Raw genomic sequence first — 54,905 nt, 5'->3', positions numbered from 1 at the left:
ACTCACTCCTTGCTGAAATTGACCTAAACTTACTAAATCGCTGATTGTCAGGCCGTGTTGTCGTCAGCTAAATTTCAGACTCGCAAGTGAAGGTTTTGCCATGGAACACAGCTTTTGGGATCACAATTCTTTATTGCCGGACTCCTCAACTCATCAAAAAATCAGTGACCTTATTCATCAATTACTGGTGTCAGTTCGCATGCGACTGAATATGGAAGTTGCTTTTGTATCGCATTTTGTCGATGGTCGTCGGGTATTTGAATTTATTGATGCCCAACATGGGGCCGAATTTATTCATGTTGGGGATAGTGATCCACTGGAATTAAGTTTTTGTAAGCGTATTGCTGATGGGCGTATGCCTCAACTGGTGTGTGATGCCCGCCAGGAACCCGCGGTAAATGATTTAGCTGTTACCCACACATTGCCAGTGGGGGCACATATTAGCGTCCCCATTCTGCTCAGTGATGGTAGTGTTTACGGCACTTTTTGTGCCTTTAGTCGTTTACCCAACTTTGATTTATTGCAACACGACCTGGATGTATTCAAGGTGTTTGCCGATATGGTTGCCACCCTTATCGAAAGTCATCATATGGCCCGAAACCATTTAAACCTGCTGCGTAAAAAAATTAACGATATTATTCAGGATGATCGTCTTGGATTACATTTTCAGCCAATTGTCAGTTTACGTGACCACAGTTACCGGGGATTCGAATCGTTGGCGCGGGTTGCCAGTATAGATTGGGCACCAGATGTACTTTTTCGTGAATCATTAAGTGTGGACTTATCTGAAAAGCTGAACGAAAGGGTCGTGGTGCAAGCAAAAAAAGCCTTACCATCCTTGCCGCCGGGCTGTTATTTATCGATTAATATCACGCCGGATTATATTTTAAGTCCCAGTTTTTATGCGGTGTTGTGCCGCTTGCCAGCCAAACGCATTGTGCTGGAGATTACCGAACATGCTGCTATTGCAGACTATCAGCTTATTGAAACGGCTTTATTACCGTTACGAAAACAGGGAATGAAAATTGCCATCGATGATGCCGGTGCAGGCTTTTCCAGTTTCAGGCATATTTTGGCAATTCATCCTGATATCGTAAAAATAGATCGCAGTTTGATTGAGAATATTGATAGCGATAACCAGAAACAGGCGTTAACCAGTGCTTTTATCGGTTTTGCGGCAGCCAGCCATTTTGATCTGGTAGCAGAAGGGGTGGAAACACTGGCGGAATGTCAGATGCTTGAAAAACTGGGCATTGATTACGCACAAGGGTTTTATTTTGCCAGACCCTGTGCTCTGGAAAGCCTGCCTCATTAAGTGACGGCACATACAGGTAATCGTTGTGTCTTGTGTGTTTTTCTGCTGTGATCAGCCAATCTCTGGTTGGTCATTAATTTTATGTCGCGCCCCTGGTTGAATGCACAACTTGCTTATCTTGGATTTCGGCACTACTCCCCTGTCGCCGAACTCCGTCACTGGGTAATGAATCTATGGTCTTCAGGTTATAGCGACCCTGAACAAAAAGTTGTCTCCGAACATGTAATGTACCCTGACCCCGGGGGGAAACTGGTTGTGCACTACGATGACGGCCAATATTACATTTTACTAAGTTCTTCGCATAAACCTTATCGTAAACAAGTGGATAATCAGCATCAGCTGGCTGGTGTACACTTTTTACCGGGAGGAATGCATGCATTGCTGGACATCGAACCCTCAGAACTGATCGCAGAAGACAGCCTGCCTCTGGTTGATATTGCTCCGGATATGGCTGATGAACTACAGCATCTGCTGCAGCATAGTAAAGTCAGTAATGTTCAGTTAATACAGCAGTGGTTGCTGTTGTTAGCACAAAGACACAGTGTTACACCGGGAAGGTTACAGCAATGGTGGGCAGTATTTAGTGATAGTGATTACCGGATTGAGGCATTGCAACAACGGGGATTGTCGCGACGAACAGTGGAAAGAGAATTTCGTCGCGAGACGGGTTTCTCTCCGTTGCAAGTTACGCAATTGTTGCGCATCAGACAGGCCCGGGAATTAATCCTTCAGGCCGAGCTTAGTCTGAGTGATATTGCTCAGCAGTGTGGCTTCTATGATCAGGCGCATTTTAGTCATATTTTTAAACGTTTTACCATGCAAACACCTCAGACATACCGTCAACGAAAATTGTCGCATATTTACAATATTCGTCATTAATTGGCCGCTACTGTTTCCGAAACTTTAACAGGAGACAACATATGCAACATAGCCGATTATCCCGTAACGATTTTTACCGTAATGTCCCCCATCTGGTGGACAGTCTGCTGGCACTGGAAAAAATCAGTGATAGCGACAATATCAGTGTTTCACTTAAACATCTTATTAAACTAAGAGTGTCACAAATCAATGGCTGTTGCTTTTGTCAGCATATGCATGCTGGTGAGGCACGCAAAGATGGAGAGTATCAGCAACGTCTGGATATTTTATTAAGCTGGCATGAAGCTCCGGCATATTTCACCGATAAAGAGCAGGCCGCACTAAACTGGGCTGAATCACTGACACGCATCCCGTCTCAAAGTGTGATTGAGCAGCATTACCAAGCGGTTATAGCTTTATTTGGTGAAAAAGGTGTCGCAGAGTTAACCGCAATTATTTTATCCATAAACAGCTGGAACCGGGTGGCTATCAGTATGGGGTTTACCCCTGACGTAACCCTTGGTTAAGCCGTCTTAGAACAAGGTGGCCACCGGTCGCCTTGTTTTTTTGTGAGCAAAAAATAGCTTTATTACCCCCTTGTCGAATGAGGAAAATTTTTACGTTTTTTTCAGCTTAATTTCATCACATTAGTGATATGGTCAGTTCTTGTGTCATTAATCAACTCACTACATTTTATGTCTGTTCACAGCCAGCTATCTTTAGTCGATTTATTTCAACAAACCGATGTGGTGCTATTTGACTGGGGCAATACACTGATGTTGGATTTTCCTCATTATTCAGGGAAGATGTATCAGTGGCCGTATATCGAATTAGTTGCTGGAGTGATGCCATTGCTTGAGCGATTATCCGACAGTCACAGACTGTATGTGGCAACCAATGCGCAGGATTCTGATAAAAGTGAGATTACAGCTGCGCTGGAGCGTGCCAGTATCGCTTCATTTTTCACTGATATTTTCTGCCAGCGTGAACTGGGGTTAACCAAAACCGATAACGATTATTACCCGGCGATTATCCGGGCACTGGCATGCCAGCCTCAGCAGGTTATGATGATAGGGGACACAATAAAAACTGATATCATGCCCGCATTACAAACCGGGTTGTTTGCAATATTGGTTAACGCCGGGCTCAGTAATGTGCAGGCTGATAGATTTTACCATTTTGCGACATTTGATCAGTTGATGGCTAAGCTGAGTCCGGACAGCCTGTAACCGGTAGCGTTTAGTTAGCTGTTGTTTCATATCGCGGATTAAATCTGGAGGAGAGTAAAATGCGGGTTTTTATTGGGGGACTTATACTGTTCATTTCTGCTTGCTCCTCGACGCCCCCACTGCCTGGTCAGCAGCGCTTTGAACAACTGGACTTTTTGCTCGGCGAATGGGTAGGTAAGGCTCCTGATGGTAGTGAATTTTATGAAGCCTATTCATTCGACAGCCAATATCAAATCCGCTCAACACGTTATAAAGACCGTGCTTTTAGCGTAGCCGGGGATAGTAGTATTATTCGTCTGGAACAGGGGGAAGTTATCTCGGTATGGAATGATTTTAGCTGGAAGGCTAGCGATATCACAGATAATCGCGCCTGCTTTGTTCCGTTGGAAGCCCCTAGTTCATTTTGTTGGGAAAAAACGGATTCTGATCATTTGCGCGTGACGCAAAAATGGACTGATCAACAGGGAGTCCCGCAGCAATATACAATCGACTTAGTTCGTAAATAAACAGGTAACCTGACATATGCAACAACACAAACAAAATTCGCCCGATGAGCAATCTTCCGAATCTGAAGCACCTAAAGGATCAATGGGAATGGGGGTTTTAGTGGGCCTGATTATGGGGGCGGCTTATGGTGTGATGTCCGGGCAGTTTGCGCAAGGCATAGCTACCGGAATTGCGCTTGGGGTTATTTTGGGTGGGGTATTACAATTTAATGCTCGTATGCAAAAACATCAGCAACAGCAGGGCAAGGAAAAATAAGTTATTTATGGAATTTGTTTTGCTGGCGGATGCGCCCGCGGCATTGGGCAAGGTTGCAGGTTGGTACTACAACAAATGGGGCCGTAAACATAAGGATGTGAGTTTACAAAATATTGCGGCAAAACTAACGCGTTCCGATAATCGCGAACAGGTACCTTTGTTGATGTTGGTCCGACATTTGGGCCAAATTGTTGCAGCTGGTGAATTAAAGTGGCGGGAGATGCCGCAGTTTGAGCAATACCCGGTCTGGATGGGTGGAATATATGTGGATAAACACTGGCGCGGACTTGGCATCGCCAGTCATCTGGTTGCTGCATTAATTGAAAAAGCCAAAACACTGGGTATTACTGAGCTTTATTTGCAAACAGAGGATTTGTCCGGTGGCATTTATGCCAAATCAGGTTTTAAGCCAATTCATCAGCTGGAAAGTAATGGAAAACAAGTTGTGGTGATGAGGTTACAAATCGATAAACTCACCACCACCTTATGAGCCACATTGAACACCGTCATCAGCAAAAGCTGTTTGAATTGTTAAAACAAGACTCGTATCGAATGAACGTCCTGACGGCAGTGGCATCATTGCAATTACCAGACTGTTATATTGGGGCTGGTTTTGTGCGCAATCTGGTGTGGGATCATATTCACCTGTATACAACTCCAACAGCGCTAAATGATATTGATGTGGTTTATTTTGATCCCGCACAGCGCGATCCGGCGCAGGATAGAGCCGTTGAACACACTTTGACGAGGTGGATGCCTGAGGTGAACTGGCAAGTTCGTAATCAGGCCAGAATGCACAGCAGAAATGGCCATAGTCCATACCAAAATACCAAACAGGCGATTAGCTACTGGATAGAACAGCAAACGGCAGTTGCCGTGCGTTTAGTTAACGGGCAATTTCAGGCTTTTGCCTGTTTTGGCTGGCACACATTATTTTGTGGTGAGTTATCTGCCAACCCATTGCGAGACCCGCTTATTTTTCAACAACGGGTACAAAATAAAAACTGGTTAAAGCAGTGGCCACAGCTAAAACTTATATCGCCTTAATCGCGATATAAGGAGGTAAGCTTATGTTATTTATTGCGATTTATTTGCTGAGTATAGTGCTGGTATTGTGCATTGCATACTGGCGAAGGGCGTCTCTGATGAATTGGTTCTGCTATGCCTTTATCTTAGGCCCGTTAGCGATTCCCGCTGCATTTTTTGCCACACCAAAAGGTAAGCTAAAGTAGCTAATGTGTTGATAGCTATGATATAAAAATTCAAATTGGCGATGTGCAGGGACTGGATATGAATCAGAACGTTATTAAAACGCTGGGTATTTTATTTCTGATGGTGGGTACCGCATTCAGTGTGCCTTTTTATGATCAGGTCCATACCTCTCTGGATATGAGTATCTGGTTTACCCCCAGTTATTACACGCAGTTTATTCCACTTTTCATAGGCATCACTTGTATCATTGCCGGACTGCTTGTGTTGTATGGTTACCGCCACTGCAATATTTATTTGGTCTTATTTGGTCATGCTGCGGTGGAAGATGTGTTGTTTAATTGGTTGGGATGGTCAAACACCAATCTAACAGTATCATCCATTGTTTTTTTTCTACCTCTGGGTGTATTGGCACTGGTGTTGGGCTACCTTAATAGTTTGGGCAAAAAGCCTGTATCCCTGCTCGAAGCTTTTGCCGGATTATTGTTTACTACCATATGGATATTGTCGCCTAATCTGTTCTGACAGGAGCCAAGTGATGCAAGGTAAATGCTTTTGTGGCAATGCCACGTATAAACTTGAAGGCAGAATTTTAAACAGCGTAAACTGCCATTGTGAGTTATGCCGTAAATTAAATGGCTCGGCATTTAGTACCTACCTGATAGTCAAACACGCTGATTTAACCCTTGTAACTGGCAACATTAAAACCGCTGCACTATCGGAAAGAGCGGTAAAGCACTTCTGTGCTGACTGTGGCTCTCCTTTATACAACCTTAATCAGAAATACCCAGGATTAGCGATGTTGTATTTAGGTAGCGTGGAAAATATGGATACACAACCTACCGCAAATATTTATTGCGAAAGTAAACTGAGCTGGACAGATGGCATTGCCAAACTTGCGCAGTTTGATCAGGCTTTGCATAAATAAGTTACTACCAGTATTTCACATTTAATTCATAGCCCTTCTGCTAGGTTACTTTATGTGATGTGGGCTTAGTTTTGTCTTTTATTACCTGTTTCTAATGGAAAAATGCATTATTAGAGCAGGATTTTTTTAGACAAGTTAAAGGTTTCTTTCCCAATACTACTTAAGTACTATACGGAAAATTTTAAAATTCATTGACATGGCTGATACAATTTTTGTAGCATTTGCTTCGTCTTTTATGGAATAATTAATTTGTATTTAAATCGATTGTAATAGAATAATAAATTAATTGTTATATATTGTTACTTTTGGGGAAGGTATGCGACTGCATGGAACGAACAATCTGTTATTAAGGGATTTTGTAATGACAGATTTAATCGCATATCAGCAGCTACGGCTGGATAAAAAGTTTGCACGATTTTATTGCGATGATGTTGTAAGCAAAATACAAAGTGAAAAGTTGTTAAACCGCTTTATCGCACAGGCAAATGCGCAACCCAGAGTCAGTTATCAGTTTGCTATTGAGCATGGAGCGGCGCTTGTTGGCTCAGTAGGACTAAGACGTGTTGACAGTGGTTGTTATTCGTTTGGAATTGAGCTGGGGCGTGAAGCGCAATGGAAAGGTATTGCCTTTAATGCGGCAAGCATGATGATGGATTTTGCATTTAATAAGTTAGGTGCTCAGGTTGTGTTTGCGCAAACGTTTGAACGCAATGTCGCCGCGATTAAATTGGGGCAGCGTTTGAACATGCAAACTGTCTGGCAATCTGACCAGACAACAGAAGTAAAAGGTATCACCAGCCGCATCGCTTTGTTGAGAATTAATCAAAACCAATGGAAACAACATCTTGCAACTAACAACTGAGCAGCCAGAGTTTGGGCCTGATACTGCAGAACTTCGAATAGAAAAAATTGACTGGCAACAAACACTTGATCTCCGCCATCGTATCCTGTGGCCGGATAAAGATGCTGAGTTTTGTCAGGTGGAAGGGGATGAGCAAGCACTGCACTTTGGCGGATTTATTCATCAGCAGTTGGTCAGTGTGGCATCGATATTTATACACGGCCGCTCAGCAAGATTACGCAAGTTTGCCACAGACGGAGAGTTTCAGGGGCTTGGTATTGGCTCAGCAATGTTAGGTCACGTCATTGCGTTCCTTAAAGACAAGGATGTCGACTTTTTTTGGTGTGATGCCAGAACCAGTGCGTTGGCATTTTATATGAAACTAGGCATGAAGCCCGATGGAGAACGTTTTGATAAAAGTGGTATTGAATATGTAAAAATGCGCATGCCATTAAAGCGCAGAAAGCTACTGCTTTAATGGCTGCACCGATTAGATCCCATGGCTTGGATCTGTGTGAATTGGATTCTGATTAAACAATTTCACCCGCTTCATCAAAACTCAGTCGTGGTGCCCTTGGGTAGGTCGATTCCGCCACGCCATAACCCAAACAGCAGATAAAGTTGGATTTAATTGCGGTATCTGCGAAAAACGCTTTATCCACGCCATCGTTATCAAATCCTGACATTGGGCCACAATCCAGACCTAAAGCACGTGCGGCCATCATAAGATAAGCACCTTGCAATGTACCGTTACGAAATGCAGTAATCTCAGCCACCGGGCGCAACATATTCTGCATGTTTTCCAACAGATGTGGCGCCACCAGTTTAGGTAAGGTATCCACAAAGTTAAGATCCTGGCCAATGATCACAGTGACCGGAGCCTGTAAAATTTTATCCGGATTACCACCCTTGGCTAAGTCGGCGAGTGTTTGCTTAGCTTTATCGCTTTTCACCCATACAAAACGCGCAGGGCAACTGTTTGCTGAAGTCGGCCCCCATTTGAATACATCATATAACTGAGTCAGTAATTCATCGCTAACGGGTTTGTCCTGCCAGGCGTTGACGGTTCTTGCCTGGTAAAATAACTGATCTAACGCTTGTTGAGAAAGTACTTGTTCCACACATGACTCCTTAATTAGATGCGATTTAAAGTATAAAAAGTAATTTACTCTATATTAGGTACTTAAAATAGTAGCCGCAAGGAGGCACATTTTTGTCACCCAGGCACAAATAACATACCGGAGATATGATGAATAACTGGTAGCAACTGGAGCACAGTGGTAAAGAATGTAAAGCGGTGCGTTCTGTTATCGCGTGTCGGCGATAAGTGGAGCATTCTTATTATTGTGATGTTAGGTGACGGCAGTCTGCGTTTTAATCAGTGGGTGCGTGACAACTTAAAAATCATTGAAAATAGCCGCGCACAGTATGATGCAATGCAACAAAATGCCACTGTAGATTAATGTTATTGCTTTAAAAATTAATTTGTTAGTGCTGTTATCCCGTGCAGGCACATATATGCTCCGACCGCGCTAATTAGCACACCAGAAAGATATGGTGCCCGGCGAGCAATATCATTTAATCCGCTCCATTTAGACGTTGCCTTATGCACCCCCACGGCTGCCACAACGCCAACTGTCACCAGCGTCAGTGCCAGTCCAATGCTAAATGAGACAACCAGAGTTGCACCCAGTGTTATTGCTTTTAGCTGTATGCATATAAACAGCACAGTTACAGCGGCAGGACAGGGGATTAATCCTCCGGTTAACCCAAAAAGTAGTATCTGACCATTGGTTACATCGCGATGCTCAAAACGTTTTTGAATATCCCGGGCGTGAGCGAGTTCGTGAGCATCCTGATACTGTTTATTTTCATTTATTAATTGAGCGTCTTCATGAAAATGTACATTAAAATCATGTGTGTGATCGTGGTGAGTCATCATCAGTGTAACTGAAAAGTCGTTTGAGGCCTGAATTCGCGATATGGACTCAAGATATCCATCACGCTGCACAAATTGGCTCAGCTCGGATGCAGCAGAATCTGTCTGCTGCATTGATAACTGAATACCTTCAGGTGATGGAAGTCTGCCATTTAGCGCACGCAGCTGAAAACGGTAGTAAGCTCCTTCTTCGATAACAGATAAGGAGATGTGTCCATGCCCTGTATCGACAACTTGGGTGGTCCATTCATGTGCGTGTTTATGTGCTTTATGCCAGGTGCGTTCCCCATTCCATGTTCTAACAAACATCCACAGCCCGGTCAGGATAATAATTATCCCGGAAATAAATTGCATCCAGGGTTCAACGGCTTCTGCGGTGAAGGCCTGGCTGAGGTACATCCCTCCAACAGCGATTAGCCAAACAATTGCCGTGTGAGAAATGGTCGCCGCTAAACCTAACATTACCGCCTGTTTAACCGTACCTTTGATCGCCACAATAAAGGCAGCCATCATGGTTTTTGAGTGTCCTGGCTCTAAACCATGTAACGCGCCAAGCATGATGGCACTGGGAATAAAAAACCAGCCATTACCTTGTTGCAGTAGTGCTACAAAATCCATTCAAATTCCCTGTTGGGTTTAAATATTTGAACCGAACTATACTCCCCTCCAGTATAATATACTACCCCCCAGTATTATGGGGTGCTACATTATCGTTATAATTACCCGGTTTAAGACAAAATGAAGATACCTCATGTCACATACAATCAAAGATCAGAAAAAGCTCAGTACCCGGGTTAGTAAAATACAGGGACAGGTGACAGGCTTAAAAAAAATGCTGGAACAGGACCATGAATGTCTGGATGTGTTACAGCAGATTGCTGCCATTCGAGGTGCGGTAAACGGTTTAATGAGAGAAGTAATTAAAGGACATTTACTTGAGCATGTGGTGCTTGAAGAAAACGCTGAACAACGTGAAAAAGATATGGAGGTTGTGCTAAAAGTTCTGGATTCTTACATAAAATAAGAGGCGCTCTTTAATTAAGAAGTCGCAATGTCGTGCAAACTTTGTTTGCCTGCTGGATGCTTAATTCTGTTTCAGTAACCGTTCCAACCACTCTACAAACATAATATTATGCCGGGAAAGGTGTCTTTGTTTATCGGCGATGTAATAACAAAGCCGGGAACTGATGGGCTGGGTATTCAATCCGCTTAACACGCCTGCTTTTATATAACCTTGTATCAGTGTATCCGAACAAAAAACATAGGCATTTTCCAATAATGCCTGTTGAATACCAAATAACTCCTGATCGTAATATCTCACATTAATGTTGCTGTTGTGTAAGCTGTTTAGCTCGATCCAGGCTTGCAATGGTACTTTGGGTAACCTGCTATTTTTCCAGTCGGTGGTGTAAATGGTTATTTGCTCTGAGTGATTAAATTGTGCAGCAGTCTGGGGGCCGCAATATAAATTAAACTGTTCGGGTTTGATGATGTCAGCCCCCGATTGTTTGCCCGTTTCGCCAAACCGAATCGGTAAAGTGAAATGGTCTGCTTCAATGCTCTCACCACTGGTAATATTGACCTTGCACTGTGGATACTGTGTATAAAAGTCCTGAAGTGCGGGAATAAGCACCAAAGCCGCAAATGATGAGGTCGTTGCCACATTTATTTGTTGATCTTTCTGTGCAATCTTTTCAATTGCCTTTTCAATCGTTTGAAAGCCCAAACCGGCAGCCGTTGCTAATTCCTTACCCGGTTCAGTGAGTGTCACCTTTCTGGCTGTGCGCACAAATAAGCTGATGCTTAGTCGCTGCTCAAGGTTATTGATATGATGAGAAACTGCGGTGGGGGAAATGGATAACTCAGCTGCAGCCGCTTTAAAGCTGCCCAGTCTGGCTGCTGATTCGAACGCCTTAAGTGCAGGTAAAGACACTTGCATGATAGCTACTCTTTAAACCGTATAAATAGATAATAGATGAGTTTAATTCATCTGTAAGTGTTTTTTACTCGTTTGTGAATACTGACTTAAAACACAAAAATAACGCTCAGAGTTAACCCACAGAGGCAAGCCAAAATGAGTGTTATTTTACATGTAGATTCAAGTGTTAGAGCAATTTCGAATGCAAACCCGGAACATGATTCAATTTCTAAGAAACTGGCAAAAAAGTTTATTTTACAATTTGCAGAAGATGCGGGTATAGATGAGTACATTTATCGTGACGTTGGTATCAATCCCCCCCGGTTTATTACTCAGGACTGGATAGGTGCCGTATTTACCCCGGGGTCGACAAGGTCTCCTCAGCAACAACAAATCCTAGCACAGTCGGATGAACTGATTGCCGAGGTTGAAAAAGCCAATCTCATCGTTATTTCATCGCCAATGTACAATTACGGCATGCCAGCACAGTTAAAAGCCTGGTTTGATCAAATCATACGTATTAATAAAACCTTTGATTTTGATTTGGCGCGGGGCGATAAACCACTGGCTCCTTTATTGTCCGGCAAAACACTGGTAATTGTTACCTCAAGTGGTGAATTTGGTTTTGCAAAAGGCGGTATAAATGAGGATTCCAATCATTTAGTGCCGCATATACGTACGCTGAGTAAGTACCTGGGGGTGACTGACATTTACGAGGTCGCGTCGGAATATCAGGAATTTGCCGATGACAGACACCAGCACTCATTGCGAATGGCCGAATCTAAAGCTGAAGAACTCGCCACTTTACTGGCCAGACAGTCTGGGCTGGCAATATGTTAGATGCAAAACAAATTACGTTTTACTCTAAACAAACAATTGCACTGGCTATGCAACAAGCAGACAAGGGGGGATTGCCTTTTTCGTCTGTTATTGTTGACCAACAAGGTAACTGTATTGGTGAAGGCGTTAATCAGGTTAATCAGTTGCATGACTGTACGGCGCACGCCGAAATTCAGGCAATCAGAGCGGCGAGTCAAAACATAGGCCGCACCGGGCTGACAGGTGCCACCTTATTTGCATCTGGTGAGCCTTGTGGTTTGTGTTACATGGCGATACGTCTGGCGAAAATCAGTCAGGTGGTGATTTTGCTGGATAGACATGAAGTCAGGCAGCTCGGATTCGATTATCTGTACACATACCAGTTGCAACATCAAATGGAGCCTGATCTTAAGGTTGATAATTTATCAGATGAGCTAAAATCTGCGCCTTTTTTAAAGTGTCAGCAGAATTTAGACACCATAGGGCTTTGACTGACCCTGGAAGGGCGCACGAGCTGTTGAGCTTTTGCTTCGCAACTAACCGCTTGCCAGAAAAATAAAGTTTGGACGTTGCACCGGCGCAGGGAATTGTGCTGCCGCAATTCTCTAAGAACCCAACGGTTAACGCCTACCAACTAAAGGCACTGTGTCTGCTCAATTTTCAATTCAGGCAAACTGCCACCGTTGCAACTGACTCGGTCTCCCTGCCTCGTCTGGCAGTTCGCTTATCTGAATTTTAAATTGGCCACAGTGAATGGGGAAATAAGTCAGCCGCTGGCTGACTAGAAAAAACTTTAAGGTTTACAGCCGGCATTGCCCAAACGCATTTGGACAAAGTATTTGCAGCAGTTTGTTACAAAACTGAAAAATTCAGACATATAGCGCGTGGTAATCTCTCACAAAGAGCTTCGCTAATGCTGGCGGCGTAATAAAGATAAGGGAATACAAATGAGAGTTATCGTCACCATTCTGCTGTTGTTAAATATCACGTCTGTAAGCTGGGCTGCGCAAGACACGATACAAACCGAAATCCACTCAAAATCTTTAGCCGAATCCAGAACCATTTTAGTCAGGCTATCCGCTGATTACGCTAATCAGCCTGATAAAAAATTCCCTGTGTTAATCACGCTAAATGAGAAAGATAATTTTAACTGGGCGAGCAGCATTGTAGATATTCAGGCGGCAAAATACGGCATAGAGGACATGATAGTTGTCGGTCTGCCAAGCACTGGAAATTATAGCGACGATAACTACCCGTTTAAAAATGAAGAAACTGCTGAGCTAAGCCCACAAGCACAAAAATATTCGGCATTTATCAGACAAGAAGCGCTGCCTTATATAGAAAAAAATTACCGAACCAATGGTGGGCGTTTTATTGTCGGTCACTCATTATCAGGATTGTTTGTTGCCAATATGCTGATGCAGCATCCCAATGCGTTTTCCAGTTATGTGATGCTCAGTCCATCCATGCAGTATGCACCACAACTGCCAGAGTTATTGCGGGGATTTTTCAAACAACATGCATCTCTATCCAGCAGTGTGTACCTGGCTTTGGGGGATATGGAACATCAAAAAATCCGTCACGGATTTGAAGCGCTGGAAAAGGTTTTTGTTGAAAGTGCGCCAGCTAATTTGGCGTGGACAGTTAACTATATGGCGAACACCGACCATATGCTTTCCGCCTTTAAAGGCACTTATGATTCGCTGGCCTGGATTTATGCTGATTGGCATATACGTGACACCGAAATGCAAACCTATAGCACCGATGATTACATCGAACACTATAAAAAATTGTCGAAAAAGCTTAAGTACCAGATCAAACCAAGAGAACGTTATATCGCCGGGTTTAGTGGCTTTGCAGCCAGCCAACTGGATGACAAACATGCCGCGGAACAAGCGTTAAAAGCTGGTATTTATTTTTATCCTGAATCACAAGCTTTAAAAGAGCAGTTGCAGGAGCTAGATGCGCCGGCGCTTTAGCTCCCGATTTTAAAATTGGCATTTGTCATAGATTGATGATTTGTGCTGCCGCAATTGCTTCGCTGTGCTGCATTATCAGATGCATTGTTTATTTCACGTCCCTTTGGGGGCGCGAGCTTTTGTGGTTTTGCTTCGCAACCAACCGCTTGTCATAGATTGAGGATTTGTGCGTCGCGCCGGCGACAGCGGCGTAGGGAATTGTGCTGCCGCAATTCCCTAAGAACCCAACGGCACCCCAGCACTGTGGCAGTTCAATTTTCAATTCAGGCAAACTGCCACCGTTGCAAATCCACGTCCCTTCTGTTGCAACTGACTCAGCATCCCTGCCTCGTCTGGCAGTTTACTAATCTGAATTAAAAATTGGCCACAGTGAATGGGGAAATAAGTCAGCCTCTGGCTGACTAGGAAAAACCAAACTATCAAACTTCACCGCGACAGCGGCCAAACGGAGTTTGGCTACTGCGACTCTGACTTTTAGACAAAACCAAGCTGGCTTTCGAATGGCTAAACAGGAAGTTTAGCCAAGGCCAATGCTTTGCATGGACTGCTGCCTTTGGCCGCTTCGAATTAGAGCCAGTTTGGTTTTGGCGTTAAGAAAGTCGGCGGAGTGAAAGACCTTTCGCCTATTTGGGTCTGTCCAAATAGGCTCGCGCCCCGGGAAGGGCGTGAAAATAATTATGGACGATATTACTCATTGGGTAAGTAAAACAACGTAGCTCTAACCCTCTATTGATAAAGCATTAACTATTCTGATACTAATAAGCCAAAGGATAAGATCGAGAAAGGTTGCGGTAGAAAAACTAGCCGATTGTTCATTGTTAAGTTGTTTTGTGAACCCAATTAGCCAGCCTTCATCCCAAAAAGGAATTCTATGATTAAGTTAAAGCCGAATTGCACAGCAATTAATTTTAAGAATATGGAGAAGACAAAGGAAAATTTCTCTCTTCTCATATATGGCACTATTGATAAAGAGTTAATTGACCAAGAGATTCAGAACAGCCAAGAAGTTATTGAAAGTGGGCATGATTCAACCGGTCACTTTCAAAAGCAGGTTGATTATTTGAATAAGCTCAAATCTGACCCACATTACCAAAATGGGAGTTTGCCGAGAGGGATTGAAAAAATCATCCTCCAAATCATGGAGAGTTATACTTTTTGGCATTCGATAAACGATGTCGACTCGAATTTTTTCCTCACTCAAAATAATTATATCCACAACCTAGTAAATGTGAGCATTACATTTATGGTTAGTTGTGAATTAGCCAAGCTGTTTAATAATAAACCAGATGATTTTTCCCTAAACAATATTTGGAATCATGGTGTTGAGGCTATCAGACGAGCCAATATCGCAACTTCGGATGAGATTGATTATATATCAGAGCAGTTTGCCAGAAATGAATCCACCAGAGATCCTGCCATTAAACGATTCTTAGACTTCCGGAATAAGTCTGTTGCCCACAATACAAACAACACGGGAATGCACTGGTCTGATTTTGTTAGCACCATAAATTTTATAGTTAGGGTTTGGGGTATTATTGATGAGTATTACAGCCCAAACTGCCTTCCAAGGCCAATAGGGCTATCAGATCAACTTTATGCTCCTCTCCATCCTTATTTTAGTACGGTGCAGATTACGGAAATGAAGGAAGCAAGGTTAAAATTAATGAAAGACATCTTCAAATCAGCTTCTACTAATCTAGTAACAGGACAGCAGGACACAATCAGGCCATTTGGTGATCTAAAAGTAACGGCTAAGATAGAGTTAATAGCTAAAGTTGATGGCTAGCAAAGTCAGTGAGCATCATTGCATAATATGTTGCTATTGTCTGACGTATCTACGATGTGCTCAGATATGCGACAATGCTGACCGGCTAGCCATTCATAACAACTCCAAACTTCCCTCATTCTATATTGGTGGAAATATTGTCAGGAATATTAAGGAGGCCAAATATGTCCGATGCCCTTAAAATCTTGCTGGAAAGTATTGAGCAACTAAGCACGAAAGAAAAAGCACTTGCTGCACATTGCCTTCTTACTGCAATGGATTCAGCTACTGAAGATGATGTTGAATCAGAATGGTTGAAATTGGCCGAAGCCCGAAGTGCTGAGCATGAATCCGGAAAGGTAAAAGCTATTTCGTGGCAGGAAATAAAGCAGGAGCTCACCTAATAAATGTTTCCTGTTACTTTTCACCCTGATGTGAAAATGGAAGTGGAAGCTTAACCTTTTTACCCCAAACTTATCCCTGTTAGCAGTGCTTCCAAATTATGTTTATAGGCTTTGCCAGTCTTCAGCTGTTGGCCATTGGTCAGGGTGACCATTTCATTATTCACTGCTTTTACATGTTGTTGATTCACAATCGCGGATTTATGAATTTGCACAAAGTGCGCGGGCAGTAATTCGCTAAAGCGTTTTAATGTGGCGGCGGTGAGTTGAAAGCCTTGTTGTTGCCACACTTTTACGTAATTACCGTAGGCTTCGAGACAATAAATGCTATCCAAGGCCACGCGGCGTTGTTCGCGATCAACCCTGATTACAATATCCCTGGGCGTGTTTATTTGGGCTGTTTGCGGTTGCTCGTTTATAACTGGTGTTGTGGCTTCTGGCTGTTGAGCCTGCTGCTGGCGGCGTTGTACTTTTTCAATCGCCTGAGTAAAGCGTTCAGCACTAACAGGTTTTAATAAATAATCGGTTACATCCAGCTCAAAGCCCTGCAGAGCGTATTGTTGGTGGGCGGTGCAAAGTACAATCTGCGGTTTATTGGCCAGCACTTTTAACATGTCGATACCGGTTAAAACCGGCATGTTGATATCTAATAAAATCAAGTCGGTTTGATTGTTGGCCAACCAGGCTAAGGCTTCGGGCGCGCTGTAAAATTGGCCGGCCACGTTAATATCAGCGTGTTGCTGGCAATGATGCCGCAACACCTCATGAGCGAGTGGCTCATCGTCAATAATGATCAGGTTTAATTGAGTGGAAGACATAAAGTAGCTCGCCAGTATTTTTCTGTTGGTTCGTTCGTTTCGCTTTGTTCTGCAGCTCCAGTTGGTTCGCTGCTTAGTTGATAACTCTGCGGATATTGCAGGGTTAAACGTCGTTTTAAATTGGCTAAACCCACGCCACCTTCCTGCTCATGTGTGGCGTGTTTAGGTGCCAGACTATTGGTGCATTCAAACTGAATTTGTCCGTCTATTATCTCTAAGTGAATAGTCACCCAGCTTTTTTCATCACTGGGTTCGACGCCATGTTTAAAGGCATTCTCCACCAGCATCACCAATAGTAACGGTGCGATTGTCGCATCTTGTGGAATGGAGGGTATTGAGATATTGAGTTCACATTTGTTATCCACCCGCATCATTTGTAGCGATAAATAGTTTTGCAGGTAGTCGATTTCATCCTGCAGCAATACACGTTTTTTCTGGCCCTGATAAACCGTGTAACGCAGTAAATCCGCCAGTTTTAATAACATATCGCCAGCGTTGGCGGCATTTTTTAAACACAGAGCGTACAAGCCATTCAGGGTGTTAAACAAAAAGTGGGGGTTAACCTGCTGCTGTAACATTTTAATTTCAGCACTCAGCTGGCTTTGTTCCAATTCCGCTAATTGAAGACTGGTTTGCTGGCGTTCAAACACCAAAATGATCGGCGTACTCACCAGCCAAACAGCTGTAGCAAAACGGAAATTATCCGGAGCAAAAGGGTTGTAATTTTGCGAAGGTGTAACGCTGAACTCAGGCAAATTCCACGGCAGTTGCATGGCAATAAAAACCAATAATGGATAGCTGATAAACACAAAAACACAGCTGCTCATTAAATAAGCTACCATGCCGTGTTTAGCCAAAATGTTGCGGATAAACAGGTAACGGTTAAGCCAGTAATAACTGAATATCATGCTGGCCAGTACCAAAAATTGCGCCAGAAAATAGAAGGTTAAACCGAGGTTGTCCCACATTTTGCCAAAATCAATAATCGCTGGAAATGGCTGATTGCGCAGCGGATCGTCGGTGTAAACAAACATGCCTGTCATGGTGAATGCCCAGCAAAACAGCAATAAAATCACCACCGCATCTAAATTTAATAATTTGCGCCAAATACCCGGTTTTTGCTGTTGTTGCTGATAAAACTGATGTACTGCGTATAACAGCGACAAACAAACCGCGATGATCTCACCCTGCATACTAAACAGGGTTTTATTGCCACTTAGTTCGCTAATCCACAACAGATTTATTGCTGGATAAACGATAAAGCCGCCCATCCATACCAGTGCCTTTTGTACACCACTGTATTTTTGTGAATACCACTGTGTCAAGAATAGCGGGCTGAACTCGACTGCCAGCTGCAACAAAATGAGCGCATAACCAGGCAGCGAGTCACTGTGTAACGAGAATTGTCTGATTGAGCCTTCCACCACTAATGCGGTTAACACGGGTAACAGACTCATTAAACTTGGTTTATTGATTGCAGATGTAATGGTCTTAGTCCTTTGACATGGAGATTGACGCTAAGGCTGCCAGTTTAAGCATAAGCTGGCAGCGAAAAACTGACAAAAACGCGATTTTTGATGACAAACAACAATCTGCCACTGTTTGGCCACTGATTACAATTTAGTCATCAAACTCACCGGGTTTGTCACGCATCTTTTGAACAAAACGTGCTCGCCTCGCTAACCTGATTATCCAGGGCGTGTTGACCTTTGGTGTATGAATTTTGTTCAAATTCAAAGCCATTTAGTCGCGACGCCCTTACTTTAGGAGACAAGTATGTTATCACTTCAACAGGTAAATAAAATTTATGCCGATGGCAAAGTGGCATTAAACGCGGTTGATCTAACCTTGCAAAATGGCTTGTATGGTTTATTGGGCCCCAACGGTGCGGGTAAATCGAGCTTAATGCGCACACTGGCTACCATTCAGTTACCCAGTTCCGGCAAGGTAATCTATCAGCAGCAGGATTTAGCCGATAACCCATTATTGCTACGTAAGGAGCTGGGATATTTGCCACAGCATTTTGGCGTTTATAACCATATTAGTTGCCATGCCCTGTTGGAACATCTGGCTATTTTAAAAGGGCTGGAAAATAAAAAGCAGCGCTTGCAGCAAATTGATCAACTACTCGAATTAACCAACCTCAGTCGTGATGCTAAACGCAATGCCAGTGATTTTTCTGGCGGAATGCTTCAACGTTTTGGTCTGGCGCAGGCGTTACTGGGGCAACCCAAAGTATTGATTTTAGATGAGCCAACATCGGGGCTCGATCCGGCAGAGCGGCTTAATCTGCACCAGATAATGGATGATATTAGTCAGTCGCGAATTGTGCTCTTATCAACCCATATTGTTGATGATATTGAACATTTGTGCGCCCGTAGCGCCATTTTACTCGATGGGGAAATTAAAGCCGATGGCGTTACCCGTGAGTTATTTGAACCACTCAATGGCAGCATTTGGCAATGCCCTGCACAAAGCGAATCGACGTTACCGGCCGGGGCAAAAGTATTATCGCGCGCATTGCGTTATGGCGAGCGCTTGTTGCGGGTGTATTGCCCGTTTCAACCCGTCACAGATGCAATCAGCGTGAGTGCCAGTTTACAGGACCGTTATTTTTGTCATCTCAACCACATTGCGGTGGGAGAGACATTATGAGCCTGTTGATACTCAATGAGTGGCGGCTGTTAATGCGCCGCCCGGAATGGTGGCTGTTGTTGGTGGTGGCGCCGTTATTTGGTTTGGCACTGGCGGCCGGTATGTCGGTGCAACCGCATGAAAACCCCATTACGCTTGCGTATATTTTAAAAGTGAATAGTGCGTTGCTGGTATTGGGGTTGCCCTGGTGTTGTGGTTTGCTGGCCAGCTTTTTTTATTTGCGCGACCAAACTGCCAATATGGCCGAGTTGATTAATGCGGTGCCGCAATCGCGTGCTCGAATATTATTCAGTCGTTTTTTGTGTTTTGTGCTGGCCGGGGCGAGTTTAAGTGTGATGGCACAGGTTTGTATGCTCGGCTGGTTTGAATTCCGTTACGGCGTGCAGTTTGTACTGTGGACGCATGCCATATTGCCGATGTTGTGGTTACTGGCGTTTATCACGTTGCCAACCCTGTGTTTGTATGGCGCGATTTTGCTGTTTGTTAGCAGTATCTCGAAAAAGCCGGTGGTGATGTACCTGGTCATTGCTGCGTTATTTATTGTTTATATCTCTCTTGCTACCGCGACGGGTTCACCTTTACTGGCAAAATCCTATGTGGTTGATGATGGGCTCTATCAGGTGATGTTTTATGCCGACTGGCTGGGGCTGACCCCACTTAACCATAACTTACCTGACACCCACTCGACCTTGTTTAGCCCACTTAGCGTGTTCTGGTTTAATCGCGTAGCTGTGCTGCTTTGTGCTGGTGGTTTGATTAGCCTGGCGTTAAAAAAGTCTGCCTTCACGACGGATAAAAAATCAGCAAAAAGTCAGTTGGTGGATGAACGGAAACAAAGCGTCGCTGCGCGTGCAAATATCAGCTATCAGCCACAAACCGTCACTCGCATTAACCTAACTGGATTTGCCCACTTGTGTTCATTGCAGTTTGAATTATCGGTATTGAACTGGCGTTTTTTGCTGGCAATGCTTGGGCTGGCACTCATTTGTTTACAGGAAATGATCGGCGGCCATGCGTGGGCGGGGCCGTTTGGTGTGATTGTGGCAAACAGCAACGATGTGATCAATCGTGTGATGTGGGATGTGGTGCCCGGTTTTGGCATTTTGTTGCTGGTGTGGTGGAGCGATGAGTTAATTCGTCGTGACAAAAGTTTTCGCTTTAACGAACTGGTGCAAGCAGCGGCCATGAGTGCCGGTGCACATTTTGTGCAAAAGTGGCTGATTTTAGTTAGCCAAATTGTCATTCTGCTGTTAGTGACAGTGCTGTGCTGTGTATTGACTCAACTGATTATCAGCACTGAGATTGATTGTTTAGCACTGCTGGAATTTATGCTGTATGCCGGTTTACCGCTGCTGTATCTGGGCACTGTGATGTTGGCAGTGCAAGCGATAGTGGTACGCCGCATGATTGCAATTTGCATCAATCTGCTGATTTTAGTGGCCGGTTTTACGCCTTTACCCGGGCTAATTGGTATAACTCATCCCTTATCGCAATTATTCCAAACACCACTGGCGGGGTGGGATTCAATCCTCGGTTATAGCGCTAACTTGTCTGGATTCTGGGCGTTTAGTGATTTGTGGTTAACGGTCGCTGCTGTGTTGGCTCTGATTGCCTTTTATGCATTTCATCAGACTGGTAATGATTCGCGTCTGCGTCACTGGTGGGCGTTAGCCAGTTATCCTGCGCGTATTGCATTAGGTTGTGGGCTGATTGTCTGTGCTGCACTGGCGTTTAATATTCATCAGCAATTAAAGAGCGAGCAAGAGTTGGTTACTGCTGAGCAGCGAGATCACGCGCGTGTCTTGTACGAGCTGCGTTATGCCGATTATTTAACTAAAGCGCAACCTGTTATCACCAAAGTGTTTAATGATGTGCAGTTTTATCCTGAAAAACGTGAGGTGAAATTTAACGGGTATTATTTGCTTGAAAATAAAACTGATAGTGCGATTTCAACCTTGCTGGTGGGGCAATATATTACGGCACCTTTGTGTGGAATCGAAGTGCGACAACAAGCGCGTTATCAGTTTGATGCCGATACCTTTCAGTATCTGATCACGTTGGCAGAGCCTCTGCAGCCGGGCGCCAGCTTGCAGCTAGATTACTGTTTAACGCTGGAGCAATCGGGGTATGCATTAGCGCAAGGACATTTGAGATTCAGTAACCGTTTTAACTATGTGCGTACCATTCCGTTTTTACCCACGGTGGGTTATCAGATTGAATATCAGTTACGCGGTAAAAAACGTCTGGAATATGCTCTGGATTTAAGGGAGTTCGACTCACACCAACAACGTCTGGATTATCCGCAGTACAAACAAGCTGAAGGGTTTGACTGGGTTGAAATGGAATCACGTATCACCACAGATAGTGGCCATACCGCGGTTGGGCAGGGCGAGCTCTTATCGCAAAACGAACAAAACGGACGGGTGACCTTTCACTATAAAACCACTCGCGCAATTCGTAATGCAGAAGCCTATATTGAATTTGACAATCAGATTTATGCGCGTGCTTCAGGTTCACAGCATAACGTGAATATTGAGGTTTTTTATCCACCAGCACTGGATGACAATATTGCTCTAACGCTGGATGCTACCGCTGACACCATTGATTTCCTCACCAGGGTAATTGCGCCTTATCCGGGTAAAAACCTGTCGTTGTTTGCTATGCCGGAGTTTGGTGCCAGTGGTTATGCCCTGCCGCAGATGATTTTGCTTAATAACAAAATGAGTTTTAGAGCCAAACAAGCGGGAGAAAACAGTTTTAGTCAGGTTTATCGCCGCTCCGCCCATGAAACGGCGCACCAATGGTTTGGTCATTTACTGGGAAATGGTATTCCGGCCGACAGTGCCTTTTTGGTCGAGTCGCTGGCCAAATATACCGAGCTGGTTCTGTTGGAAAAGCACAGAGGCAAACAGGAAATGCACAACCTGATCCGTTATGAAGAGCGGCGCTATTTTAACAGTTTACGTATTAGCGGTTTACCTGCCAAAAGCATGGTCGCAGCCACATCAAATGCCGATTTATATTCACGGGCCACACTGGTGTTTGCCAAATTACGTGACACCGTGGGAGACGAGGCAATACAAACCAGCTTGCATGATTTATGGCAACAGCATCAGTATCCCGGGCACCCTGCCAGTAGTCTGGATTTTGTTAAACTGCTTAAGCAGCACAGCGAAGCAAAATGGCATGGATTGATTGACCAGTTGTTGTTAAGCCGCGAGCCGGTGTCTGATTGGTGGACGCCGGTTGAAACTGAATAATAAAAAGGCCGCTTAATGCGGCCTTTGTTTTAAAATGTGGGGCTTATTCATATTGCTCAGCTTTTTCACGATAGTACTTACGCAACTCAAAAAATGCCTGTTTTTTAAGGCCATCTTCTGAGATTAAACCTTTACGGTTAAAGTCATCCTGAATGCCGGGTAATACGCGACGTGGCGAGCGAAAGTCCACCAAAATCCACGGTGACATACCGGCTAACCCATCAATTTGGTCGAGGTTTCTAACCGTTTGTTTGTATAGATCAGCCTGGAATTCTTCGGTCCAGCGTTCGGTTTTATCGCCGTGCAGGCCTTTTTTAGCGCCTGCCCCAAACTCGCTGATAAACACCGGTTTGTTGTATGGAATTTTCCAGTGCACCTTGGCCAGTTTGTCTGGCAGACCGTCATACCAGCCGATGTACTGGTTAAAGCTGACAAGATCCACTTTATCTGCCAGTGGATCTTCGACCACAGACAGGTGGTCGTCCTTTTTATCCCAGTGACGTTCCATGGCAGCACTGATTAAACGGCTGTTATCCAGTTCACGGGCTTTATCTACCAGATGACCTAAAAACTTAGTGCGATCAGGATTTACCGGCGTTTCGTTGGACACCGACCAGATAATGACGTTGGCGCGGTTAACGTCGCGTTCAATCATTTCGATAAGCTGATTTTCTGCGTTGTTGTAGGTTTGTTGGTTGGTCCAGTCGATAGTCCAGTAAACCGGAATTTCCGACCATACCAAAATGCCCATTTGTTCGGCTAAACGCACTGTTTTTTCATTGTGCGGATAGTGCGCTAAACGTGCGAAGTTGCCACCCAGTTGCTGCGTCCATAACAATAGTTGTTTGGCTTGTTCGTCATTCGCTACCCGACCACCGCCATTAAGCGGCATTTCATCGTGAATAGCGATACCACGCAAAAACACCGGTTTGTCGTTAAGTAATAGTTTTTTACCTTCAGTACGAATGGTACGAAACCCCATATTATCGGTAATCTTGTCTTTCCCTGTGCTGATGTTTACCCGATACATTTTAGGGTTGTTTGGCTGCCATAACTGTAAATCAGGCGCGTGGAAGCTAAATTGAGCGGTGCCTGATGCATCGGTTTTTGCATGACTGACAATGTCTAGCTCGGGCAGAGAAATCGATACTTTTTGGCCGGCCTGGGCTGTGCTGGTAGTAACGCTGGCGTGAATGGTTTTATCACTGGCTGAGGTTAATGCAATTTGGTGTTTTTGAATAAAGGTAGCCGGTACACTCACAATATCCACGTCGCGGGTAATGCCACCATAGTTCCACCAGTCGGTATTGACCGTGGGCACGGCGTCTTTATGGCGTGTATTATCCACCTTGAGTACTAATGAGTTTTTGCCGGCTTTGATATAGGAGGTTGCTTCCATGCTGAAACTGGTAAAGCCACCAATATGCACACCCAGTTTATGGCCATTTAAATACACATCCGCACGATAGTTAACCGCTCCAAAATAGACAAACTGGCGTTGGTTTTTAACCGGCTGGTAATTAAATGTTTTGCGATACCAAACGTTGCCTTCGTAGTAGTAGAGTTGTTTCTTTTGCGTATTCCAGTCACCCGGCACCATAATGGTGTCTGATTGATCAAAATCGTATTCAATTAACTCTTGTTTATCACGCGGTTTGGCATCCATAAAAAATGCCTGACGTGAGGGATGTTCAGCCTGGTCGCGTGGTTTTAAGCGGTAATCGTAATAACCGTTTTCGTACGGGTCTACAATGTAATGCCAGACACCATTTAGCGATTGTTTGTCACGTAAAGACAGATCAGGGTTACTACTGGCACTGGCGGAAAATTGCAGGCCAATGCTGAGAAAAAGTATCAGTGTTGTTTTCCAGTGTCGCATTGTATCCCCCTCTTGGTTAGTTAATTGGATGGTCAGGTAGTTTTACCAATTTTTCAAGTGTGAGAAATATTATTTACGTTTTTACAACAAAAATTGCGTGAATTCATTTATAAGTAGGTTGTGGTTTCAATGAGGTGAAAGATGGTGCAGGGTATTATTTGTCGTGAAGCCGTGTTGCAGGATGCTGATGCTGTGATGCAGGTTGGCGATCAACTATTCGATTTTCCGGTTAATCATCAGTGGTTTGCTGATTGTATTAATGATCCGCGCCACCATTTAATTCTTGCCTGCTATCAACATCAGGTTATTGGTTTTACCTCGGCATTTCATTATAGTCATCCGGATAAAGCGCTTACCATGCAGGTAACGGAAGTGGCGGTATTAAAACAGTATAGAAATCAAGGCGTTGGTTGTGAGCTGGTATTAGCTGTGAAACAGCTGGCATCGGCGTTAGGTTGCCGAAAAATGTGGTTATTAACCGAAGCTGACAATACGCAGGCTATGCATGCGTATCAGCATGCAGGTGGACGCCGGCTAAATACCGATGTTGCTGTCATTGAATTTGAAACCAACGAGTTAATCCGGAACTGAAATAATAATTATGTGTGAATTGCTTGGAATGTCGGCCAATGTACCCACCGACATTTGTTTTAGTTTTAAGGGACTGCGGGAGAGAGGTGGTCACACCGGACCCCATAAAGATGGCTGGGGTGTTGCTTTTTATGAAGATAAAGGCGTATGTATCTTTAAAGATCCACAACCTAGTTATGAGTCTGAAATCGCGCGACTCATTTCTGATTATCCGATTAAGAGTAAGGCCGTTATTGCCCACGTGCGGCAGGCGAATCGTGGCAAAGTGGCAATGGCTAATACCCATCCCTTTAGTCGCGAGCTTTGGGGACGTAACTGGACTTATGCGCATAATGGTCAGTTACATGGTTATCAGTCCTTACCTTTTGAAAGATATACCCCAGTGGGAACCACAGATAGCGAACGTGCGTTTTGTTATCTGTTAAGTGAGTTGGAAAAGCGTTTTCCCAATGGCCCAGGTAAACGTGTATCGGCGTTTAATCATTTAAAAAAGCTGTCCAATAAACTACGTGAGTTTGGCATATTTAATATGCTGATTACTGATGGTGAGTATTTACTGGCTTTTTGTTCAACTAAATTACAGTGGATTACGCGCCGGGCACCTTTTGGTATCGCGCATTTATCCGACGTGGATGTGGATATTGACTTTGCTAAAGAAACCACTCCCCATGATGTGGTGACCATTATTGCAACCGAACCACTGACCGCTAATGAACAGTGGCATAAAATGCAGCCCGGGGAAGCGCAATTATTCCGTTTTGGTGAACCCATTTAATACAGGAAAAAAGCCATGACTAATATGGTAAGTGCACAATGGTTGCACGAACATCTGACTGACAAAAATGTGGTGATTCTGGATGCCAGTATGGCGCCGGTGGGGTTTGAACAGCAGGTGTCAGATGAGGTCATCCCGGGGGCGTTGCGTTTCGATATTGAGCAATTTAGTGATGCTGCTAATCCACTTCCTCATGCACTACCTTCGGCGATGCAATATAGCGCAATGATGCGTAAGCTCGGTGTATCGGTGAACAGCCATGTTGTGGTGTACGACAATATCGGCTTGTATTCTGCTCCCCGTGCCTGGTGGATGGGAACAATATTTGGATTGAAACATATTTCGGTACTGGATGGCGGATTACCAAACTGGTTAAAACAAGGTTTTGCTACCGCCCAACAGCACAGTTCAGCCGCTGAAGAGGGGAACTTTAAGGCCGTGCTGAATCAGTCTGCACTTGTCTCAGCTGAAGACATTCTGGCTGATTTATCTAATGGTACGTTAAACAAGGTTGATGCCAGAGGCGCCGCACGCTTTTGCGGACAGGTAGCCGAACCGCGTAAGGGCCTGCACAGTGGTCATATCCCCGGGGCTAAAAACATTCCTTTTACACAGTGTTCGCACAATGGGTTATTGCATGCGCCCAATGAATTACGGGCTTTATTTGAGCAACAGGGTATCTCGCCGGATAATACCCTGGTAGCGAGCTGCGGATCTGGTGTAACTGCTTGTGTGGTGTTATTAGCCGCCGCCGAGTGTGGTTTCCAAAACCTCAAATTATACGATGCATCATGGGCGGAATGGGGCAACGGACAATGGCCAATAGAGGTTAACGGTGACGTATAAATTGATCCCTGCAACAGAGCAGGATTTAGGTTTTTTACTTAAGTTACGCAAATTGAGCATGCAACAGCATCTGCACACTGCGGGTATTTTTCTGGATGATGAGGAACACCTCAAACGTATTCAGGTTCACTTCGAGCATGTACACCTGATACTCATTGATGAACAAGCTGTCGGTATGCTTAAGTACTGGCAAACCGACAACGAAATTAAAATCGCCCAGTTGCAGCTGATGCCTTCTACACAAGGTAAGGGATTAGGTAAGGCCATCCTGCAAGATATTATGCAACAGGCTAACGAGCTTAATTTGCCGGTGCGCTTGTCGGTATTAAAAGAGAACCCGGCTAAACATTTGTATTACCGTCTTGGTTTTGAACAGGAAAGTGAAGACCAATATGAATATTATCTTTGCAAACCGGTTCTAAAACATTCAGTCAACTAAAGCAAAATTAACCGCAGCCTGAGCATGAATGGCAGTGGTATCAAATAACGGCATGGAGACATGTTGAGGTTCGATTAATAAACCGATTTCGGTACAGCCTAAAATCACACCTTGTGCACCCTGTTGTTGCAATGATTCAATAATGTCCACATAGGCCTTGCGCGATTCCGTTTTTATCTCGCCCTGACATAATTCCTCATAAATCACTTTATGCACTAACTTGCGTTGAGTTTCATCCGGGATCACCACTTTTAAGCCCACACTGGCTAAACGTTGTTTAATAAAATCCTGTTCCATGGTGTAGGCGGTGCCCAAAAGTGCAATGCTCTGTAATCCTTGTTGTTTAATCGCGTTAGCGGTGACATCAGCAATGTGCAGCAGTGGAATCGATACGGCATCTGCCACCTGAACCGCCACTTTATGCATGGTGTTGGTACAAATCAGCACACAATCGGCACCGGCTTTTTGCAGCGATTCGGCCATATCTACCAGTATTAGCGCCATGGCATCCCAGTTTTGTTCGCGTTGTAATTGTTCGATAGGGGCAAAATCCAAAGAGTTAAGGATGACCCTGGCAGAATGCAAACCACCTAACTGTTGTTTTACCTGCTGATTAATTAAACGGTAGTAATGCAGACTGCTTTCCCAGCTCATGCCACCAATCAGGCCAATGGTTTTCATTTTAAATCCTTGTTCAGGTCGAAATAATTATTTGTGGCTGTTAAGTTATTTATACTAATGACTTTTTTAGTGCGAGCAAACCTGATGCAGCAACGAGTATGTTATTTACAACACGTTCCCTTTGAAGGGTTAGGCAGTATTGCTGACACTTTAGCCGGGCAGGGATGTTCCGTGCAAAAAGTTGCCTTGTATGAAAACTCATCGCTACCTGATATTGAGCAATTTGATTGTTTGATTGTGATGGGTGGCCCAATGAGCATACATGATGAAAAACAATACCCATGGCTGGCGACGGAAAAACAATTAATTAGTCAGGCCATTGCGGCGGATAAAAAAGTGTTTGGCATTTGCCTGGGTGCACAATTGATTGCCAGCGTGCTTGGCGCAGAGATTTCAGCTAATCCATATAAAGAAATAGGCTGGCACGATATTCGTTTAACTGCCGAAGCCGAGCTGACCTGGCTGGCTGAGTTATTGCCCGCTACCATGAGCGCTTTCCACTGGCATGGCGAAACCTTCAGTTTACCCGGTGGTGCCGTGGCGGTTGCCACCAGTGAAGCCTGTTTATTACAGGGATTTTTGTATCTGGATAAGGTTGTTGCTTTGCAATTCCATTTAGAAAGTACCCAGCAGTCGGTTAAACAATTAATTCAGCATTGTGGCCATGAACTGGATGGCAGTGCATATGTGCAAAATGCCGGGAAAATGTTGGCCTCAGAACAACAATTTAAGCTGCTAAATCAACAGATGGATCATATTATCCGCCACTGGCTATCGCTTTAAACAGGAACGACAAAAATTAATGAAACCCGTGATTGAGATGGAGCATCAGCAAGTGGTGGAATTTGTTACTCAGTTCCCGTTCGCCATATTGATGACTGAAGATTTACAGGTGACACATTTACCTTTGGTACTTATGCAAACCAGTGAAAACGCAATGATATTAATGGGTCATCTGGCGCGCAATAATCCTCAGCTAAAGCAATTAGAAGGCGCTAAAGTCAAAGCGGTGTTTAATCAGCCTCATGCCTATATTTCACCATACTGGTATCAGGCGGCACCCAATGTGCCCACATGGAATTATGCAGTGGTGCATTTAAGCGGTACCGCCAGTATTTGTGATAACGATGATATGCAACTGGGCATGGACGCATTACTTAAGCAAATGGAACCTAAGTTATTACACGACGAAAATTATATTTCTGCCGGGTATCGTCAAAAGCTTAGTAACGCTATTCGTGGTATTCGAATCGAGGTAGATGTCGTAGAGAGCCGGGTGAAGCTGGGGCAGCATAAACCTAATGCCCAGCAATTGGGGGTTGCAACAAGCCTTGCGCAATCATCGTCGCTGGAGGCACAAGGCTTAATTGCTTATATGCAGCAAATCGGGCTGGGATTAGGTCAGTAATATTAACCTAATAATCTGCCGGTAAACGTACTTTATAACGTTTGATGCCTTGCCAGATTTCTTCCATTTTCATTAACTGGTGTGAGTCTTTGCTTAACCAGAAAGTCGCAAAGGCATCTTTGTTGTAATCGATTTTCAGCATCCAGCAGTCGCTGACAGAGCCGTCGGCATTGGCAATTTTTTCGCTACCAATGACTTTGTATTGATACAGTGAAGGTGGTGTTTTTGAACCCGGATGATAAAAATTCAGATTGAAGGTTTTGCCTTGTTGCAAGTCCAGTAGCGCAAAGGTTTCAATATCCAGTTCCCAGTTGAGTGTGCCATTGCTGGCTGCCATCGAGAAATCAGCCACTTTGTTATTTGTTAGCGTTTTATCGCCGGCAATCATGTCGTCGCTAAAAACAAACGCCGCCGTGCCACGCTCTGGATTGGAAATCGTTTGGTAAACGGGCGCAAAATCGCTAATGCGATTGTAAGACACAATATCCCGCACTTGTTTTTTGTCTGTGCTTTTCCAGTGTTGAGTGATTTTTACATGAGGTTGTCCCTGGTAATCTTCGATGCTGGTGGTGCGATACCACAGCGCCATTGGACGGAACAAATTGCCGTCTTTATCTTCTGTATATACCAAAAACTTGCTGGTACCGGTGTGATAATCACCGGCTGATAAATGGCTGAATTGTGTTTGTGGTTCAGCGGCTTGTGTAACGCAAGCGAGCAACGCGAATAATAACGTGAGCGATGAGCGTAGGTGTAATCTCATAAATTTTCCTTAATTATTGTGTGGAAGCACTGACAGATTATGGCCGTCGCATAATTAGCCAATATTTTTTCGATAAATAGCCTGCTGACAGGATGAACATATGTTGTTACAGCGCTGAAACATTTTATGATCTAAAGCCTCTAAATATGCTTGATGCAAACCTGTCGCCTTCAGTAATATCGGTCACTCTTTATTGGCCTCTGTTTATATAGATTGTTATGCTGCATAGCGTACAACGCATCAAAGATATTTAGATTGAAAAATTCGAGTCACACAGAGTAACAGGCACTGATAACAATGAAAAAAATCGCCATTTTCAGCACGATAATTTTTATGATGATTTCTACTTATAGCGCAGCCGCCGCGCAATCGATTGACCAAATCGCCGAGCAATACGTTAAATTGGTCTTAGCCATGGGGCAACATGATGGTGGATATGTTGACGCCTATTACGGCCCTGAAGCGTGGGCAGAGCAGGCCAAAGGAAAAAACATTCCTGTTGCACAGATTGTTAGCGACGCCGAAATATTACGAGGTGAATTACCAAAGGCGAGTGAACATACGCCGCTAATGCAGCGCTTACGATTGTATTATCTCGATCAGCAGCTGGTGGCTTTAATTGGCTTTGGTAAAAATTTATCCGGTGACGAAAAGCTCGACTTTGATGCGCAAAGCCGCGAGTTGTATGACACCGAAGCCCCGCATAATAAATTAACTGACTTTGATCCGCTGGTGGCTGAAGTGGAAGCCATGTTGCCGGGTGAAGGCCCTATCGCTGAGCGCATTGCAGCGTTTAAAAAACAATTCGAAATCCCGGCTGATAAATTACAGGCGGTGTTTGACCGCGCGATTCAGGAATGTCGAGATCGTACCAAACAGCATATTAAGCTGTTACCAAATGAAAATTTCACGCTGGAATATGTCACTGATAAACCCTGGAGCGGTTATAACTGGTATAAAGGTGATGCTTATAGCCTGATTCAGGTAAACACTGAATATCCGATTGATATTTCGCGCGCTGTTGATCTGGGTTGCCACGAAGGCTATCCCGGCCATCATACCTACAATGCGTTACTTGAACAGAATCTGGTAAAAGAACGTAACTGGGTGGAATACAGTGTTTATCCGCTATTTAGCCCGCAGTCTTTAATTGCCGAAGGTAGCGCCAATTACGGTATTCAACTGGCGTTTCCGGGCAAACAAAAAGCAGAATTTGAAAAAAATGTATTGTTTCCGATCGCCGGCATTGACCCAGCACTTAATGCCAGGTTTGAGCGTTTTGGTGAGTTAACCGCAAAACTTGGTTATGCCAGTAATGAGGTGGCACGTATGTACATTAACGGTGAGATTGATAAAACCAAAGCTGTCAGCCTGTTACAGAAATACAGTTTTGCTACCAAAGAAAAAGCCACGCAGCGTGTGCGCTTTTTTGATACCTATGGTGCCTACGTGATTAACTACAATTGGGGACGTGATCTGATCAAACAATATGTGGAAACCACGGATGATCAGAACGAACGTTGGGCACGTTTTACCCAGTTATTGTCATCTCCGCGTCTTCCTTCATCGTTAGACTGGTAATTACGTTTTATAAAAGTTGAATGAAATGAAATTAATTAAACAGGTTGGTTTATTGCTGGCTCTTATTTCGGCTTCGGTGATAGCTGACGACATTATTGATGTGCAAGGGCGCTGGATTAAAGATCCCCAGGGCAAGATTATGGCCGATCCACAACCATCGGGTTTAACTCATTGGCGTGGTCATCTGGTAACACTTGCTGATCGCAGCGCTATGTTATCGCAGCAAGGTGTGTTGCACTTAATCGATCAAAATTCTGCGCGTTTATTGCCGGGCGCGATGCGTTTTACTTTGGCTGAAAGTCTGAACCAAAGTTGTTTTGCGGATTATCTGGCTGATACACCTGATTTAGAAGCGCTGACAGTCGACCCGGATAACGACAAAGTGTTTTACACCATCACTGAAGATGCCAGCATGTCACCGTTACAAGGTGCATGCAAAACACAATGGAACAATACTGGCTCAACTGAATTTCCTACTTTGCTGGTGCGCTTAGCGTTAAATGACCAGGGTGAATTGAAAATGACTCACGTCCGTCCGTTGCAATTTGCGGCTGAGATGCAAGTGGGTAATTTCCCGAATGACGGTATTGAAGGTATTACCTTTGCTAAAGGTCGTCAGATGTATATTGCGCTGGAAAAAGATGCCAGTTCACAAGCGCGTATTTTTAAACTGGATATGTCCTCAGCTGATTTCTGGAAAAGTGAAGACTTTATCAAGGTGCAGGATCCTAAGCTAAAACTGCCGGGCATTGATGACGGTAATCATCCTATCAATGCGCTGGATTTTTACCCGGGTGATTCTGCTGAGCATCCCGGTTATTTGCTGGCGATGGCACGCAATAACAACCAGTTATGGATTGTCGATTTAGCTGGCGAGAAATCTGCCAAAATCATAAAACTGGCATTCTGGGCTGAAGTTGAGAATCCACCATCATCCTGCAAAGACTGGGAAAAGATGAATAATGCCTCCATTGAAGGGATCTCACTGGAAGATAATATTTTATGGATGGTCAATGATCCGTGGAAAGTGAATTACCTGAAAAATATTCAGTGTGAGGTTAACCGCCCTTTCTATGAGCAAATGGCACCTTTGTTATTTGCCTTGCCAGTGGATAAAAGCTGGTTCAAATAATCCTGTTTGCTGATGAGTTATGTCGAACATTTGTCAGTATCTATTGGGTGCCCGCAGTGTCGGGCATTCGAGTTTATTGCCAATCCCAAAAATCTGCCTTTATGGGCCGCAGGGCTCACTGGGTCTGAACTAATTGAGCAAGCCGGTGTCTGGATAGCGCAGGCGCCATTTGGGCAAGTGAGTATTCGTTTTGCAGAAAATAATCCGTTTGGTGTGATTGATCATTGGGTAACACAACCTGACGGCAGTGTGGTGTATGTTCCATTGCGAGTTATTCAAACGGGTGACACGTGTAATGTGGTGCTGACATTAGTCGCTCAATCTTCACAAACCGTTGAGCAAATTGCTGCTGATAAACAGGCAGTATTAGCCGATTTGGCAAGTTTGAAACGAATTTTAGAGTTGTAATCGAGTAATAAAAGAGGGTGTTGTTTTGATTAAAAGCCGTTTATTTTGGTGTATTGCCAGTTTAATAGTCATGGTTGTTTACGCATATTTCCAGTATCAGCAAGCGCCAGACGGTGTGCACTTAGTTGCTGAGGGCATGCACTTTGAAACGGCAGCAACACCCTCATTTTTATTTGGTTTATTTGTGGCAGCAGCCATGTTGTTAATGCTGAGCATTGCAATTGCTTGTTTGAGTTTAATGGGGAAAATGTGGTTTAAGCTCAATACACTCCTGGGCGCCAGAATAGGCGGTTTGGTGGCCTTGCAGTCTCTATTGATTGTGGTAGTGACAACCGCAATTGATACCTGGTTTTATGGTGGTGCATTGTAAGTTTAGTGGGAGTTTGAAATCTCGATTCGTTTTTGTCGTCTAACCTGTGACGGGCTGTGCCCGTTTAGTTTTTTAAAGGCGCGACAAAATGCCGATTCCGACTGATAACCTAAATCTAAGCCGATTTCCAGGATAGAGTCACTGGTCATAGATAAACGCTGATGTGCCAGCGACATGCGCCACTGACTGATGTAGTGCAGTGGGGTTTCTCCAACCAATAATTTAAAACGTTGCGAAAATGCAGTGCGCGACATACCCACTTCATTTGCCAGTGATATCAGTGTCCATTGTGTATCGGGTGCCTGATGAATAAGCTGCAACGCACGACCAATGCGTTTGTCTTTCATCGCTTTAAGCCAGCCGATATTTTGTTGTTCATCAATATATTGGCGTATTGCGTGGATCACCAGAATATCGGCTAAACGGGTGATAATTGCCTCGCCGCCTAATGCAATGTTTTGTGCCTCTGCACCTAATATCTGAATTAATTGCTGGATGGTTTGCTGTGCCTGAGGATTATTTTGACTAATTTGCAACACCACAGGTAACAGACTAATCAACTTGTTCACTAGAGGGTTGGTAAAAAACACTGCGCCGCAAATTAGTTCACACTGGGCACCTCCGCCACCATAAATAAGGGTTTCGTAACGTGGTGTTATGTTTTTGATGGGTAAGTCATGCAGAGGCACGGCAGGAGAGTTTTTGGCATCTTTTATTATATGGCCTTGTCCAAATGGCAAAATCACAAAGTCACCTGCCTGCAGATGATAACTTTGCTGGTTTATCTCTAACAGGACTTCACCTTCCACTATCAAGTGAAACATCATGCTGTTTTCGATAGGTGGCATAGCGACTCCCCACGGCGCACTTAAGCTGGAACGTGTATAAAACACGCTATCCAGCTGCAGGGTATGCAGTAAATTTGCCAGTGGATCCTGCGTGACAGGTTGGCTGATACGCTGCTGAATATCGAATTGCATGTAAATTCCTGTGTGCACTTTATGTACCATCTGCACATAAAATAGCACTTATTACCACTTATCGTTCAATAGATTCTCTTAAAGTTGTTGTTAATCTTTCAAGGAGAACTGAGCAATGACAACGTTAAATACTAATCAAACAATTTTAGTCGTGGGCGCAAACGGTAAAACCGGTAGCCGCGTGGTAAACCTGTTAACTGATAAAAATATTGAGGTGAGAAAAGCCAGTCGCAGCAGCGACACTTTTTTCGACTGGCAACAACCTTCAAGCTGGGATGCGGCGTTAACTGGGGTTCAAGCCGCTTACGTGACTTATTTTCCCGATTTAGCCCTGCCCAGTGCGCCGGCGCATATTCAACAGTTTTGTGAATTAGCCAGGCAAAAAGGTGTTGAGCACATCACATTGCTCTCTGGGCGAGGAGAAGAAGCCGCACAAATTTGTGAGGACATTGTTAAACAAAGTGGTTTGAGCTGGAACATAGTGCGCTGTGCCTGGTTTAATCAGAACTTTAACGAAGGGCTGTTTAAAGTGGCGCTCGATAGTGGCGTACTGGCTTTTCCGGTGGGTTTCGTTAAAGAGCCTTTTGTGGATGTGAATGATATTGCAGATGTGGTTGTGGCGTCGCTTACCGAGCCGGGCCACCAAAATAAGTTATATGAATTAACCGGTCCTGAATTATTGAGTTTTGAAGATTTGGCGGCTCTGTTTAGTCAGGAATTAGGTAAAACCGTGAGCTTTCAGCCTGTTTCTGTTGAGCAATTTAGTCTTTCGTTGCAACAAATGGGTGTACCCGATGAAGTGATCCAGATGCTGACGTATTTGTTCACACAGGTTTTGGATGGACGCAATGAATCATTGGCAGATGGTGTGTCTCAGGCCTTAAATCGCCCTGCTCGCTCATTTGCTGATTATGTGCAGCGCAATCGTGACGTGTTTTTGGAGCAGGGCTATGACTGATGCAAACCTTTGGCAGGCGCTTATTTACTGGCCGTTGTTTTTGATGGCAGGTATTTATCTTATTTTTTCCAATACCCTGATGCGTGTATTGGCAAAATTGCCTGCGGCTGAAGGTGCAAAGGTAATGGATTCGATTAACCGCATTATTATAAATCCGGTATTTTTAACGCTGTTTGTGGGGTCTGGTTTAGCCAGCATCTATCTCATTTTTAACGCTTTATTAGACAATAATCTGTTTTTGCTGGCAGCGGCAGGTGTGTTTTTTGTCGGCTCAACTCTGGTTACCATTTTGTGTAACGTGCCTTTAAACGATAAGTTGGCCATTGCAGTGGTTTTAGTCAAAGAGCAGTCTGCTTGTTCTCTACAGCGAGACCTGGAAAATTACTGGCAATCATATCTTGTTAAATGGTCGAAATGGAACTGGGTTCGAACCGTTTGCAGTGCAAGCAGCTGTTTTTTATTGTTACTGTCGTTTTAAGCACCTATTTTGAGACGGGATATGTACATTTGAATACATATTCTTAACCGGGCAATAGATAAACTTGTGGTCTTAAAATAAACCTGCCACGTTTGGCGAATTGAATCACAGAGGATGAGGCATCAATGCAGTGGAATAAGCGAAGAAAAAACCTTTTCTATATAGTGTGTTGTTTATTGCTGGGCATGCTGAGTATTCATTCCTACGCCGAATCACTCAATTCGCAGTATGCCGAATCCAACGGTATCAGACTTGAATATGTGGTGAGAGCCGCACAAAAAGAAGCGCCTACCGTGCTGTTCGAAGCCGGATTTGGTACGCCATGGAATGTGTGGCAGCCGGTGATTGATAAGTTGCCTGCTGAGTATGGTATTTTTGCTTATTCGCGAGCCGGCATTGGAAATTCAGCCAAAACTGAGCAACCTCGTACTATGTTGCAACATGTCAGTGATTTAAACGGATTGCTGCAAAAGGCAGGCATAGATTCGCCGTTGATTTTTGTCGGGCATTCCTATGGAGCGATTATTGAAACGGAATTTGCCAGTCAGTTTCCGGATAAAATTAAAGCACTGGTGTATGTGGATCCTGCTGTGATGCATCAGCGTTATGCATTTATGCAACTGGATAAAGCGCGCACTTTGAGTGACGAAGCCGCGCTAAAAAAACACATGCCACCCACCATGTTGCCGGATTTTTTATCGTTACTTGAGCAAATGGCTAAAGTCGAGGTGAAGGATTATCGTCGATTGCCTGCTGTTCCTGCCGCGATTTTAAGTTCAGCCTATATTGCGGATGAACCTTTTAGCATTGAAGAAACGGCGGCGGGCAGGGAAGTGTGGTTGTCGTTACATGCTGAGCTGGCCAGACAATTTGCCAGTAGCATCCGAATTAAACTTGCAACCACCGGACACAATATCCACAAGCAAAAACCGCAGTTAGTCACTGACGTGATTCAACAAGTTACTGCGCTTTAAGATAAATTAGTGCGGCAGGTGTTGCCGCATCAAACTGTTTATTTGTTTTTAGCTTCTATCCACTGCGCCATATATTGGGTGCTTTTCATGCTGTGGTGGCGCAGCATCATGCCGTAAAAATTTTCCTGGCGGTGCTGATCAAGTGATTGCTGAATCAAATCTGTGCATTGCATCAGCGCTTTTTGATGAACCTGCTGATCGTATTGTTTAAGTAACTCAAAACCTGTTTGTTGTGCAGCCAGCCATTGTTGCTGGTCCTGATACAAAGCCACAGCAGCACTGGCAATGGTTTCGGGACTTTCGGCAATGATGCCAGCCCAGTTGCCGGGTGAGCTCATGCCCTCAGCACCTATTCTGGTGGTAACACTAGGTGTGCCAAATGTCATGGCATCCAGTAATTTGCCTTTTAATCCGGCACCAAAACGCAGTGGTGCCAGACAAACACGAGCGTTTTGCATTACTTCCCCGGCGTTTTCTGCCCAACCTTTGACCAAAAAGCCCTGTTTGGCATTGTGTAAATCCGTGGCTTTTTTCGGTGGATAAGCGCCATAAATATGCAGCTCGGCGTGTGGTAATTGCTTGCGAATTAACGGCCAGATGGTCTGTTTGAGCCATAAAACCGCGTCCCAGTTTGGTTCATGGCGGAAATTACCTATGCTGATAAAATGCTGGCGCTGCTCAAACACTGGCAACTGCTCTTTAGTTGGTAACTGCTGCATATCGAGCATAAACGGGCTGTATAGCAGGATGTCGTCTGGCACATGGAACTGACGGGTTAATAAATCCATTTCAGCCCGTGATATCACCAGCGTAAGATCGCAACGGTAAATCGACGCAATTTCTCGTACCGCTAATTCTGTATGTAAATCTGTAGGTAAAAGCGGATGCTGTTTTTTGTGTGCCTGATGACGGGCATGACGCAGAAAATGCAGGTCTTCTAAATCCAGTATACGAATGGCTGAAGGGCAGTGTTTCTCAACGCGCCAGCCAAATTGTTCTTCCATCATAAAACGGTCAAACAGCACGGCATCAGGTTTCAAATCTGTAACAAACTTATCACAGCTACTGCAATTTACTTTGATCGAAACTTCGTCAATGTTTTGCTGGGTTAAATCCAGTCGATGTGGTGATAGCTGTGCCGGACTGGCAAAGGTAACCTGCCAGCCATGCTGCTGGTAAGTGTTAATCAGAGACATCATTCTGCTACCGGCAGCAGAGGAGTTAGGTTCTGGCCACACATAGCCAATTACCAGCAATTTCATGGTGTAAAGCTCGTTATTTTAGTGTGCTGGCAATATCAAAATTTGCTAGCAAGAATAGATAATTGGCGCAGATTCTATAGAAATTGACGGGTAATGTATAAAATAAAACGGCTCCCAAAGGAGCCGTTTATACCGCTGGAGAATGGTAATTAGGGTCGTAGCGCTTTTTCACCACGCGACACTCCACATACACCAGTACGGCAGGTTTCGACGATTTCGCCTACTTCCGCCATGGTTTGTAAAAACGCATCGAGTTTGTCACTGGGGCCAGCAATTTGAATACTGTAGTTTTTGCTACACACATCCACAATTTGCGCACGGAAAATTTCCACTGTGCGTTTGACTTCTGCGCGCGCAACTTCAGTGCGTGTCGCAACTTTTACCAGCATCAGTTCACGTTCAATGTGGGTGCCATCGGTTAAGTCGATCACTTTAAGTACATCGATTAACTTATTCATTTGTTTGGTAATTTGTTCAATTACCTTGTCATCACCATGGGTGGTGATAGTCAGGCGCGACAAACTGCCATCATCAATGGGTGCAACACACAGAGTATCCACGTTATAACCACGCTGTGAAAACACGCCAACAATACGTGATAAAGCACCTGGTTCGTTCTCCATTAATACCGAAATAATACGTCTCATCAGGTGCGCTCCGTCTTGCTTAATCTCATATCGTCCATTGCGCCGAATTTTATCTGCATGGGGTAAACGTGTTCGCTCTGGTCAACGCGAATATCCATAAATACCAGACGGTTTTTCTCGGCAAAACAGCGTGCCATGGCATCGTCAAGTTCATCGGGGTGGTTAACCTGAATACCAATATGTCCGTAGGCTTCTGCCAGCTTAATAAAATCGGGTAACGACTCCATATATGAATGGGAGTGGCGACCTTTATAAATCATGTCCTGCCATTGGCGTACCATGCCCAGTGCGCGGTTATTGATTGAAATAATCTTAACCGGCAGGTTGTACTGCAAACAGGTGGATAGCTCCTGAATATTCATTTGGATACTGCCGTCACCGGTAACACAAGCAACAACTGCATCTGGATGTGCTTTTTGTACACCCATAGCCGCAGGTAAACCAAATCCCATGGTGCCTAAGCCGCCAGAGTTGATCCAGCGACGAGGTTTATCAAAGGGATAATAAAGCGCGGCAAACATCTGGTGCTGACCGACATCTGAGGTCACGTAGGCATCACCACCTGTGTGTTTATATAAGGCTTCGATCACTTGCTGTGGTTTGATTTGTTTGTCATCTTTGGCATAAGACAAACACTGGCGCGAACGCCATTGATCAATTTGTTTCCACCAATCAGCTAGTTTAGTTGCCTGCTCCGCTTGTTTGATATCTGTCATTTGCTCAAAAAACTGCTCAAGTACAGATTCAACAGAACCCACAACCGGAATATGGGCAGAAACCGTTTTGGAAATAGAAGCTGGATCAATATCCACATGTACGATAGTGGCATGTGGACAGAACTTTTCGACGTTGTTGGTTACCCTGTCATCAAAACGTGCTCCCAACGCAATAATACAATCGGCGTTATGCATGGTTTTGTTGGCTTCCAATGTGCCATGCATACCTAACATGCCGATAAATTGTTTATGTGTACCGGGAAATGCGCCTAAACCCATCAGGGTTGAGGTCACCGGAGCCTGCATGGTTTCAGCAAACTTTGTCAGTAAATCACTGGCTTCAGCTGCAATTGCGCCACCACCCACATAAATAACCGGGCGTTTAGCCTGAGAAAATTGCTCAACAGCTTTTTTAATTTGCTTACCATGACCTTTAACGGTTGGATTGTAAGAGCGCATCTGAACTGAAGTAGGGAATTCGTAGGGGTGTTCTTCCTGTACATTGACGATGTCTTTAGGAAGATCGATCACCACCGGACCAGGACGTCCGCTATTGGCAATATAATAAGCCTTGGCAATTGCAGCAGGAATATCCACTGCACGTTTTACCAGAAAACTGTGTTTTACCACCGGGCGTGAACAGCCAACCATGTCGGTTTCCTGAAAGGCATCCTCACCAATAAGGCTAGTCGCCACCTGCCCTGACAGGATCACCATGGGAATGGAATCCATATAAGCCGTTGCAATACCGGTAATGGTGTTAGTGGCGCCGGGGCCCGAGGTAACTAATACTGTGCCTGTTTGTCCGGTAGAGCGCGCATAACCATCGGCCATATGTGCCGCTGCTTGTTCGTGTCTTACCAGAATATGTTCAACATCTGTTTGAGCATATAAGGCATCGTAAATATCAAGAACTGCGCCACCGGGATAACCAAATACATGTTTCACTCCCACATCTTTTAGCGCCCGCACGACCATGGCGGCGCCTGACATCATCTCCACTTGCTGTCTCCTATCTCGAGTTTGGTTGTATTAGCGGCTCTAAGACCCAAGACTATACTTGAGAGATATAGAATATGAAATGATAAATTTGTTATTTTTAAGGACAAAAATTTCAAAAAAGTAGGAATTTGGAATAATTATCCTAATTCTTACAGTGGAGAAGTGAAAATATAACAGAATTGAAGAGGCACGCATGAGGTGCCTCTTAATTTGACGGAGTTAATCGTCAAATTCGGCTTCTAACTCTGTGCTATCAACGGAATAATCATCCATGGAACTCGGTTTAGAGCCATAGATACTGGCAGGTTTAGGTTTGCCAATAATTCGTTGATATTTTACCCAGGCTTTTTCTGCAGGTGTTGATGGTTCCCGCTCGCCTAAGGCAACGGCCAGCAAATTGGCATCTTCTTTATTGGACGGTTCAACCACTCCATCCAGTAAAGCACCAATTAACGTACCGTATTTACTCAACGCCTGTGCTTCCTTTATTGAGTAATCACCTGCGCGTGAAAAACCATAAGGGTAGTGTTTGTAATCAGTAAAGATTTGTTTAAGTAAAGATTCTCGAGTTTGTCTAGCCATGATGGCATCCCCAACAAATTAAATTAGGAACTAACACATAAACCGAAGCCAACAATTGACAACGACCAATTAATTCCAGTGTTAAATATTCCCAAAATTGACTTCTGTCAATATTTTTTGAATGAATTTAATGATTAATTTATGAACAAAATTTGAGCGGGGGAATTTGAGGTCATTTTGGCCTTATTTACACTGTTTTTTAAGCATATTTAAGGCCAAAAATGATGACGTTAATGTGAATTTATAGAATTTTCAGGCTTTAGGTTTTTTGCTGATCCAGGCCCAAATCATTTCGCATTCGATAGGTGTTTCGCCACTGCTATCCGTTACCTTTACTTCAACTGTGACTTCGCCTTTTTCCTGTTGTTGCATCAGGGCAATCTGCTCATCGGTTAAATGCGCGACGGCCGTCATGTCACCCACTGCCCGGCGCACAAATCTTACATCCATTTTTTTTACTAAAGGTAATTTGTCACCGGGCAGATTGATGCCAGTAATGAAACCAGTAGCCGATTCCGCTAACAAAGTCATTGCCGCTGCATGAATGCCGTTTATGTGGTTTTGTGCGCGTTTAATGTTGCGTTGTCTGAAGGTAACCGATTTACCATCCGTATGCAGGATATCTACTTTACAAGTGCCGGCCAGTTTTACTTTGGAGCGAAACATCATGGTTAATAACCGACGGCTTAGCCATTGTGGGTATTGATTAACTTTATCGACAAAACGACGTAATGGATTGTTGGCTGACATAGTACCCCTTAATCTGGTTAGACCAGTTTAAATTGAGGCATACTATGCCAATAAAATGGAATGCTTACAATTGATATAGTTTATCGGTGGCTTGCTTTAGTCCGGCGTGAGGTAAAAAGTCATCGCTAATAGTTAAAATGGCATTGAGATTGTTTGTTAGTTTATCCAGGGCGATGTCGTCTGGTTTTATCGCGGTTTGCAACAGGTGAAGTGCCATATCGGCTAACAGTAAACGTTGTTTATCCAGCCAGTTGTCATCGCCTTTTTTAGCGCGGTGATCAATGTAGGCTTGTTCGACCATTGCGTGTAATTGCCAGCTTATATCCAGTATTTGCTGTTTCTGTTGCTCATCCATTTTAAGGTATCCGTTTATTTTGCTGTTTGATGTAACTAAGACATTCAATAAGCCAAAAATCTTGCAATCTTATTCGCTGGCAATGGCTGCTGTTCTGCCGCGGGTGAGCTTTATTAAATCCTGTGGTGATAACTGGATTTCCAGTCCCCGTTTGCCACCGCTAACATAAATAGTGTCAAATTGTTCAGCGGTACTGTCCAAAACTGTCATCAGGGCTTTTTTTTGTCCAAGCGGACTGACGCCGCCAAGAACATAACCTGTGCTGCGCTCAACCTCTGATTTATCGGCCATTACCGCTTTTTTGCCATTACAGGTTTTGGCTAACGCTTTTAGATTCAACATGCCAGTCACAGGCACGATTGCGACAACCAGTTTATAGTTATCAAGCTTGGTCACCAGTGTTTTAAATACTTGTTCGGCGGGTAAATTAAGTTTTTCCACCGCCTCTAATCCAAATGCCTGATTGGCGGAATCGTGCTGGTATTCGAGTAATTCAAAAGAGACTTTGGCTTTTTGCGCAGCCTTGACTGCCGGTGTCATAGGTATTCCAACAAAATAACAAAACAGGTTTTGACTATATCACTGACTTAATTGAAAAAAATAGGAAGATAAAAGATTTGGAGCGGGAAACGAGACTCGAACTCGCGACCCCAACCTTGGCAAGGTTGTGCTCTACCAACTGAGCTATTCCCGCAACTTGAATAATGCTGCCATGATTTGTTTCAGACAAATCGTTTGCGCATTTTAGATAAATACTCTTTGAACAAAAATTTGGAGCGGGAAACGAGACTCGAACTCGCGACCCCAACCTTGGCAAGGTTGTGCTCTACCAACTGAGCTATTCCCGCATATCTTTTGCTGCAAGTTGTACAGTGAATGTACAAGGGCTTCGCTTCAAAGAGGACGCGCATTTTACAAAAAAAAACGCCAGACGCAAGCCCTAATTTGCAGAAAAGAGGCCGTGGCTTATATCTTGAATACCGTTTGGCGATAAAATACCAATTCAGCAATGGATTCGCGGATGTCGTCTAATGCCTGATGTGTGCCTTTTTTCACCAGTTTATCCAGGGTTTCTGGTTGCCAGCGGCGCACTAATTCTTTAATGGTACTGACATCGACATTGCGATAGTGGAAATATTCTTCCAGCACGGGCATGTGGCGCACCATAAAACGTCTGTCCTGACCAATGCTATTGCCGCACAACGGTGACTTTCCTTTGTCTACATATTGTGTGAGGAACTCAATAGTTTGTAATGCTGCTTGTTGCTCGTTTACTTTGCTATCGCGACAGCGCTGGGTTAATCCTGATTCACCGTGGGTGCGTGTACACCATTCATCCATGCCGTCCAGCACCTCATCCGGTTGATAAACCGCCAGTACCGGCCCTTCGGCAATAATGTTGAGTTGGTCATCGGTTACTATGGTGGCAATTTCCAAAACCTTATCTGTATCCGGGTCGAGCCCCGTCATTTCCATATCAATCCACACCAAATTGGCATTGTTATGACTCATTAGCGTACCTTTGTCTGTTACAATCAGCGATAGAGCAGGGTATTATAACGGCTTAATGGATTTCAATCGCAAATATCGTGGCAAAAAGAAGCAAATTAACTCACAGACAAAAACGACGAGTGTCGTCTAATCTGCAAAAACGTTTAAGTCCCAGTGTGGATCTGATTGCCGATGAGCAATTAGGGGAACAGCAAGCTGGTCTGGTTATTGGGCGTTTTGGACAACACGCCGATATCGAAGCCAATGGGGACGTATTCCGTTGTCATATCCGTCGTAATATTCAGGATGTGGTGTGTGGTGATAAGGTACTGTTTCGTCAGGGCAATGATGTCAATGCTAATGTCAGTGGTGTGCTTGAAGCGGTTGAGCCACGCAAATCGGTATTAACCCGCCCGGATTATTATGATGGGGTTAAACCTATCGCTTCTAATATCGACCAAATCATTATTGTCAGCTCGGTACTGCCAGCCCTTTCATTAAATATTATCGATCGTTATTTAGTGGCGTCGGAAGATGTTGCTATTGAGCCGGTTATATTGCTTAACAAAGTCGATTTGTTATCGGAGCAAGAAAGAGCCGAAGTGGAACAACAACTGGCCTTGTATCGTGACATTGGCTATCGACTTATCTATGTAAGCTGTAAATCGACCGAAGGTTTAGCTGAACTTAGCCAGTTGCTTGAAGGAAAAACCAGTATTTTTGTTGGGCAATCGGGCGTTGGCAAATCCAGCTTAATTAATCAGTTGCTACCTGATGCTGAGGAGATTACTGGTGAAGTGTCGGATAATTCTGGTTTAGGTCAGCATACAACGACGGCGGCAAAATTGCTGCATTTGCCTGCGGGCGGTGATTTGATTGATTCACCTGGGGTGCGTGAATTTTCGTTATGGCACTTGCCAATCGAGCGTTTAACCCATGGATTTATTGAGTTCCGCGATTATTTAGGTGGGTGTAAATTTCGCGACTGTAAACACAAAGATGATCCGGGCTGTTTGTTACGTGATGCGGTCGAAAAAGGTGAAATCAGCCAGCAACGTTTTGATAGTTATCATAAAATACTCGATGGGCTGGATGAAAAGCGTCCAACCTATTCAATCGATAAAAAATAAACCACGAGCCCAACCTGCTTTAGGTTAAACTTGTCAGATAGTTAGAAGGAATGCCGTTTTGTCTGATCAATTTAAAGTTAAATTGCAATATATAATGCCTAAACATGCGCTTTCGCGCTTAGTTGGCAAGCTGGCTGCGGCCAAAATGGGTTGGCTGACAACCTGGTTTATTAAGTTATTTATCAAACAATATAATGTAAATATGCAGGAGGCATTGCACCCTGATCCTGCTTATTACACTACCTTTAATGAATTTTTCACCCGTGAGTTAAAACCGGGTGTACGTACCATTGATGACGATGAACAAAGCTTAATTCAGCCGGTTGATGGGGCAATTAGTCAGCTAGGTGATATTGAAGTCGATCAAATCTTTCAGGCCAAAGGCCATCATTACAGCTTGCAAGCGTTGTTAGGCGGAGATAAACAACTGGCAGAACCGTTTGTCGATGGCAAATTTGCTACTATTTATCTGGCGCCTACTGATTATCATCGCATTCATATGCCGGTAACGGGTACACTAACCGATATGATTTATGTGCCGGGTGATTTGTTCTCGGTGAATCCATTAACCGCGCAAAATGTGCCTGGCTTATTTGCCCGCAATGAAAGAGTCGTAGCTTTGTTTGATACCAAATTCGGTAAAATGGGCATGGTACTGGTTGGGGCAACTATTGTAGCCAGTATCGAAACCATTTGGGCAGGAACTGTTACACCGCCAACCGGCAACAAGGTACATCACTGGAGTTATCCTAGCCGTGGTAAAAACGCTATCACCTTGAAAAAAGGGGCTGAAATGGGCCGGTTCAAGTTGGGTTCAACGGTAGTGGCGGTGTTCTCCCCGGATATGCTGGATTTTGAAGCGCTGGAATCGGGTGATACCACGCGTTTAGGTGAAAAGCTGGCAACACTGTTATCGTGAATGCCGTAAAGCGTAGTTTATATTCACTGCACATCGCCGTAATGCTACTTGGCTTTACGGCGTTGTTTTCTAAAGTCATTCCATTGTCTGCCACCGATATTACATTTGGCCGTTCTATTGTCGCCAGTATTACCCTGATTGTTCTGGTAAAGCTGACCAAAGGTTCGCTGAAGTTATATAGTGCACGTGATTATCTGATTGCCTTGATACTCGGTGTATTGATGGCCACGCACTGGGTAACCTATTTTGCAGCCATGCAATATTCATCGGTTTCTGTGGGTATGATTGCGTTATTTACCTTTCCTGTCATTACCGTATTTTTAGAACCTTTTTTCGAAGGCACACGCCTTGTTTATCAGGATATCGTGAGTGCGGTAGTGGTGTTTTTGGGCATATTTTTAATATTGCCCGATACGGAATTAAACAATGATGTCACGCTAGGCATTGGCATAGGTATTTTTTCAGCTGTACTTTATGCGTTGCGTAATCTGGTACACCGCAAATATTTTAATCACTATTCCGGCGCCCATGCCATGGCCTATCAAACCTTGGTTATTGCGGCGGTGTTGGTGTGGTTTATCTCACCGAATTTAGTTGATGCGTCTTCCAAAACTTTGTGGTTAATTGTGATCCTGGGTACCTTTTGTACGGCAGCGCCACATGCACTGGTTGCAGCATCTTTGCAACATTTGCGTGCTAAAACATTTTCACTTGTTGCCTGTATGCAACCTTTATATGGGGTGATATTAGCTATGATAGTGATAGATGAAAGTCCAACCTGGCAAACATTGGTGGGTGGTGCACTGGTGATTTCAGCTGCTGTGTACGAAACCATCAATGCACACAAACTGCATAGTAAATCACACGACTAGAATTTTATGCTGATTCTGGCACACCGCGGTGCGAGTGCCGATGCACCGGAAAATACCCTGCTGGCCTTTGAAAAAGCCATGGCCATGCAAGTCGATGGTATTGAAATAGACGTGCATGCGGTCGCTGATGAGATTTTAGTGATTCATGACCGCTGGTTAAAACGCACCACTAAAACCCATGGACAATTAAGTGATTATACTCTTGAACAGCTGCGTGAACTGGATGCCGGTATGGGACAGAAAATCCCAACCTTGTGGGAAACCATGCAGTGTATTAATGGCCAGTGTCTGCTTAATATTGAATTAAAAGGCATAAGCGATTTATTGCCTGTGGTGAAACTGATTGATCGTGCAGTTGATGAATTAAATTTCGAATTACATCAGTTTTTAATTTCATCGTTTAACCATCATTTGTTATTTGAAGTAAAACAGTTGCGTCCTGATATACAGATTGGTGCACTTACCTCTTCCAGTCCCCTCGACTATGCAGCCTTTGCTCAGCAACTAGATGCTTACTCGATTAACATCGATATGGATTGCCTAACCTCTGCATTTGTAAACGATGCGAAACAACGTGGTTTGCAGGTTTATGTGTTTACGGTGGATGAAATCGCCGATTTAGACGTGTTAGCCAAAATGGGTGTCGATGGGGTGTTTACCAATACCCCGGATAAAGCCATGGTAAGACGGGCACATAAATTTGAAGGTGAATTTAACTGGCAGCCGGAAGGGCTAAGCGGCGTGGTTAAGATTTAGAACTTAGTTCAGTTGTAGGGCGATGAGCGCATTTTTTGTTCTGGCTACACAATCTCAAATTGGCGATATGCGCACCCACTAATAATCCTGCACCCAATGCAATGGTGAAGGGTTCCATACTGTGACCCAGAATGTCTTTATTCCAATATATCAATCCACCTGCCATCAAGCAGAAAAGCGGATACAGTCTGCGATGGTAGCGATAAAAACCACTGAGTAACGCCCAGGTACCTACCAGTAATGACAGTGATAAAATAATACGTTCAAACCATGTGGCGGCAAAAATGCTTGAGCTGATCAGCGGTAAAATCGGTAGCAATAAAGGCAGAGCAAGGCAATGGATCGCACATAAGCTGCTGATCCAGATACCAAATCTGTCCAATTGTCCATTTTTGTTGATGCTCATATATTGTGATTAGCCTTAAAACACATCGCTTTACAATGACGTTATAATATAACATTTTGGCGGTGTTGCAAATCTCTGATCTGACCACGTTACGGGATGTGGCATAAAGTAACTGAAAAATAAGTGCTTTTTTATTGTGTTCCGGTGGTACTAATTGCACCAGGTTCAGGCACCTGACTAACGGAAATTGACGATGGTTGTGGTGAATCTTTTTGTTTGGCGAGCAAATAAGATGCTGCTTTACCACTGAACAAATCACTCACAGGAATCAATTTTATACCGGCGCGTTCGAGTAAGGGCAGACGCTGTTGTAAAAAACGTAATGTTTTGGGATGAGGATGTCCAATCCCGACCGCTCTTTTATAACGTTGAGCAATACGCATTAACCGGTCAAACTGGCGTTGCATGTCACTTTCATTCAATGTGTGATCAATAAATACATTACGGTGCCAGCTGACAACACCGTTTTCATGGGCAATTTTCTCCGCACGGCTGTATCGAGTCGTTCGGCTATCCACAAAATACAATCCATGTTGTTTTAAAAATGACATGGTGGTTTCCATCGGTAAGGTAAGCTGAGTCAGCTTACTGCCCATATGATTATTAATACCAACCGCGTTGGGGATATCGGTTAAGGCCGATTGTAATTTTTGAGTGATTAATTGCGGTACCATGGAAGAAGTGATTGTACCGGGGCCGGGGTAAGTTCCAGCCAGTGATTCCATAGGCATATGCAACATTACCTCACGCCCCTGTATGTCTGAACGCTGAGAAAATTCTTTGGAATAGGGGGTGTGCGGTAAAATGGCAAAGGTGACCTGGGCAGGTAAGTTAAACGCTTTTTCATCAGCGCGTGTATTGCCCATATCATCAATAATTAAAGCAACTTCACCCGCCTGACAAACGTTTGCAAGTGTCATACAGACAAAACTAAGGCCAGTTAAAATAGTGCGCACTATATTGCTTTTTATTATGATTATCATGCAATCCAGTTTATTGAACTCAGATATAGGGTCAACCTATTAATTAACGAACCAGCCATTTACTTGGGTTGACCGGCTCACCTTTATGTCGGATTTCGAAATACAATCCAGGACGACTTTGGCCACCACTCTGGCCGACCAGTGCGATGGAGTCTCCGCGATGAACGCTATCGCCTACTTGCTTTAACAGCGCCTGATTATGACCGTACAAACTCATGTAGCCGTCACCATGATCCAGTGCGATAACCAGCCCAAATCCTTTTAACCAATCGGCATATAATACCCTGGCATCGTCAACCGCTTGCACCTGTTTGCCTTCATCGGCATAGATTAATATGCCTTTCCAGCGAACCTGCCCCTGACGTCTGGCACCAAATAAACGTCGCATACGGCCATCTACCGGATGAATTAATTTGCCACGTTGTTTGGCTAAACCATTTAATGTTATTTCAGAATCAGAACGCTCTGCCTGACGCGCTTTTTCCTGTGCGGCTTGCAGAGCTTGCAGCAGGGTCTGTTCATTAATTTGCAGCTGTTCGACTTTTTCTGCGTCGGAATCAATTTTTTTGGTTAAGGAGGCCAGCGTCTGTTCACGTTGTTTTTGCTGACTGGCTAATTGTTGCTGTTGCTGTTGCTGATCTTGTTCTAATTGTTTGAGTTTACTGGCTTTTTCCAGTAATTGCCCGGCAATGGCTGCCAGTTCAATGCCACGCTGTTTAAATTCATCTATTTGTTGCTGACGTTCGGTATTCAGATATTGGTAGTAAGTCAGCATGCGCTCAAATGCACTGGCACTTTGCAGGTTAAAAATCATTTTGGCGTAATCATGATTTCCCGCCATATAAGCAGAGCGTAGCTGTTTAGCCAGCACCGATTCTTGCTGGTCTTGTTTGGTTTGTAATTCGCGTTGACGTTGTTTTAATTGTTTTTGCTGTGCCTGTGTCTCGCGCAAATCATCGCGGGTTTGATTGAGTGCTTTGGCACTTTTTGCGATAGCTAATTCTTGCTGTTTTAGTTGTGCTTCTAATGCTTTGGCCTGGGCTAAATTGGTTTCGATTTGTTTTTGTTTATCTTTAATTTGCTGCTGAATATCATCCAGCTTTTGCTTTTCTTGTTCCTGCGCCTGAGTAGCGGGCACCACAAACAGAATGAGAGCCAACAAAGGCCCCCATTTATGTTTGTTTATTGCAAAAAGCATCAAGGTGTTAATCAGTCTTTTAGCGTAACGATGGGCTTTCCTGTCATTTCCTGCGGTTGTGGCATGCCCATTAAATGCAACATGGTTGGTGCCACATCACTTAACGTACCGCCACTACGAGCATCCGCGTTACGACCAAAGTAAATGAAAGGCACAGGATCGCTGGTATGTGCCGTATGAGCTTGTCCACTTTCCACATCAACCATTTTTTCTGCGTTGCCATGGTCTGCGGTGATTAAACATTCACCCTCAACTTTCTTAAGCGCTTCAACAACACGGCCTATGCAAGCATCAACGGCTTCACAGGCTTTAATGGCAGCTTCCATCACGCCGGTGTGACCAACCATGTCACCGTTCGGGTAGTTACAAATAATGGCATCGTATTTTTGTGACTCGATGGCCTCTACCAACTTGTCGGTGAGTTCAGTTGAGTTCATCTCTGGCTGTAAATCGTAAGTCGCAACGTCTGGTGATTTAACCAGAATACGATCTTCACCTTCGTAAAGTTCTTCACGACCACCGCTGTAGAAAAAGGTCACATGTGCATATTTTTCAGTTTCAGAAATACGTAGTTGAGTTTTGTTATGTTTGGCTAACCACTCACCCATTACATTTTTCAGTTCTTCCGGTGCAAAAGCAATCGGGGCATTAATGCTTGCAGCATATTGAGTCAGCATCACAAAACCGGCCAGCTGTGGTGTTTTTTCACGGTCGAAACCATCAAAATCGGTTTCAACAAAAGCGCGGGTGATTTCGCGGGCCCGGTCAGCACGGAAATTCATAAATAACACTGCATCACCGTCTTCTACAGAAACAGCATCTCCGATTGTGGTGGCCGGTACGAATTCATCATTTTTGTCGTCATCGTAGGCTTGTTGCAAACCTTCCAGCGCAGTTGCTGCGTTTTTGCCTTTGCCCTGAGTGATTAAATCGTAGGCGGCTTGCACGCGATCCCAGCGATTATCACGATCCATTGCATAATAACGACCCACCAGGCTGGCAACTTTACCCACGCCCAGTTCTGCAAATAAGGCTTCAGCTTGTTTTAATGGCTGTTCTGCACTGCGTGGGGGGGTATCGCGTCCATCAAGGAAAGCATGCAGATAAATTTTGTTAGCACCGCGCTTGGCGGCCAATTTAATCGCAGCAAAAATATGGTCCTGGTGACTATGTACGCCGCCTTCTGACAGCAGCCCCATTATATGTACCGCTTTATCTTTGCTTACTGCTTTATCGATGTTTTCAACTAAAACAGGGTTCTGGTTGAAATCACCATCCTGAATCGCTTTGGTGATGCGGGTAAAGTCCTGATAAACAATGCGACCCGCACCTAAATTCACATGGCCCACTTCTGAGTTACCCATTTGCCCATCGGGTAAACCCACATCTAATCCAGAGCCGGAAATCAGAGTGTTAGGGAAGTCCTGCTTGAGCTTATCTAAAACCGGGGTGTTGGCCTGAGCAATAGCGTTATTGGTTGGGTCTTCACGATACCCCCATCCATCGAGAATGATCAGCACCAAAGGTTTTCGATTTGTCATGTAGCAGCTCCAAATTAGAAATGATTTCCCATTTTATCCTGACTGCGTTTATAAACAACCGCTTAAAGCCGTTGATTTGGTTAATGAAAGGTTAAATTTTATCAGGCTTAGCAATAAGTTATTCCACAGCGAGGGTCGAGGGGTGGTTTACAAGTGGAATTTCTATATACTTTGCAGTCATTTTTGCCAATTTCATCAGAATGTAAGGGGAAGCAGCCAATATGCAGCAGTTTATTGAGTTTATTGGTAATCATTATTGGTTGGCCGGAGCATGGGTAGCCCTGTTTTTTGCCATCGTATTTGGATATATCTCAGCAAACTTTTCAGCGGTTAAAGAAATCAGTACTCACGATGCAACCTTGTTAATCAACAAACAAGATGCTGTTGTGGTAGATATTCGCCCAAACGCTGAATTTAAAAAAGGCCATATTTTAGGTGCTAAAAACCTAAAATCGGAACAAGTACAAAATGCCGAGTTCACTAGCCTTGAAAAACACAAAAACACGCCCATTATAGTGGTTTGCGCTATGGGCATGACCGCTAAGAAAACGGCTGCTCAAATGTTAAAAGCAGGCTTTTCACAGGTGAATGTGTTGAAAGGTGGTATGAATACTTGGGTGGGAGCCAACCTGCCTGTAAGTAAATAAGAGGCTGGAATGGCAAAGGTAGAGATTTATACAAAAGCGTATTGTCCGTATTGCATGCGGGCAGTGATGTTGTTGCGTCAGAAACAGGTTGCTTACAATGAGTATCGTATTGACCAGCAACCTGAATTGCGTCCTCAGATGCTCGAAAGAGCAAATGGCGGGTCTACCGTTCCACAAATTTTTATTAATGATCAGCACATTGGGGGCTGTGACGAAATGATGGCTCTCGAAGCCCGTGGTGAGCTTGACCCTCTTCTGGCATAACAAATTAACTCTCTTCAATGGTCGAATAGACTATTCGAATTCAAGAAATATTAGGAAAAATCATGAGCGAAGAACAAAATAACATTAATGCACAGGACGGTGCTCCAGCGGCTGCAGATCAACAAAATGCCGAAGGTCAGCAATTTGGCATTCAGCGTATTTATCTGAAAGATTTATCTTTTGAGGCGCCTAATTCCCCAGCCATTTTCACTAAAGAGTGGAAACCTGAAATCCAGCTGGATATCGATACACGTAGCAGCAAATTAGACAATAACTTATATGAAGTTGTATTGTCCGTCACTGCGACAGCAAAACAAGGCGAGCAGACTGCATTCCTGATTGAAGTGCAGCAAGCCGGCATTTTCACTATTGGTGAAATGCCTGAAGTTCAGGGCGCACACATGTTAGGAGCCTTCTGCCCTAACGTTCTATTCCCATATGCCCGGGAAGCGGTTTCTAATTTGGTAAATCGTGGTACTTTCCCTGCGTTCAACCTGAATCCGGTAAACTTTGATGCAGTATTTGCTGCTTACATGCAAAAACGTGCACAAGAAGCCCAGGCTCAGCAACAAGCGGAAGCGCCGACTGAACAAGCATGAGCGTGACCGGTAAAACGCTTTCGGTTATTGGCGCAGGATCATATGGGACTGCGCTAGCCATTTGTTTTGCTCGTAACGGTGTTGATACCTGTTTATGGGGACGTGACGCGCAGCAAGTTCAACAAATGGCAGAAAGCGGTGAAAATAAACAGTATTTGTCTGGTGCTGAATTCCCACAAGCACTGGCTGTTGAATCTGATCTGAAAAAAGCGATTGCTTTTAGTCGCAATATTTTAATTGTGGTGCCAAGCCATGCATTTAGCGACATGTTGCGCACTATTGAGCCATTGCTCACTGATGAACATCGAATTGCGTGGGCGACTAAAGGGCTGGAACCTCAGTCTGGTTGTTTATTGCAGGATGTTGCAATTGACATAGTCGGAGATAGTCGTCCGTTAGCGGTGTTATCAGGGCCTACATTTGCTAAAGAAATGGCAGCCGGATTACCTACCGCAATTTCCATTGCTGCAACCAATGAAGATTTTGCTAATGACTTAGCCGGTATGTTGCATTGTGGTAAAACCTTCCGGGTTTATCGCAATGATGATTTTATTGGTATTCAGCTAGGTGGTGCGGTTAAAAACGTGATTGCCATTGGCGCGGGATTGGCGGACGGTATTGGTTTTGGTGCGAATGCCAGAACAGCTTTGATTACCCGTGGGTTAGCTGAGCTTACTCGTTTGGGTGCTGCACTAGGCGCAAAACCTGAAACCTTTATGGGCATGGCAGGGTTAGGTGATTTGGTTTTAACCTGTACTGACAATCAATCGCGCAATCGTCGTTTTGGTCTGGCTTTAGGTCAGGGCAAAAGTGTTGAACAAGCGATGCAGGAAATTGGACAGGTGGTAGAAGGCTTCCGTAATACCAAAGAGGTTTACATGTTAGCCAGCCGTCATCAGGTGGAAATGCCTATCACAGAGCAGATTTATCAGGTGCTATATAAGCAAAAAAGTCCTAAAGAAGCGGCTTTGGCTCTGTTGGGACGAAGTCAAAAGTCTGAATAAAAATAGCTGAGAAAGCTGACATATGTGTCAGCTTTTTTTACAGAATTTGTTTCGGTTTCTAAAAATAAATAACTGTACCGGTTCGCAATTCTTTAGCTGTAGGCGTTCTAAATATAATTCACATCCTGGCACAAAACGTGCTTTAAAAATAATCAGTGGTGGTGTTCGCGGTTTGCAGTTGCACCGTTATACCCGATTGAAGGATTAAAAGGACTGTATTATGAAGCTCGTTACTAAAACCTTACTTGGCATTTCTTTGCTTTTCTCATGTGCATCTCAAGCTGCTTTGATTCATTTCACTGGTTCTTTAGACTTTTATGATGATGTTGATTATTACTATTTTTCACTTGGTGCATCTGCAGATATTGAAATTAATGCAACAGGCGGTTTTGGTCCTTATTTAAGTTTATGGAATGGTCCTAATGGATCACTGATTGGTCAGGGTTCGGGCTCAGTTGGTTCTAATGGATTAGGTCCTGGTGATTATGTTGTTGTTGTCGGAACTGACGGGAATCAGCCAACCGACCCAACTGCACCAGGTAATAACTTCTCACCAGACAATCAGGATCCACTGCAGGATGGCGGTTATAACGTTTCCTTTGATGGGGTTGATCAGGTCGATGGCGGAGATTCAACTCAGGTGCCAGAGCCGGGAATGATATTGTTAATGTTGGCAGGTATTTTTGGAATTCGTCAACTTCGTAACAGATAATAAAATTTAGATTTAAAAAGAGCCTTTTCAGGCTAATGCCGATCAGTTAAGAAGTTGACATTCGGCATAAGAGGATCAAAATCCGATGATCGTAAGGTCATCGGATTTTT

General features: G+C 44.1%; 64 protein-coding genes and 2 tRNA genes. 43 read left to right on the top strand and 23 right to left on the bottom strand.

Annotation, left to right across the window (positions count from 1 at the left end; genetic code table 11):
• Positions 1-100 precede the first annotated feature (100 nt).
• The 12 genes from H8B19_RS14465 (at position 101) to H8B19_RS14410 (ending at position 7,620) form a co-directional block, all read left to right on the top strand.
• Positions 101-1,315 (top strand): sensor domain-containing phosphodiesterase, encoded by a 1,215-nt coding sequence (locus H8B19_RS14465; protein ID WP_186507602.1) that lies wholly within the window; start codon positions 101-103, stop codon positions 1,313-1,315.
• Positions 1,316-1,396: 81 nt separating this feature from the next.
• Positions 1,397-2,194 (top strand): AraC family transcriptional regulator, encoded by a 798-nt coding sequence (locus H8B19_RS14460; protein ID WP_186507601.1) that lies wholly within the window; start codon positions 1,397-1,399, stop codon positions 2,192-2,194.
• A 41-nt stretch (positions 2,195-2,235) separates the two neighbouring features.
• The gene (locus H8B19_RS14455; RefSeq protein ID WP_186507600.1) at positions 2,236-2,700 is read left to right on the top strand and encodes a carboxymuconolactone decarboxylase family protein; all 465 of its coding nucleotides are present in this window, start codon (positions 2,236-2,238) and stop codon (positions 2,698-2,700) included.
• 141 nt (positions 2,701-2,841) lie between these two features.
• Positions 2,842-3,402 (top strand): HAD-IA family hydrolase, encoded by a 561-nt coding sequence (locus H8B19_RS14450; RefSeq protein ID WP_186507599.1) that lies wholly within the window; start codon positions 2,842-2,844, stop codon positions 3,400-3,402.
• Between the two features lie 59 nt (positions 3,403-3,461).
• Positions 3,462-3,908, top strand: coding sequence for a hypothetical protein (locus tag H8B19_RS14445; RefSeq protein ID WP_186507598.1), 447 nt, complete (start codon positions 3,462-3,464; stop codon positions 3,906-3,908).
• A 16-nt stretch (positions 3,909-3,924) separates the two neighbouring features.
• Positions 3,925-4,164 carry a hypothetical protein gene (locus tag H8B19_RS14440; protein ID WP_186507597.1) on the top strand — a complete coding sequence of 80 codons (240 nt, stop codon included), beginning with the start codon at positions 3,925-3,927 and terminating at the stop codon, positions 4,162-4,164.
• Between the two features lie 7 nt (positions 4,165-4,171).
• A complete protein-coding gene (locus H8B19_RS14435) occupies positions 4,172-4,654 on the top strand; it encodes a GNAT family N-acetyltransferase (RefSeq protein ID WP_186507596.1) in 483 nt (160 codons plus the stop codon).
• Positions 4,651-5,211, top strand: coding sequence for a nucleotidyltransferase family protein (locus H8B19_RS14430; RefSeq protein WP_186507595.1), 561 nt, complete (start codon positions 4,651-4,653; stop codon positions 5,209-5,211). Before H8B19_RS14435 ends, H8B19_RS14430 begins: the two co-directional genes overlap by 4 nt.
• 243 nt (positions 5,212-5,454) lie before the next feature.
• Positions 5,455-5,898, top strand: a complete 444-nt coding sequence (locus H8B19_RS14425; protein WP_186507594.1) for a hypothetical protein — start codon at positions 5,455-5,457, stop codon at positions 5,896-5,898.
• A gap of 13 nt (positions 5,899-5,911) precedes the next feature.
• On the top strand, positions 5,912-6,301 hold the full coding sequence (locus H8B19_RS14420) for a GFA family protein (RefSeq protein WP_186507593.1): 390 nt from the start codon (positions 5,912-5,914) through the stop codon (positions 6,299-6,301).
• A gap of 316 nt (positions 6,302-6,617) precedes the next feature.
• Positions 6,618-7,163, top strand: coding sequence for a GNAT family N-acetyltransferase (locus H8B19_RS14415; RefSeq protein ID WP_277816413.1), 546 nt, complete (start codon positions 6,618-6,620; stop codon positions 7,161-7,163).
• Entirely contained in the window at positions 7,147-7,620 is a 474-nt protein-coding gene (locus H8B19_RS14410; protein WP_186507591.1) for a GNAT family N-acetyltransferase, read from the top strand. Before H8B19_RS14415 ends, H8B19_RS14410 begins: the two co-directional genes overlap by 17 nt.
• Before the next feature lie 52 nt (positions 7,621-7,672).
• Here the strand turns inward: H8B19_RS14410 and H8B19_RS14405 are convergent, their stop codons facing one another.
• A complete protein-coding gene (locus tag H8B19_RS14405) occupies positions 7,673-8,263 on the bottom strand; it encodes a malonic semialdehyde reductase (RefSeq protein WP_186507590.1) in 591 nt (196 codons plus the stop codon).
• A 156-nt stretch (positions 8,264-8,419) separates the two neighbouring features.
• On the opposite strand from H8B19_RS14405, the gene H8B19_RS14400 reads away from it, so the two are divergent.
• Positions 8,420-8,605 (top strand): hypothetical protein, encoded by a 186-nt coding sequence (locus H8B19_RS14400; RefSeq protein WP_186507589.1) that lies wholly within the window; start codon positions 8,420-8,422, stop codon positions 8,603-8,605.
• 17 nt (positions 8,606-8,622) lie between these two features.
• On the opposite strand, the gene H8B19_RS14395 is transcribed toward H8B19_RS14400, so the two are convergent.
• Positions 8,623-9,699 carry a nickel/cobalt efflux transporter gene (locus tag H8B19_RS14395; protein WP_186507588.1) on the bottom strand — a complete coding sequence of 359 codons (1,077 nt, stop codon included), beginning with the start codon at positions 9,697-9,699 and terminating at the stop codon, positions 8,623-8,625.
• A gap of 133 nt (positions 9,700-9,832) precedes the next feature.
• On the opposite strand from H8B19_RS14395, the gene rcnR reads away from it, so the two are divergent.
• A complete protein-coding gene (rcnR, locus tag H8B19_RS14390; RefSeq protein ID WP_186507587.1) occupies positions 9,833-10,105 on the top strand; it encodes a Ni(II)/Co(II)-binding transcriptional repressor RcnR in 273 nt (90 codons plus the stop codon).
• 60 nt (positions 10,106-10,165) lie between these two features.
• Here the strand turns inward: rcnR and H8B19_RS14385 are convergent, their stop codons facing one another.
• Positions 10,166-11,020: a LysR family transcriptional regulator gene (locus tag H8B19_RS14385; RefSeq protein ID WP_186507586.1), complete on the bottom strand. Its 855-nt coding sequence runs from the start codon at positions 11,018-11,020 to the stop codon at positions 10,166-10,168.
• Positions 11,021-11,155: 135 nt separating this feature from the next.
• Here H8B19_RS14385 and H8B19_RS14380 point away from each other — a divergent pair, with 135 nt between their 5' ends.
• From H8B19_RS14380 to H8B19_RS14360, 5 genes are all read left to right on the top strand, one after another.
• Entirely contained in the window at positions 11,156-11,839 is a 684-nt protein-coding gene (locus H8B19_RS14380; protein ID WP_186507585.1) for an FMN-dependent NADH-azoreductase, read from the top strand.
• Positions 11,833-12,309, top strand: coding sequence for a nucleoside deaminase (locus H8B19_RS14375; RefSeq protein WP_186507584.1), 477 nt, complete (start codon positions 11,833-11,835; stop codon positions 12,307-12,309). Before H8B19_RS14380 ends, H8B19_RS14375 begins: the two co-directional genes overlap by 7 nt.
• Positions 12,310-12,765: 456 nt before the next feature.
• On the top strand, positions 12,766-13,797 hold the full coding sequence (locus H8B19_RS14370; RefSeq protein ID WP_186507583.1) for an alpha/beta hydrolase: 1,032 nt from the start codon (positions 12,766-12,768) through the stop codon (positions 13,795-13,797).
• Between the two features lie 871 nt (positions 13,798-14,668).
• Positions 14,669-15,583, top strand: coding sequence for a hypothetical protein (locus H8B19_RS14365; protein WP_186507582.1), 915 nt, complete (start codon positions 14,669-14,671; stop codon positions 15,581-15,583).
• 164 nt (positions 15,584-15,747) lie between these two features.
• Positions 15,748-15,966 (top strand): addiction module protein, encoded by a 219-nt coding sequence (locus H8B19_RS14360; protein WP_186507581.1) that lies wholly within the window; start codon positions 15,748-15,750, stop codon positions 15,964-15,966.
• Between the two features lie 59 nt (positions 15,967-16,025).
• On the opposite strand, the gene H8B19_RS14355 is transcribed toward H8B19_RS14360, so the two are convergent.
• Positions 16,026-16,781 (bottom strand): LytR/AlgR family response regulator transcription factor, encoded by a 756-nt coding sequence (locus H8B19_RS14355; protein WP_186507580.1) that lies wholly within the window; start codon positions 16,779-16,781, stop codon positions 16,026-16,028.
• Positions 16,763-18,238 carry a sensor histidine kinase gene (locus H8B19_RS14350; RefSeq protein WP_186507579.1) on the bottom strand — a complete coding sequence of 492 codons (1,476 nt, stop codon included), beginning with the start codon at positions 18,236-18,238 and terminating at the stop codon, positions 16,763-16,765. The genes H8B19_RS14355 and H8B19_RS14350 overlap by 19 nt, the downstream gene beginning before the upstream one ends.
• 319 nt (positions 18,239-18,557) lie before the next feature.
• Between H8B19_RS14350 and H8B19_RS14345 the strand changes: the two genes are divergently transcribed.
• Both H8B19_RS14345 and H8B19_RS14340 read left to right on the top strand, forming a co-directional pair.
• Entirely contained in the window at positions 18,558-19,436 is an 879-nt protein-coding gene (locus H8B19_RS14345) for an ATP-binding cassette domain-containing protein (protein WP_186507578.1), read from the top strand.
• Complete coding sequence (locus H8B19_RS14340) at positions 19,433-22,696, top strand: M1 family aminopeptidase (RefSeq protein ID WP_186507577.1); 3,264 nt, start codon at positions 19,433-19,435, stop codon at positions 22,694-22,696. The genes H8B19_RS14345 and H8B19_RS14340 overlap by 4 nt, the downstream gene beginning before the upstream one ends.
• Positions 22,697-22,739: 43 nt before the next feature.
• Here the strand turns inward: H8B19_RS14340 and H8B19_RS14335 are convergent, their stop codons facing one another.
• On the bottom strand, positions 22,740-24,575 hold the full coding sequence (locus tag H8B19_RS14335) for a glycoside hydrolase family 2 protein (protein ID WP_186507576.1): 1,836 nt from the start codon (positions 24,573-24,575) through the stop codon (positions 22,740-22,742).
• A gap of 141 nt (positions 24,576-24,716) precedes the next feature.
• Between H8B19_RS14335 and H8B19_RS14330 the strand changes: the two genes are divergently transcribed.
• The 4 genes from H8B19_RS14330 to H8B19_RS14315 are packed head-to-tail and all read left to right on the top strand — an operon-like array spanning position 24,717 to position 27,226.
• A complete protein-coding gene (locus H8B19_RS14330; RefSeq protein WP_186507575.1) occupies positions 24,717-25,166 on the top strand; it encodes a GNAT family N-acetyltransferase in 450 nt (149 codons plus the stop codon).
• Positions 25,167-25,176: 10 nt separating this feature from the next.
• Positions 25,177-25,941, top strand: coding sequence for a class II glutamine amidotransferase (locus H8B19_RS14325; RefSeq protein WP_186507574.1), 765 nt, complete (start codon positions 25,177-25,179; stop codon positions 25,939-25,941).
• Between the two features lie 15 nt (positions 25,942-25,956).
• The gene (sseA, locus tag H8B19_RS14320) at positions 25,957-26,787 is read left to right on the top strand and encodes a 3-mercaptopyruvate sulfurtransferase (protein WP_186507573.1); all 831 of its coding nucleotides are present in this window, start codon (positions 25,957-25,959) and stop codon (positions 26,785-26,787) included.
• Positions 26,777-27,226: a GNAT family N-acetyltransferase gene (locus H8B19_RS14315; protein WP_186507572.1), complete on the top strand. Its 450-nt coding sequence runs from the start codon at positions 26,777-26,779 to the stop codon at positions 27,224-27,226. The genes sseA and H8B19_RS14315 overlap by 11 nt, the downstream gene beginning before the upstream one ends.
• Here H8B19_RS14315 and H8B19_RS14310 read toward each other — a convergent pair.
• The gene (locus H8B19_RS14310) at positions 27,215-27,907 is read right to left on the bottom strand and encodes an aspartate/glutamate racemase family protein (protein WP_186507571.1); all 693 of its coding nucleotides are present in this window, start codon (positions 27,905-27,907) and stop codon (positions 27,215-27,217) included. The genes H8B19_RS14315 and H8B19_RS14310 overlap by 12 nt on opposite strands.
• Before the next feature lie 84 nt (positions 27,908-27,991).
• On the opposite strand from H8B19_RS14310, the gene H8B19_RS14305 reads away from it, so the two are divergent.
• Positions 27,992-28,690 carry a type 1 glutamine amidotransferase gene (locus H8B19_RS14305; protein ID WP_186507570.1) on the top strand — a complete coding sequence of 233 codons (699 nt, stop codon included), beginning with the start codon at positions 27,992-27,994 and terminating at the stop codon, positions 28,688-28,690.
• Positions 28,691-28,709: 19 nt separating this feature from the next.
• Positions 28,710-29,315, top strand: a complete 606-nt coding sequence (locus H8B19_RS14300) for an FMN-binding negative transcriptional regulator (protein ID WP_186507569.1) — start codon at positions 28,710-28,712, stop codon at positions 29,313-29,315.
• A gap of 7 nt (positions 29,316-29,322) precedes the next feature.
• Here H8B19_RS14300 and H8B19_RS14295 read toward each other — a convergent pair whose 3' ends face one another.
• Positions 29,323-30,078: a DUF3108 domain-containing protein gene (locus H8B19_RS14295; RefSeq protein ID WP_186507568.1), complete on the bottom strand. Its 756-nt coding sequence runs from the start codon at positions 30,076-30,078 to the stop codon at positions 29,323-29,325.
• Between the two features lie 297 nt (positions 30,079-30,375).
• On the opposite strand from H8B19_RS14295, the gene H8B19_RS14290 reads away from it, so the two are divergent.
• From H8B19_RS14290 to H8B19_RS14275, 4 genes are read left to right on the top strand one after another with little or no spacing between them, the layout of a single operon-like run.
• A complete protein-coding gene (locus tag H8B19_RS14290; RefSeq protein ID WP_186507567.1) occupies positions 30,376-31,659 on the top strand; it encodes a hypothetical protein in 1,284 nt (427 codons plus the stop codon).
• Between the two features lie 25 nt (positions 31,660-31,684).
• Complete coding sequence (locus H8B19_RS14285) at positions 31,685-32,791, top strand: hypothetical protein (protein WP_186507566.1); 1,107 nt, start codon at positions 31,685-31,687, stop codon at positions 32,789-32,791.
• A 12-nt stretch (positions 32,792-32,803) separates the two neighbouring features.
• Positions 32,804-33,199, top strand: coding sequence for an SRPBCC family protein (locus H8B19_RS14280; protein ID WP_186507565.1), 396 nt, complete (start codon positions 32,804-32,806; stop codon positions 33,197-33,199).
• Between the two features lie 25 nt (positions 33,200-33,224).
• Positions 33,225-33,569 carry a hypothetical protein gene (locus H8B19_RS14275; protein WP_186507564.1) on the top strand — a complete coding sequence of 115 codons (345 nt, stop codon included), beginning with the start codon at positions 33,225-33,227 and terminating at the stop codon, positions 33,567-33,569.
• 2 nt (positions 33,570-33,571) lie between these two features.
• On the opposite strand, the gene H8B19_RS14270 is transcribed toward H8B19_RS14275, so the two are convergent.
• A complete protein-coding gene (locus H8B19_RS14270; protein WP_186507563.1) occupies positions 33,572-34,549 on the bottom strand; it encodes an AraC family transcriptional regulator in 978 nt (325 codons plus the stop codon).
• A 115-nt stretch (positions 34,550-34,664) separates the two neighbouring features.
• Here H8B19_RS14270 and H8B19_RS14265 point away from each other — a divergent pair, with 115 nt between their 5' ends.
• The 3 genes from H8B19_RS14265 (at position 34,665) to H8B19_RS14255 (ending at position 36,959) form a co-directional block, all read left to right on the top strand.
• A complete protein-coding gene (locus H8B19_RS14265; RefSeq protein WP_186507562.1) occupies positions 34,665-35,507 on the top strand; it encodes an NmrA family NAD(P)-binding protein in 843 nt (280 codons plus the stop codon).
• Positions 35,500-35,985 (top strand): anthrone oxygenase family protein, encoded by a 486-nt coding sequence (locus H8B19_RS14260; RefSeq protein ID WP_186507561.1) that lies wholly within the window; start codon positions 35,500-35,502, stop codon positions 35,983-35,985. Before H8B19_RS14265 ends, H8B19_RS14260 begins: the two co-directional genes overlap by 8 nt.
• 125 nt (positions 35,986-36,110) lie before the next feature.
• On the top strand, positions 36,111-36,959 hold the full coding sequence (locus H8B19_RS14255) for an alpha/beta fold hydrolase (RefSeq protein WP_186507560.1): 849 nt from the start codon (positions 36,111-36,113) through the stop codon (positions 36,957-36,959).
• A 38-nt stretch (positions 36,960-36,997) separates the two neighbouring features.
• On the opposite strand, the gene H8B19_RS14250 is transcribed toward H8B19_RS14255, so the two are convergent.
• The 10 genes from H8B19_RS14250 to orn all read right to left on the bottom strand — a co-directional run bounded on the left by H8B19_RS14250 (position 36,998) and on the right by orn (position 43,785).
• The gene (locus H8B19_RS14250) at positions 36,998-38,221 is read right to left on the bottom strand and encodes a glycosyltransferase (protein WP_241737622.1); all 1,224 of its coding nucleotides are present in this window, start codon (positions 38,219-38,221) and stop codon (positions 36,998-37,000) included.
• A gap of 149 nt (positions 38,222-38,370) precedes the next feature.
• On the bottom strand, positions 38,371-38,868 hold the full coding sequence (gene ilvN / locus H8B19_RS14245; RefSeq protein ID WP_186507559.1) for an acetolactate synthase small subunit: 498 nt from the start codon (positions 38,866-38,868) through the stop codon (positions 38,371-38,373).
• Positions 38,868-40,586 carry an acetolactate synthase 3 large subunit gene (locus tag H8B19_RS14240; protein WP_186507558.1) on the bottom strand — a complete coding sequence of 573 codons (1,719 nt, stop codon included), beginning with the start codon at positions 40,584-40,586 and terminating at the stop codon, positions 38,868-38,870. The genes ilvN and H8B19_RS14240 overlap by 1 nt, the downstream gene beginning before the upstream one ends.
• Before the next feature lie 219 nt (positions 40,587-40,805).
• Positions 40,806-41,168, bottom strand: a complete 363-nt coding sequence (locus H8B19_RS14235; RefSeq protein WP_186507557.1) for a MaoP family protein — start codon at positions 41,166-41,168, stop codon at positions 40,806-40,808.
• Between the two features lie 252 nt (positions 41,169-41,420).
• Positions 41,421-41,918, bottom strand: coding sequence for a DUF4442 domain-containing protein (locus tag H8B19_RS14230; RefSeq protein WP_186507556.1), 498 nt, complete (start codon positions 41,916-41,918; stop codon positions 41,421-41,423).
• 64 nt (positions 41,919-41,982) lie between these two features.
• Positions 41,983-42,273, bottom strand: coding sequence for a hypothetical protein (locus tag H8B19_RS14225; protein ID WP_186507555.1), 291 nt, complete (start codon positions 42,271-42,273; stop codon positions 41,983-41,985).
• 69 nt (positions 42,274-42,342) lie between these two features.
• Positions 42,343-42,813: a Cys-tRNA(Pro) deacylase gene (ybaK, locus tag H8B19_RS14220; protein ID WP_186507554.1), complete on the bottom strand. Its 471-nt coding sequence runs from the start codon at positions 42,811-42,813 to the stop codon at positions 42,343-42,345.
• A 78-nt stretch (positions 42,814-42,891) separates the two neighbouring features.
• Positions 42,892-42,967, bottom strand: a tRNA-Gly gene (locus H8B19_RS14215).
• A gap of 78 nt (positions 42,968-43,045) precedes the next feature.
• A tRNA-Gly gene (locus H8B19_RS14210) sits at positions 43,046-43,121 on the bottom strand.
• Positions 43,122-43,239: 118 nt separating this feature from the next.
• A complete protein-coding gene (gene orn / locus H8B19_RS14205; protein ID WP_186507553.1) occupies positions 43,240-43,785 on the bottom strand; it encodes an oligoribonuclease in 546 nt (181 codons plus the stop codon).
• Positions 43,786-43,862: 77 nt separating this feature from the next.
• Here orn and rsgA point away from each other — a divergent pair, with 77 nt between their 5' ends.
• The 4 genes from rsgA (at position 43,863) to H8B19_RS14185 (ending at position 47,441) form a co-directional block, all read left to right on the top strand.
• On the top strand, positions 43,863-44,894 hold the full coding sequence (rsgA, locus tag H8B19_RS14200; RefSeq protein WP_186507552.1) for a small ribosomal subunit biogenesis GTPase RsgA: 1,032 nt from the start codon (positions 43,863-43,865) through the stop codon (positions 44,892-44,894).
• Between the two features lie 94 nt (positions 44,895-44,988).
• Positions 44,989-45,813: an archaetidylserine decarboxylase gene (gene asd, locus H8B19_RS14195; protein ID WP_186507660.1), complete on the top strand. Its 825-nt coding sequence runs from the start codon at positions 44,989-44,991 to the stop codon at positions 45,811-45,813.
• Positions 45,810-46,685: an EamA family transporter gene (locus tag H8B19_RS14190; RefSeq protein ID WP_186507551.1), complete on the top strand. Its 876-nt coding sequence runs from the start codon at positions 45,810-45,812 to the stop codon at positions 46,683-46,685. Before asd ends, H8B19_RS14190 begins: the two co-directional genes overlap by 4 nt.
• A 6-nt stretch (positions 46,686-46,691) precedes the next feature.
• Positions 46,692-47,441 (top strand): glycerophosphodiester phosphodiesterase, encoded by a 750-nt coding sequence (locus tag H8B19_RS14185; protein ID WP_186507550.1) that lies wholly within the window; start codon positions 46,692-46,694, stop codon positions 47,439-47,441.
• Here H8B19_RS14185 and H8B19_RS14180 read toward each other — a convergent pair.
• The 4 genes from H8B19_RS14180 to gpmM all read right to left on the bottom strand — a co-directional run bounded on the left by H8B19_RS14180 (position 47,431) and on the right by gpmM (position 51,569).
• The gene (locus H8B19_RS14180) at positions 47,431-47,847 is read right to left on the bottom strand and encodes a MerC domain-containing protein (RefSeq protein ID WP_186507549.1); all 417 of its coding nucleotides are present in this window, start codon (positions 47,845-47,847) and stop codon (positions 47,431-47,433) included. The two genes, H8B19_RS14185 and H8B19_RS14180, sit on opposite strands and share 11 nt — an antisense overlap.
• A gap of 131 nt (positions 47,848-47,978) precedes the next feature.
• On the bottom strand, positions 47,979-48,830 hold the full coding sequence (locus H8B19_RS14175) for a divergent polysaccharide deacetylase family protein (RefSeq protein WP_241737621.1): 852 nt from the start codon (positions 48,828-48,830) through the stop codon (positions 47,979-47,981).
• Positions 48,831-48,873: 43 nt separating this feature from the next.
• A complete protein-coding gene (locus tag H8B19_RS14170; protein WP_241737620.1) occupies positions 48,874-49,989 on the bottom strand; it encodes a murein hydrolase activator EnvC family protein in 1,116 nt (371 codons plus the stop codon).
• Between the two features lie 50 nt (positions 49,990-50,039).
• Entirely contained in the window at positions 50,040-51,569 is a 1,530-nt protein-coding gene (gene gpmM, locus H8B19_RS14165) for a 2,3-bisphosphoglycerate-independent phosphoglycerate mutase (RefSeq protein ID WP_186507547.1), read from the bottom strand.
• 221 nt (positions 51,570-51,790) lie between these two features.
• Between gpmM and H8B19_RS14160 the strand changes: the two genes are divergently transcribed.
• The 5 genes from H8B19_RS14160 (at position 51,791) to H8B19_RS14140 (ending at position 54,795) form a co-directional block, all read left to right on the top strand.
• The gene (locus tag H8B19_RS14160) at positions 51,791-52,216 is read left to right on the top strand and encodes a rhodanese-like domain-containing protein (RefSeq protein ID WP_186507546.1); all 426 of its coding nucleotides are present in this window, start codon (positions 51,791-51,793) and stop codon (positions 52,214-52,216) included.
• Between the two features lie 9 nt (positions 52,217-52,225).
• Positions 52,226-52,480, top strand: a complete 255-nt coding sequence (gene grxC / locus H8B19_RS14155; protein ID WP_186507545.1) for a glutaredoxin 3 — start codon at positions 52,226-52,228, stop codon at positions 52,478-52,480.
• Positions 52,481-52,542: 62 nt separating this feature from the next.
• Positions 52,543-53,079, top strand: coding sequence for a protein-export chaperone SecB (secB, locus tag H8B19_RS14150; RefSeq protein WP_186507544.1), 537 nt, complete (start codon positions 52,543-52,545; stop codon positions 53,077-53,079).
• Positions 53,076-54,083: an NAD(P)H-dependent glycerol-3-phosphate dehydrogenase gene (gene gpsA, locus H8B19_RS14145; RefSeq protein WP_186507543.1), complete on the top strand. Its 1,008-nt coding sequence runs from the start codon at positions 53,076-53,078 to the stop codon at positions 54,081-54,083. The genes secB and gpsA overlap by 4 nt, the downstream gene beginning before the upstream one ends.
• Before the next feature lie 220 nt (positions 54,084-54,303).
• The gene (locus H8B19_RS14140; protein ID WP_186507542.1) at positions 54,304-54,795 is read left to right on the top strand and encodes a DVUA0089 family protein; all 492 of its coding nucleotides are present in this window, start codon (positions 54,304-54,306) and stop codon (positions 54,793-54,795) included.
• The last annotated feature ends 110 nt before the right edge of the window (positions 54,796-54,905 follow it).

The sequence above is a fragment of the Neptunicella marina genome (genome assembly GCF_014270035.1).
GTDB classification, from domain to species: domain Bacteria; phylum Pseudomonadota; class Gammaproteobacteria; order Enterobacterales; family Alteromonadaceae; genus Neptunicella; species Neptunicella marina.
This window is presented reverse-complemented; position numbering and strand designations above follow the sequence as displayed.

What these genes read in the sequence shown, in the direction of transcription:
- H8B19_RS14465 (WP_186507602.1), top strand. Translation starts at nt 101, where the DNA reads ATGGAACACAGCTTTTGGGATCACAATTCTTTATTGCCGGACTCCTCA.
- H8B19_RS14460 (WP_186507601.1), top strand. Translation starts at nt 1,397, where the DNA reads ATGTCGCGCCCCTGGTTGAATGCACAACTTGCTTATCTTGGATTTCGG.
- H8B19_RS14455 (WP_186507600.1), top strand. Translation starts at nt 2,236, where the DNA reads ATGCAACATAGCCGATTATCCCGTAACGATTTTTACCGTAATGTCCCC.
- H8B19_RS14445 (WP_186507598.1), top strand. Translation starts at nt 3,462, where the DNA reads ATGCGGGTTTTTATTGGGGGACTTATACTGTTCATTTCTGCTTGCTCC.
- H8B19_RS14440 (WP_186507597.1), top strand. Translation starts at nt 3,925, where the DNA reads ATGCAACAACACAAACAAAATTCGCCCGATGAGCAATCTTCCGAATCT.
- H8B19_RS14435 (WP_186507596.1), top strand. Translation starts at nt 4,172, where the DNA reads ATGGAATTTGTTTTGCTGGCGGATGCGCCCGCGGCATTGGGCAAGGTT.
- H8B19_RS14430 (WP_186507595.1), top strand. Translation starts at nt 4,651, where the DNA reads ATGAGCCACATTGAACACCGTCATCAGCAAAAGCTGTTTGAATTGTTA.
- H8B19_RS14425 (WP_186507594.1), top strand. Translation starts at nt 5,455, where the DNA reads ATGAATCAGAACGTTATTAAAACGCTGGGTATTTTATTTCTGATGGTG.
- H8B19_RS14420 (WP_186507593.1), top strand. Translation starts at nt 5,912, where the DNA reads ATGCAAGGTAAATGCTTTTGTGGCAATGCCACGTATAAACTTGAAGGC.
- H8B19_RS14415 (WP_277816413.1), top strand. Translation starts at nt 6,618, where the DNA reads ATGCGACTGCATGGAACGAACAATCTGTTATTAAGGGATTTTGTAATG.
- H8B19_RS14395 (WP_186507588.1), bottom strand. Translation starts at nt 9,699, where the DNA reads ATGGATTTTGTAGCACTACTGCAACAAGGTAATGGCTGGTTTTTTATT.
- rcnR (WP_186507587.1), top strand. Translation starts at nt 9,833, where the DNA reads ATGTCACATACAATCAAAGATCAGAAAAAGCTCAGTACCCGGGTTAGT.
- H8B19_RS14385 (WP_186507586.1), bottom strand. Translation starts at nt 11,020, where the DNA reads ATGCAAGTGTCTTTACCTGCACTTAAGGCGTTCGAATCAGCAGCCAGA.
- H8B19_RS14380 (WP_186507585.1), top strand. Translation starts at nt 11,156, where the DNA reads ATGAGTGTTATTTTACATGTAGATTCAAGTGTTAGAGCAATTTCGAAT.
- H8B19_RS14375 (WP_186507584.1), top strand. Translation starts at nt 11,833, where the DNA reads ATGTTAGATGCAAAACAAATTACGTTTTACTCTAAACAAACAATTGCA.
- H8B19_RS14370 (WP_186507583.1), top strand. Translation starts at nt 12,766, where the DNA reads ATGAGAGTTATCGTCACCATTCTGCTGTTGTTAAATATCACGTCTGTA.
- H8B19_RS14365 (WP_186507582.1), top strand. Translation starts at nt 14,669, where the DNA reads ATGATTAAGTTAAAGCCGAATTGCACAGCAATTAATTTTAAGAATATG.
- H8B19_RS14360 (WP_186507581.1), top strand. Translation starts at nt 15,748, where the DNA reads ATGTCCGATGCCCTTAAAATCTTGCTGGAAAGTATTGAGCAACTAAGC.
- H8B19_RS14355 (WP_186507580.1), bottom strand. Translation starts at nt 16,781, where the DNA reads ATGTCTTCCACTCAATTAAACCTGATCATTATTGACGATGAGCCACTC.
- H8B19_RS14350 (WP_186507579.1), bottom strand. Translation starts at nt 18,238, where the DNA reads ATGAGTCTGTTACCCGTGTTAACCGCATTAGTGGTGGAAGGCTCAATC.
- H8B19_RS14345 (WP_186507578.1), top strand. Translation starts at nt 18,558, where the DNA reads ATGTTATCACTTCAACAGGTAAATAAAATTTATGCCGATGGCAAAGTG.
- H8B19_RS14340 (WP_186507577.1), top strand. Translation starts at nt 19,433, where the DNA reads ATGAGCCTGTTGATACTCAATGAGTGGCGGCTGTTAATGCGCCGCCCG.
- H8B19_RS14335 (WP_186507576.1), bottom strand. Translation starts at nt 24,575, where the DNA reads ATGCGACACTGGAAAACAACACTGATACTTTTTCTCAGCATTGGCCTG.
- H8B19_RS14330 (WP_186507575.1), top strand. Translation starts at nt 24,717, where the DNA reads ATGGTGCAGGGTATTATTTGTCGTGAAGCCGTGTTGCAGGATGCTGAT.
- H8B19_RS14325 (WP_186507574.1), top strand. Translation starts at nt 25,177, where the DNA reads ATGTGTGAATTGCTTGGAATGTCGGCCAATGTACCCACCGACATTTGT.
- sseA (WP_186507573.1), top strand. Translation starts at nt 25,957, where the DNA reads ATGACTAATATGGTAAGTGCACAATGGTTGCACGAACATCTGACTGAC.
- H8B19_RS14310 (WP_186507571.1), bottom strand. Translation starts at nt 27,907, where the DNA reads ATGAAAACCATTGGCCTGATTGGTGGCATGAGCTGGGAAAGCAGTCTG.
- H8B19_RS14305 (WP_186507570.1), top strand. Translation starts at nt 27,992, where the DNA reads ATGCAGCAACGAGTATGTTATTTACAACACGTTCCCTTTGAAGGGTTA.
- H8B19_RS14300 (WP_186507569.1), top strand. Translation starts at nt 28,710, where the DNA reads ATGAAACCCGTGATTGAGATGGAGCATCAGCAAGTGGTGGAATTTGTT.
- H8B19_RS14295 (WP_186507568.1), bottom strand. Translation starts at nt 30,078, where the DNA reads ATGAGATTACACCTACGCTCATCGCTCACGTTATTATTCGCGTTGCTC.
- H8B19_RS14290 (WP_186507567.1), top strand. Translation starts at nt 30,376, where the DNA reads ATGAAAAAAATCGCCATTTTCAGCACGATAATTTTTATGATGATTTCT.
- H8B19_RS14285 (WP_186507566.1), top strand. Translation starts at nt 31,685, where the DNA reads ATGAAATTAATTAAACAGGTTGGTTTATTGCTGGCTCTTATTTCGGCT.
- H8B19_RS14280 (WP_186507565.1), top strand. Translation starts at nt 32,804, where the DNA reads ATGAGTTATGTCGAACATTTGTCAGTATCTATTGGGTGCCCGCAGTGT.
- H8B19_RS14270 (WP_186507563.1), bottom strand. Translation starts at nt 34,549, where the DNA reads ATGCAATTCGATATTCAGCAGCGTATCAGCCAACCTGTCACGCAGGAT.
- H8B19_RS14265 (WP_186507562.1), top strand. Translation starts at nt 34,665, where the DNA reads ATGACAACGTTAAATACTAATCAAACAATTTTAGTCGTGGGCGCAAAC.
- H8B19_RS14260 (WP_186507561.1), top strand. Translation starts at nt 35,500, where the DNA reads ATGACTGATGCAAACCTTTGGCAGGCGCTTATTTACTGGCCGTTGTTT.
- H8B19_RS14255 (WP_186507560.1), top strand. Translation starts at nt 36,111, where the DNA reads ATGCAGTGGAATAAGCGAAGAAAAAACCTTTTCTATATAGTGTGTTGT.
- H8B19_RS14250 (WP_241737622.1), bottom strand. Translation starts at nt 38,221, where the DNA reads ATGAAATTGCTGGTAATTGGCTATGTGTGGCCAGAACCTAACTCCTCT.
- ilvN (WP_186507559.1), bottom strand. Translation starts at nt 38,868, where the DNA reads ATGAGACGTATTATTTCGGTATTAATGGAGAACGAACCAGGTGCTTTA.
- H8B19_RS14235 (WP_186507557.1), bottom strand. Translation starts at nt 41,168, where the DNA reads ATGGCTAGACAAACTCGAGAATCTTTACTTAAACAAATCTTTACTGAT.
- H8B19_RS14230 (WP_186507556.1), bottom strand. Translation starts at nt 41,918, where the DNA reads ATGTCAGCCAACAATCCATTACGTCGTTTTGTCGATAAAGTTAATCAA.
- H8B19_RS14225 (WP_186507555.1), bottom strand. Translation starts at nt 42,273, where the DNA reads ATGGATGAGCAACAGAAACAGCAAATACTGGATATAAGCTGGCAATTA.
- ybaK (WP_186507554.1), bottom strand. Translation starts at nt 42,813, where the DNA reads ATGACACCGGCAGTCAAGGCTGCGCAAAAAGCCAAAGTCTCTTTTGAA.
- orn (WP_186507553.1), bottom strand. Translation starts at nt 43,785, where the DNA reads ATGAGTCATAACAATGCCAATTTGGTGTGGATTGATATGGAAATGACG.
- asd (WP_186507660.1), top strand. Translation starts at nt 44,989, where the DNA reads ATGCCTAAACATGCGCTTTCGCGCTTAGTTGGCAAGCTGGCTGCGGCC.
- H8B19_RS14185 (WP_186507550.1), top strand. Translation starts at nt 46,692, where the DNA reads ATGCTGATTCTGGCACACCGCGGTGCGAGTGCCGATGCACCGGAAAAT.
- H8B19_RS14180 (WP_186507549.1), bottom strand. Translation starts at nt 47,847, where the DNA reads ATGAGCATCAACAAAAATGGACAATTGGACAGATTTGGTATCTGGATC.
- H8B19_RS14175 (WP_241737621.1), bottom strand. Translation starts at nt 48,830, where the DNA reads ATGATAATCATAATAAAAAGCAATATAGTGCGCACTATTTTAACTGGC.
- gpmM (WP_186507547.1), bottom strand. Translation starts at nt 51,569, where the DNA reads ATGACAAATCGAAAACCTTTGGTGCTGATCATTCTCGATGGATGGGGG.
- H8B19_RS14160 (WP_186507546.1), top strand. Translation starts at nt 51,791, where the DNA reads ATGCAGCAGTTTATTGAGTTTATTGGTAATCATTATTGGTTGGCCGGA.
- grxC (WP_186507545.1), top strand. Translation starts at nt 52,226, where the DNA reads ATGGCAAAGGTAGAGATTTATACAAAAGCGTATTGTCCGTATTGCATG.
- secB (WP_186507544.1), top strand. Translation starts at nt 52,543, where the DNA reads ATGAGCGAAGAACAAAATAACATTAATGCACAGGACGGTGCTCCAGCG.
- gpsA (WP_186507543.1), top strand. Translation starts at nt 53,076, where the DNA reads ATGAGCGTGACCGGTAAAACGCTTTCGGTTATTGGCGCAGGATCATAT.
- H8B19_RS14140 (WP_186507542.1), top strand. Translation starts at nt 54,304, where the DNA reads ATGAAGCTCGTTACTAAAACCTTACTTGGCATTTCTTTGCTTTTCTCA.